This window comes from Leptospira perolatii (assembly GCF_002811875.1).
Lineage (GTDB): Bacteria > Spirochaetota > Leptospiria > Leptospirales > Leptospiraceae > Leptospira_B > Leptospira_B perolatii.
Window position 1 is genome coordinate 1 of record NZ_NPDZ01000009.1, and the last position, 57,671, is coordinate 57,671.

At 42.5% G+C, this 57,671-nt stretch carries 43 protein-coding genes; 23 read left to right on the forward strand and 20 right to left on the reverse strand.

The genetic code is table 11. From position 1 onward, the window contains the following. Positions 1-623 precede the first annotated feature (623 nt). Together CH373_RS13560 and CH373_RS13565 are read left to right on the forward strand one after the other, a co-directional pair. The gene (locus tag CH373_RS13560) at positions 624-3,032 is read left to right on the forward strand and encodes a TonB-dependent receptor (RefSeq protein ID WP_100714126.1); all 2,409 of its coding nucleotides are present in this window, start codon (positions 624-626) and stop codon (positions 3,030-3,032) included. 38 nt (positions 3,033-3,070) lie between these two features. Continuing rightward, positions 3,071-3,439, forward strand: a complete 369-nt coding sequence (locus CH373_RS13565) for a hypothetical protein (protein WP_207761477.1) — start codon at positions 3,071-3,073, stop codon at positions 3,437-3,439. A 4-nt stretch (positions 3,440-3,443) separates the two neighbouring features. On the opposite strand, the gene CH373_RS13570 is transcribed toward CH373_RS13565, so the two are convergent. The 3 genes from CH373_RS13570 to CH373_RS13580 all read right to left on the reverse strand — a co-directional run bounded on the left by CH373_RS13570 (position 3,444) and on the right by CH373_RS13580 (position 7,984). Continuing rightward, positions 3,444-5,465 carry a tetratricopeptide repeat protein gene (locus CH373_RS13570; RefSeq protein WP_100714128.1) on the reverse strand — a complete coding sequence of 674 codons (2,022 nt, stop codon included), beginning with the start codon at positions 5,463-5,465 and terminating at the stop codon, positions 3,444-3,446. Beyond that, positions 5,462-7,501, reverse strand: coding sequence for a 6-bladed beta-propeller (locus CH373_RS13575; RefSeq protein WP_100714129.1), 2,040 nt, complete (start codon positions 7,499-7,501; stop codon positions 5,462-5,464). Before CH373_RS13575 ends, CH373_RS13570 begins: the two co-directional genes overlap by 4 nt. Positions 7,502-7,747: 246 nt before the next feature. Continuing rightward, on the reverse strand, positions 7,748-7,984 hold the full coding sequence (locus CH373_RS13580) for a hypothetical protein (RefSeq protein WP_100714130.1): 237 nt from the start codon (positions 7,982-7,984) through the stop codon (positions 7,748-7,750). A gap of 159 nt (positions 7,985-8,143) precedes the next feature. Between CH373_RS13580 and CH373_RS13585 the strand changes: the two genes are divergently transcribed. From CH373_RS13585 to CH373_RS13600, 4 genes are all read left to right on the forward strand, one after another. Beyond that, the gene (locus tag CH373_RS13585; protein WP_100714131.1) at positions 8,144-8,725 is read left to right on the forward strand and encodes a hypothetical protein; all 582 of its coding nucleotides are present in this window, start codon (positions 8,144-8,146) and stop codon (positions 8,723-8,725) included. A 31-nt stretch (positions 8,726-8,756) separates the two neighbouring features. Further along, positions 8,757-8,945, forward strand: coding sequence for a hypothetical protein (locus tag CH373_RS18840; RefSeq protein ID WP_100714132.1), 189 nt, complete (start codon positions 8,757-8,759; stop codon positions 8,943-8,945). A 57-nt stretch (positions 8,946-9,002) separates the two neighbouring features. Then, complete coding sequence (locus tag CH373_RS13595) at positions 9,003-9,404, forward strand: phage holin family protein (RefSeq protein WP_100714133.1); 402 nt, start codon at positions 9,003-9,005, stop codon at positions 9,402-9,404. A gap of 104 nt (positions 9,405-9,508) precedes the next feature. Continuing rightward, positions 9,509-9,919, forward strand: a complete 411-nt coding sequence (locus CH373_RS13600) for a GFA family protein (protein WP_207761475.1) — start codon at positions 9,509-9,511, stop codon at positions 9,917-9,919. A 124-nt stretch (positions 9,920-10,043) separates the two neighbouring features. Here CH373_RS13600 and CH373_RS13605 read toward each other — a convergent pair whose 3' ends face one another. Continuing rightward, entirely contained in the window at positions 10,044-10,643 is a 600-nt protein-coding gene (locus tag CH373_RS13605) for a TetR/AcrR family transcriptional regulator (RefSeq protein WP_243393396.1), read from the reverse strand. A 90-nt stretch (positions 10,644-10,733) separates the two neighbouring features. Between CH373_RS13605 and CH373_RS13610 the strand changes: the two genes are divergently transcribed. Beyond that, entirely contained in the window at positions 10,734-11,756 is a 1,023-nt protein-coding gene (locus tag CH373_RS13610) for a zinc-dependent alcohol dehydrogenase (RefSeq protein WP_100714134.1), read from the forward strand. 84 nt (positions 11,757-11,840) lie between these two features. Here the strand turns inward: CH373_RS13610 and CH373_RS13615 are convergent, their stop codons facing one another. Continuing rightward, complete coding sequence (locus CH373_RS13615) at positions 11,841-12,497, reverse strand: DsbA family protein (RefSeq protein WP_125169998.1); 657 nt, start codon at positions 12,495-12,497, stop codon at positions 11,841-11,843. 119 nt (positions 12,498-12,616) lie between these two features. Then, the gene (locus CH373_RS13620) at positions 12,617-12,901 is read right to left on the reverse strand and encodes an LIC10816 family protein (RefSeq protein WP_100714135.1); all 285 of its coding nucleotides are present in this window, start codon (positions 12,899-12,901) and stop codon (positions 12,617-12,619) included. 310 nt (positions 12,902-13,211) lie between these two features. Between CH373_RS13620 and CH373_RS13625 the strand changes: the two genes are divergently transcribed. Further along, positions 13,212-14,399: a M14 family metallopeptidase gene (locus CH373_RS13625; protein ID WP_243393397.1), complete on the forward strand. Its 1,188-nt coding sequence runs from the start codon at positions 13,212-13,214 to the stop codon at positions 14,397-14,399. 16 nt (positions 14,400-14,415) lie between these two features. Here CH373_RS13625 and CH373_RS13630 read toward each other — a convergent pair whose 3' ends face one another. Next, positions 14,416-16,179, reverse strand: a complete 1,764-nt coding sequence (locus tag CH373_RS13630; protein ID WP_100714136.1) for a GAF domain-containing SpoIIE family protein phosphatase — start codon at positions 16,177-16,179, stop codon at positions 14,416-14,418. A gap of 154 nt (positions 16,180-16,333) precedes the next feature. Between CH373_RS13630 and CH373_RS13635 the strand changes: the two genes are divergently transcribed. The 3 genes from CH373_RS13635 (at position 16,334) to CH373_RS13645 (ending at position 18,762) form a co-directional block, all read left to right on the forward strand. Continuing rightward, positions 16,334-17,602: a metallophosphoesterase gene (locus CH373_RS13635; protein WP_100714137.1), complete on the forward strand. Its 1,269-nt coding sequence runs from the start codon at positions 16,334-16,336 to the stop codon at positions 17,600-17,602. An 84-nt stretch (positions 17,603-17,686) separates the two neighbouring features. Beyond that, positions 17,687-18,253: an MORN repeat-containing protein gene (locus tag CH373_RS13640; protein ID WP_100714138.1), complete on the forward strand. Its 567-nt coding sequence runs from the start codon at positions 17,687-17,689 to the stop codon at positions 18,251-18,253. An 80-nt stretch (positions 18,254-18,333) separates the two neighbouring features. After that, complete coding sequence (locus tag CH373_RS13645; RefSeq protein ID WP_100714139.1) at positions 18,334-18,762, forward strand: DoxX family protein; 429 nt, start codon at positions 18,334-18,336, stop codon at positions 18,760-18,762. Positions 18,763-18,769: 7 nt separating this feature from the next. Here the strand turns inward: CH373_RS13645 and CH373_RS13650 are convergent, their stop codons facing one another. The 7 genes from CH373_RS13650 to CH373_RS13680 form a co-directional block, all read right to left on the reverse strand. Further along, a complete protein-coding gene (locus tag CH373_RS13650; protein ID WP_100714140.1) occupies positions 18,770-19,828 on the reverse strand; it encodes a hemin-degrading factor in 1,059 nt (352 codons plus the stop codon). Next, on the reverse strand, positions 19,825-20,670 hold the full coding sequence (locus CH373_RS13655) for an ATP-binding cassette domain-containing protein (protein WP_100714141.1): 846 nt from the start codon (positions 20,668-20,670) through the stop codon (positions 19,825-19,827). The genes CH373_RS13650 and CH373_RS13655 overlap by 4 nt, the downstream gene beginning before the upstream one ends. Further along, the gene (locus tag CH373_RS13660; RefSeq protein WP_100714142.1) at positions 20,670-21,791 is read right to left on the reverse strand and encodes a FecCD family ABC transporter permease; all 1,122 of its coding nucleotides are present in this window, start codon (positions 21,789-21,791) and stop codon (positions 20,670-20,672) included. The genes CH373_RS13655 and CH373_RS13660 overlap by 1 nt, the downstream gene beginning before the upstream one ends. After that, a complete protein-coding gene (locus CH373_RS13665; protein ID WP_100714143.1) occupies positions 21,788-22,645 on the reverse strand; it encodes a heme/hemin ABC transporter substrate-binding protein in 858 nt (285 codons plus the stop codon). The genes CH373_RS13660 and CH373_RS13665 overlap by 4 nt, the downstream gene beginning before the upstream one ends. Then, positions 22,642-25,113 (reverse strand): TonB-dependent receptor plug domain-containing protein, encoded by a 2,472-nt coding sequence (locus CH373_RS13670; protein ID WP_100714144.1) that lies wholly within the window; start codon positions 25,111-25,113, stop codon positions 22,642-22,644. Before CH373_RS13670 ends, CH373_RS13665 begins: the two co-directional genes overlap by 4 nt. Further along, positions 25,098-25,718, reverse strand: a complete 621-nt coding sequence (locus CH373_RS13675; RefSeq protein ID WP_125169988.1) for an HmuY family protein — start codon at positions 25,716-25,718, stop codon at positions 25,098-25,100. The genes CH373_RS13670 and CH373_RS13675 overlap by 16 nt, the downstream gene beginning before the upstream one ends. A gap of 101 nt (positions 25,719-25,819) precedes the next feature. Next, positions 25,820-26,518: a hypothetical protein gene (locus tag CH373_RS13680; protein WP_100714146.1), complete on the reverse strand. Its 699-nt coding sequence runs from the start codon at positions 26,516-26,518 to the stop codon at positions 25,820-25,822. Positions 26,519-27,125: 607 nt separating this feature from the next. Between CH373_RS13680 and CH373_RS13685 the strand changes: the two genes are divergently transcribed. The 3 genes from CH373_RS13685 to CH373_RS13695 all read left to right on the forward strand — a co-directional run bounded on the left by CH373_RS13685 (position 27,126) and on the right by CH373_RS13695 (position 29,697). Further along, complete coding sequence (locus tag CH373_RS13685; RefSeq protein WP_100714233.1) at positions 27,126-27,551, forward strand: host attachment protein; 426 nt, start codon at positions 27,126-27,128, stop codon at positions 27,549-27,551. A gap of 172 nt (positions 27,552-27,723) precedes the next feature. Beyond that, positions 27,724-29,274 carry a glycerol kinase 5 gene (locus CH373_RS13690; RefSeq protein ID WP_100714147.1) on the forward strand — a complete coding sequence of 517 codons (1,551 nt, stop codon included), beginning with the start codon at positions 27,724-27,726 and terminating at the stop codon, positions 29,272-29,274. Positions 29,275-29,292: 18 nt separating this feature from the next. Further along, positions 29,293-29,697, forward strand: a complete 405-nt coding sequence (locus tag CH373_RS13695) for a hypothetical protein (RefSeq protein ID WP_100714148.1) — start codon at positions 29,293-29,295, stop codon at positions 29,695-29,697. Here the strand turns inward: CH373_RS13695 and CH373_RS13700 are convergent. Next, positions 29,686-30,933, reverse strand: a complete 1,248-nt coding sequence (locus tag CH373_RS13700; RefSeq protein WP_165778841.1) for an adenylate/guanylate cyclase domain-containing protein — start codon at positions 30,931-30,933, stop codon at positions 29,686-29,688. The genes CH373_RS13695 and CH373_RS13700 overlap by 12 nt on opposite strands. A 113-nt stretch (positions 30,934-31,046) precedes the next feature. Further along, entirely contained in the window at positions 31,047-31,481 is a 435-nt protein-coding gene (locus CH373_RS13705; RefSeq protein ID WP_100714150.1) for a hypothetical protein, read from the reverse strand. 123 nt (positions 31,482-31,604) lie between these two features. Here CH373_RS13705 and CH373_RS13710 point away from each other — a divergent pair, with 123 nt between their 5' ends. From CH373_RS13710 to CH373_RS13725, 4 genes are all read left to right on the forward strand, one after another. Further along, positions 31,605-32,840, forward strand: a complete 1,236-nt coding sequence (locus tag CH373_RS13710) for an alpha/beta fold hydrolase (protein WP_100714234.1) — start codon at positions 31,605-31,607, stop codon at positions 32,838-32,840. Positions 32,841-33,055: 215 nt separating this feature from the next. Then, positions 33,056-34,918 carry a SpoIIE family protein phosphatase gene (locus CH373_RS13715; protein WP_100714151.1) on the forward strand — a complete coding sequence of 621 codons (1,863 nt, stop codon included), beginning with the start codon at positions 33,056-33,058 and terminating at the stop codon, positions 34,916-34,918. A gap of 48 nt (positions 34,919-34,966) precedes the next feature. Beyond that, a complete protein-coding gene (locus CH373_RS13720) occupies positions 34,967-36,310 on the forward strand; it encodes an ammonium transporter (protein WP_100714152.1) in 1,344 nt (447 codons plus the stop codon). A gap of 96 nt (positions 36,311-36,406) precedes the next feature. Continuing rightward, positions 36,407-37,075, forward strand: coding sequence for an LIC11874 family lipoprotein (locus tag CH373_RS13725; RefSeq protein WP_100714153.1), 669 nt, complete (start codon positions 36,407-36,409; stop codon positions 37,073-37,075). A gap of 201 nt (positions 37,076-37,276) precedes the next feature. Here the strand turns inward: CH373_RS13725 and CH373_RS13730 are convergent, their stop codons facing one another. Further along, positions 37,277-38,026, reverse strand: a complete 750-nt coding sequence (locus CH373_RS13730; protein WP_100714154.1) for a menaquinone biosynthetic enzyme MqnA/MqnD family protein — start codon at positions 38,024-38,026, stop codon at positions 37,277-37,279. 162 nt (positions 38,027-38,188) lie between these two features. On the opposite strand from CH373_RS13730, the gene CH373_RS13735 reads away from it, so the two are divergent. The 5 genes from CH373_RS13735 (at position 38,189) to CH373_RS13755 (ending at position 54,087) form a co-directional block, all read left to right on the forward strand. Further along, the gene (locus tag CH373_RS13735) at positions 38,189-38,476 is read left to right on the forward strand and encodes an STAS domain-containing protein (protein WP_100714155.1); all 288 of its coding nucleotides are present in this window, start codon (positions 38,189-38,191) and stop codon (positions 38,474-38,476) included. A gap of 3 nt (positions 38,477-38,479) precedes the next feature. After that, positions 38,480-39,355: a CheR family methyltransferase gene (locus tag CH373_RS13740; protein ID WP_100714156.1), complete on the forward strand. Its 876-nt coding sequence runs from the start codon at positions 38,480-38,482 to the stop codon at positions 39,353-39,355. Positions 39,356-39,769: 414 nt separating this feature from the next. Continuing rightward, entirely contained in the window at positions 39,770-40,381 is a 612-nt protein-coding gene (locus tag CH373_RS13745; protein WP_125169989.1) for a hypothetical protein, read from the forward strand. Between the two features lie 294 nt (positions 40,382-40,675). Then, positions 40,676-53,392 carry a Hint domain-containing protein gene (locus CH373_RS13750; protein WP_125169991.1) on the forward strand — a complete coding sequence of 4,239 codons (12,717 nt, stop codon included), beginning with the start codon at positions 40,676-40,678 and terminating at the stop codon, positions 53,390-53,392. Further along, positions 53,386-54,087: a hypothetical protein gene (locus CH373_RS13755; protein WP_100714159.1), complete on the forward strand. Its 702-nt coding sequence runs from the start codon at positions 53,386-53,388 to the stop codon at positions 54,085-54,087. The genes CH373_RS13750 and CH373_RS13755 overlap by 7 nt, the downstream gene beginning before the upstream one ends. A 152-nt stretch (positions 54,088-54,239) precedes the next feature. Here the strand turns inward: CH373_RS13755 and lvrB are convergent, their stop codons facing one another. From lvrB to CH373_RS13770, 3 genes are read right to left on the reverse strand one after another with little or no spacing between them, the layout of a single operon-like run. Beyond that, positions 54,240-55,406, reverse strand: coding sequence for a hybrid histidine kinase/response regulator LvrB (gene lvrB / locus CH373_RS13760; protein WP_100714160.1), 1,167 nt, complete (start codon positions 55,404-55,406; stop codon positions 54,240-54,242). Between the two features lies 1 nt (position 55,407). Beyond that, the gene (locus CH373_RS13765) at positions 55,408-55,857 is read right to left on the reverse strand and encodes a response regulator (protein ID WP_100714161.1); all 450 of its coding nucleotides are present in this window, start codon (positions 55,855-55,857) and stop codon (positions 55,408-55,410) included. Further along, positions 55,854-57,662 carry an ATP-binding protein gene (locus CH373_RS13770; RefSeq protein WP_100714162.1) on the reverse strand — a complete coding sequence of 603 codons (1,809 nt, stop codon included), beginning with the start codon at positions 57,660-57,662 and terminating at the stop codon, positions 55,854-55,856. Before CH373_RS13770 ends, CH373_RS13765 begins: the two co-directional genes overlap by 4 nt. Positions 57,663-57,671 lie beyond the last annotated feature (9 nt).

A 57,671-nucleotide genomic window follows, 5' to 3' on the forward strand; every position in this document is an offset into this window, starting at 1 on the left:
CTCCTTTGCGTTTGTTTAGTGTTACCTATGTTCCCGGTCTATTCTGTTACCCATGTCTCCGGTTCATACCAAGGGCGGGGCCCTTTCCGAATCGTTTTTCCGGGAATAAAAGATTCCCTATTAGGAAGATTATCGAAACTTTTGGCTCTAATTTTGGTTGTAAATTGATAACGATATATCATTACTGGCAGATATGAACTCTGCCCTAAAAGGTAGCCCGGGATTCTTGCGTACGGATCGAAGCCTTCCGGCTATTTGTTTAGGTATCATTCTGTTTGCGGTAATTCTCTCCACTTTCCATAGTCATAACCGGAATTCGCCTAATTCAAATGATGTGAATCGAATTGAAAAGCAGGCAAGCGTTATATCGGAAACAGCCGCAGGGTGCTTTCTTTGTCGATGGAAAAATTCCGAGACCAAGGGGCCGGGTCATACCTCCGAAGTAGAAATTCTTTGTTACCTCAAAACAGATCGTATTCTCGCGATCAATCAGAAGATTCGTACTAGCGGAATTCTTGATAGTATCAGAGATCGGGGACCTCCCTCGATAGTAATTTCTTTTTCACATATCATCGCTTAACCATTCATTAGCTTGTAGCTATTTCTTTTCGGGAAGGAAAAGAATGAGAAAATTGGTAAATTATTTATATTTAATATTCTTTTTATTTTTGCTAATTCCGGCGACCGGTTCCCTTTGGGCGTTGGATGTTAATTTGCGTGGGATTGTAAATGATCCAGTCGGAAAACCGATAGGAGGAGCCAAGGTATTTCTGGTTGAAAACAAGGCATCTTTTCGGACACTAAAAGACGGTCGGTTTGAATTTGAACATCTTTCTCCCGGGCTTTATACATTTACAGTAACAGCACCGAACTATGAACCAAGATCGCTCCAAGTGGAGTTGAAAGGAGAAGATAAAGTAGTAGAAGTCGTTTTGCAGCCGAGTTTTATCGAAGGGCAAGCGATCAATGTTACTGCTAAGTCTAATGCTTCTGATTTCTTATCTACTCCTCAACCGACGACTGTCTTAGAAGGAAGGCAACTAGATCGCGTGAGAGGTCAAAATATAATTTCCTCTTTGGAAAACACACCAGGAGTTGCGACCATGTCTACCGGAGCCGGAACTGCAAAACCGGTAATTCGCGGACTAACTGGTCAAAGAGTTTTGGTAATGACCGATGGAGTCCGCCAAGAAGAGCAGCAATTCGGAGACGATCATACTGTTGATTTGGACGCATTCAATGTGGATCGCATAGAGGTTGTTAGAGGACCTAGCTCTGTCTTGTATGGCTCCGATGCTTTAGGTGGAGTAGTAAATGTGATTCGGTCCAAAACTCCTACAGCAAAGGATAGTGCCCCACTTCTTGCGGGAACTTATTCTACTAACAGTTTTTCGAATAATAAACAAGATGCGCAGTCGATTTCTTTATTCGGATACCAAAAGGAAACCAATTTCGGTTATCGAATTCAAACTGATACTAGAAAGGCCGGACGAATCACCACTCCAAGGGGCACATTGCCAAATACCGGATTTAAAGAGCGAAATTTGAATGCATCAGTCGGAACCGACGGATCTTGGGGAGATTTTTACGTAGATTCATTTGCGAGATTTCAAGAGCAGGATCTTTATAATAACCCGAATGAATTACCGGGAGCAAAGTCTTTTCAGACGGTTTATCATCAGAAAAACCACATTCATGCATTCTTAATATTACCTTATGTTAATGTAGAAATAGATGGCGGTTATCAGAGAAATAACAGGAGGGAGATTGAGGACAAAAACCGCTATGTTCCTATCAAAGATATACTCTTAGATCCCGCAGAATCTGCATTTAACAAGGGAGTCGCAATTTATCAAGTAAACAGGTACGATTATAAGCAAGGACTGAACGTTCAACTTGATACAACCACTCTGGATACTAAAATTCACCACAAGGAATGGAAGGGCCTAAAAGGAACACTTGGATTATCCGGGATGCAGCAAAGAAATAGCACTATAGGAACGGAAGCATTGATTCCAGGTAGTTCTCTTAGCAATATAGGATTTTTTCTGTTTGAAGAATGGAAAGTAGGACAACTCACTCTTTCTGCCGGTGCAAGGACGGATAAGAGAAGCATCGATGTGCGCGCTAATTCTTCTCTGGGCAATTCGGAGCAAACTCGCAATTTTGAAGCAAGCACTGGAACAGCAGGAATAGTATGGAGATTTGCAAAAAGTTTTGCTTGGTCGTTTAACAGCGGAAAAGGCTTTAGGGCTCCGACTGCATTTGAATTGTTTGCGAACGGAGTTCATGAAGGAACAGGAAGATTTGAAATTGGAAATTCTAATTTGAATCCTGAAACTTCTTTCAATCTAGATTCTTCCGTCCGATTCGCCACAGAAAAAGTACAAGCTGAGCTTAGTTTGTTCGAAAACCGCATTCAGAATTACATATATTCCGTAAGCGCCGGTGCATTCGATCCGGATTCCCGGCTACCAATCTACAGATATCGACAGGATGCGGCTTTATTAAAAGGTGGAGAGTTTAGTTTGCAAGCTCAAGTCGCCAATTGGTTAGTGATCAATGCCGGAGTAGATATTTTGCGGGCTACAATACGGAAGAATGTACCGAAAGAAATATTTGCAGATCCAAGTTCAATCGATGTCGATTCAGTATATTCTGATATCAGAAATAAGTACCTTCCTAGAATGACACCAAACAGAGGAAGATTAGGTTTCAGATTCGTTTCTAAAAGTGCGTTCGGTTTAAAAAATCCATATTTTCTAATCAATGCTACTTTTGTGCAAGCCCAGTATAAAGTGGATAAATTAGAAACTCCTACAGCCGGCTATAATCTGTATGATATCGGCTTCGGTGCGGAAATACCCGGCATGACAAATGGAATCGATTCTGCTACGTTCGATGTTTCCATATTAAATATATTCGATAAAGAATACGTCAGCAATTTAAGTAGATATAAGGACTATGCGTTAAATCCGGGGATGAATGTGACTTTCAAAACCACGATCCCCTTTACGTTGATTTCAAATTGAGGTATCGTATGAAATTCAGGATTGTTTACTTCAGCATGATGGTCCTTTTGGCAAAGGTCGCAACTGTTGGTTGCCTTTCTAACGAGTCCCTTAATAAGGATAAAGAGGAAAACCAGAAAGAGCAACTGCTATCTATATTAACAAACTCTAATAATAGGGCAGATTGCGTTTATTGTTCTGATACTCAGGCCTTTGGGGGAAATTGCTCTTGTTATTCGAATATTCCGGTTCTTTCCTGCATGGGAATGCCGTCGGGGGCCGCAAAGTCCAATTCATACAAGGTTTCTTGTGCAAATCTTGTAACATTAGGGACTTGGTTTCGGATTAACTCGAACACATATTCTTGCAACTACCAGACTTGTCCGCCGGAAGCTTATCGAGCTGCATTTACACAGGAAGGCAGATAAAAGATTAAAAAGATGGTCCTTCAGATTTATGCCAATACGCCCTGTCGCCCACAGCCACTGTTCTAAGAACAGAATCTAAAGGGGTAGGGATCGCTTTGGAAGTATAAAGATCTACGTCCTGAACGGTTGCTTCTCCGACTTTGGTGGATGTATTATATAAATATAAAATACTTCCCTTGGAAACCCCGTCAATCGAGCCTGCATTGATTATGATTGAATCCGCCTTGACTCGATGCACTCTACCCATGGCCGGAAGCATTGCGAGCAATTTGTCTCTAGATCTGGTGGTAACCTCGGCAAGCGCATCCCTTCCTTTTGCAAAGACCTGAAAAGAGCCGAGAGTTTTTTCTTCTTTATGATCCCGCAAACTCCACTCAAGTCTTAAGCCATCCTTTGAAAGGGAAATCTTTCCTTGCGCTACGAATCGAATCTGTTCCCCTCGGATTTGCTTCATCAAAGAAAAATTCTTTTCCGATTTTGGAATTGCTCCTGAATACGGTTCAATATCGAAATCCTTGATTTTGCTGGACTTGCGGTATGAATCTAAATCTATCGCTTTGACTCTAGGATCCTTTAGAAATAGATTTCTAAGAGCAGTGCCAGCGATTACGGGAGCATCCGGATGCTTTCCGAAAAAATCAGTATTTTCAGGATCAAATATCAGCAATTCTGGGGGAGTTCTGCCATAATCCTCTTCGATTCCGAAATCTCCGATTTTGACCAGACCTTCCCGATAGCTTAACGTTTTTTTAAAGTTGTCCAGATTGTTCTCAATTGCGTATCCATATTTTTGGTTATCAGGAAATTTGGAACGCAGCCTGAGTAATAAGTTGAAGTAATTCGGAAACAAACCTCTTCTCTTATATTCATCGAGAGTGAGTACTAAAATTTCCGGACGATTTGGTAAAAGATCATTTGCCCTCTGCAAATGATACCAGGCTAGGTCATATAAAAAACTGTTTTTGTTTGCGCGATATCTTTGGAGCCTATATTCCCCCAAGGTCCTTCTTAATCCGTTTCCTTCAGGCAAGACGTCCAGGGAGTAGGTTTCGGAGTGAGTTCTGACGATCGGATCTAAATCGTCGAGTTTTGCTAGTTTCTCCAGATCCGATTTAATCTCTGGCGAACTAGGGCTCAAGTTCATTTGGCAATATGATCTTAAATACAAATATTCGGTCGAGTTCGGAAACATTTGCAAAAGATGATTTAATAAATCTTTTGCCTCGGCATACCTACCAGAGTATATTCTGGTTTTTGAAAGTAGTCTAAGGGATTCCTCCTCATCAGGAAACAAGGCTATAGATCTCTCTAACTTCTCCGCAGCTTCAGCAATCTTAGAATCTCTCTTTTGGCCCGATAGGTTTTCTGCCCAATGTAGTAAAAAGATTCCTGATTCAAGAAATACATTGGGATCGTCGGATGATTCCGATTCTAATTGAGTCCGAATCGACTGCGCTCTGCTATAACTACCGGAAAGTGCGGCCACTTTTGCTTCGAGCCTTCGCATCTCCTTGCTTCTGGGCAATCTTGCGATTGCTGCATTAAGTTCGTAATTCGCTTTTTCGGTATTACCTTTTGCTAGATGGACTTCCAAAAATACTGGAAATAAATCCGGATCGTATCTGTCCTCTTCCAAGAAAGGTTGCAATATTTGTAATGCACCGTTAAGATCGCCGAGGTAAATCAAAGTAGTCGCTTTTGCTTTGACAGCCGCTCTGTTTTTTGGCTCCAACTCTAATACTTTATCCAGAGAACGAATTGCTTCGACCTCCTTATGGAGTCGGAGAGCTGCTTCAGAAAGTCCCATGTGGGAACGGACGGACTGCGGATTTTTTTGAACCGCTTCACGAAAGGCGTCGTAAGCTGAAGAATAATTTCTCGATTTGAGAGCAGATTCACCTTCCTTAATCCATTCTATGGTCTCCTTTGCCTTCGCTTCGGAAAGGAAGGAAAGGATGATGAAGGCGAATAGACCAAGGAAAATTTTTGAAGTGGGTAATTTTGGATAAGAAATAGCATGGATCATGGTGTAAAAAATCCGGTTTCCGCTTTTCCGGCAGTGTTTCTAAATGTCGCTTCCACCACTACCGGGACATATAGTTCCTTCATTGAGGACTTTAGTCTACTTTTGAAGGAGAGAATATATCTCTTATCTTTTTTGAATTCGATCCACTTCCTTAAGTTCTTTTCCATGCCTGCCCCAGGCATCAAAATAAATTTGCCTCCGGTTTTTTCGGCGATTTCTTTATATATCGTTGCTGATTCGCCCTCTTCGCTTAACGATAGAAAGTAAATCGGAATATCGTGTGAAACTGCAAATCGAATGATTTTTGTCGGCGAAAACTGTGTAAATGCCGCCTTGGAATCTTTTCCCGAAACGATCGCTATGACGGCTCTGGGTCCCAAACTATCGAGCAAGTCTGTTATAGATCTTTGCAGGGATTTGCCGATTTGTGATTCGTTTTCTGGCGAAGTTGTCCTTAGCATTTTCAGAATATCGAACATACTCTTTCCAAAAGGATAAACTAGCTCGGTATCCCTTCCAGATCGTAAAAGCTGAATTTTATCTTCGGTTCTAATCTCGGAAAGAAAAGGTTTGATTGCCTTTTCTACGAGAGGATAGGAATCCACTATTTCTTTGGAATTTTCCACTACGATCGAAGCACTGACTCGGTTGTTAAATTTCTTCATATCCGCCAAACCGATCAAAGGCGAAAGATTATCCATTTCGTAAACTCGGAATGAATTTCGAGGGATTGCTTTCATGGAGGTTCCGTGTCTATCTTTGGCCTGCACAACTAAGGAGATATCCGGAAAATCCGAATTAATAACTCTTTCTACGATCAAATCTAGATTGGAGGATAACTGACCTTTCGGAGAAAATTCCTCTACTCTGTGTCGGTTAAAATCTGGCACGAACATGGATCCGGTGTAATCAAAGCCCACAGAAAAACTCTGATCGAAATTTCTCGTCGTTCCTTTTAGGTCCATCCAGTTCCCAAACTTGGACCAATTTTTAGAAATGGAATCGTATACAAATAATCCCGCGGCTTCGTCTGCTAAGTAAATCTTATCATTCCGAATCGAGAGGTTCCGGGGCTTTTTGATAGAAGGATGAGTAATTTCTCTAATAAAGTTTCCTTCTTTATCGAAGACAACGATTCTCTTGTTCCCTTTGTCAGCGACGTAAATTTCGCCCTTTGCATTTAGCTTTAGTCCAGCAGGTTGCCTTAATGTTCCTTTGCCAATTTCTTGTAGGAATTCCCCATTTTGAGAAAACTTCTGAATTCTGTTGTTTCCCATATCGGAAACAAAAAGAGGACCATCCCTTGAAATGAAGATCCCAGAAGGTCCATTCAACTGACCTGGCCCTTTCCCGCTTTTTCCAAAACGTTTTACAAAATTTCCACGCGTATCAAATTCATAAATCATGTCCGAAGCATAGTCGGCCACAAAGATTGATTTTCCGCGAACCGAAATCGCAACTGGACCATCCATTGTCCTTCCGAATCCGCCTTTAATATTTTCTTTGGGGTTTCCATTTGCGTCGAATTTGACAACATTCGCAGTATCAAAGCTTGCGACGTATAGATATCCTTCTTCGTCGAAGGCTACGTCGGTAGGATTACGAAATCTGAATCTTCTAAGATCATCACCAAGGAGTGATTTATAATATTCTAATGTTTCATTTCTCGGGCCGCCGCCGAGTCTGAAGCGAAGAGCATCGAGTCGGTTTTTTTGAACTAGATTAAGTTTTCCTGATGATTCTAAAAGTTCTAATTCTGAGAGACTTTCCTGCCAATCTCCGTTTAAATAATAAGTCTCGGATAAAAAATATTTGGCCTGAGGAAAGTCGGCTTTTATTGAGAGTGCTTTAAGGAAACTTTCTCTCGCAGCAGAAAATTCTCCTTTGTTATAGTAGGCTAAACCCCTTTTGAAAAAGGTTTTTGCTTCCTTTTCTTTCAAAGAAAAGAAAGGCAGGGGACTAGAGGCTACAGAGCTTCCGAGAAGTATGCTGAGGCTAAGAAAGAAGGTGAGTTTGGTAAGCGTGCTTCTCCCCATCTTATATCTCTATAATAGTACCTAAAGCCAAAAGAGACATAATTTCAACCTTTTTTTACCGAGCGAGAAGGGATCTAGAACAGTTACTTTGATGGGGCAGCCTTAGTTTGGAGGTTTTTTGTAGGAGTTCCTACGAAATCCATAGAAGGAATAATTGCTTGAATCAACTGACTTTTTATGAAAATGGCTTTTTCAGGCCGCTTGGGGTACCCGCCACCAGCCCCCCACCCTAAGAAGGGTGGGGCCCTACAAAATCCGCCGCTTCACCGACAATCTCTCGCGAACGGATTCCAAATCTCCGTCTATTTTTGGAGTCGGATACAACCAGACTTTCTTCCAATTGTGGTGCCATTCGGACCATTCGTTTCGAATAGACCTTCTTTCCCTCAATTCTTCTTCCACATCTCTCAGGATACGATCCAGGAGAACGACATAGTTTCTGAATCGTAGCGCAAGGTCAGACTTTGGGGAAAATTCCTGCATAACTAACTTACCTATCGGAATATAGCCGAAAAAAAAAGAAAACTTTGAATTCTACGCTTCCCATTTTTTCTTTCCAACCTCCTCGGGCAAAGCGGCCGTTTTGCACTCGACAAGGGATAGAATTTGCAGTCCATAGATATCGACAAATAGGATAAGACGATGCACAAAGCCGCACTTTTACTTTTTGGAATCTTCTTTTTCTTTCAATGCTCCAGTTGGGAAAAAAAGACCGAATCCTCGATTCCGACTGTGCCAGCGCCCAACCGGGATCAGCTGCCGATCCTGGTCCAGCTGCAAGATTTGAACGACCAATATATTGGAAATTTCACCTCTACATTTTATTCGGGGGAAGAGGGAAAGGACCGCAAAGTGGAAAAGGAATACGCGAAATTTCCAATCTTGGTAGGTCCTGGCGGAAAGGGCACTGAGTTGGAGTTAGAAGGTCGATTCCAACAAAGAGTAAGTTTACTTACTAGTTATACAAAGAACCTATATTTGAAGGTCGAAGGAAACAAGGTAACCCACAATTGCACTCTCGGGGTAGAGGCCGCAAAAGAAGACCGAAGTCTGCGCAAGCCGTTCCGCTCCGTAATGGTGTATTTTAAAGAAACAGAAAATTTTGATGCAACCGGTATGACCTTAACCTATACAGTTGGAGTGGCCACCCGATTGTTTTATCCAATTTTTGTCACAGGATTTCTATTTCGGAAATATGATTGCGGATTGATTTTGGAAGGGTAGTCGAGTAAGCTAAAGGGAAGGGTGAGAGAAAATGCCTTACATGGCAGTGGGTTCCCGGCAAATACTCTATTCTGATTCCGCTGCGCCCGCCAGAGCTGGAGACCAAGTCAGGGAAGTAGCCAGCGTCCAAGACAACGAAATTTCACAACCTCTAACAGTTATAGTCCCGCCCGGAGGTTTACCCCCGCACCTGGGTCAATTCTTGGACGAAACAGCATAGCACAAAAAGTGATAGTGTGATTTCCTACCGATTCGATCCTTTGACTTGGAACTCTTTATGCCCAGGTTACTTCTTTCTATCGCATTACAATCGTTAGTGGTCCTTTACGTATTTCCCCTAATCAATCCGCTCTTTCGAGTTACCGGTCCTTGGTGGGATGCTATGGTAGTCGTCCTTTTCTTCGGATTCGTAAACTTTGTATTGAGATGGTTCTTGGTAATCGTTACTCTCGGAGTAGGATTGATCGTATATATACTGACCTTAGGATTGGCAGGATTGTTTGTAAACGCTGTCGTTCTTTTGTTAATCGGAAATTTTCTGCCTGATCACTTATTTGTACCTGGATTCGGGTCTGCGTTTATGGGTGGGATCGTGCTTACCTTAGCCAACTATGTGGCGAAAAGACAAACCGAAGAAGAAGAGGATTTTCCATTAAAGAAATCTAGAAAAGAAGATTAGAAGATTGCAATATTGTAAGATTACAAAATTCGGATGCTCCACCGGATTTAAATTCCAGAGGGAAAATTCATCTGGCTAGAGATGTTCAGAAGGAGGTTGCTACTTTGTCTCTATTGAAAGTAACAGGCCAGTGTCATTGCGGTAAGATAAGTTATGAAGCGGTTTTAGATACCGAGAAAGTATCTATTTGCCACTGTACAGATTGCCAGATGCTGACCGGAAGCGCCTACAGAGTAAGTGTTCCGGTCCCGAAGGAAGACTTTCGACTGTTTCGTGGCGAGCCTAAGGTTTATATAAAGACTGCAGACAGTGGAAACAAAAGGGCTCATACTTTTTGTCCGGATTGCGGCACTCCAATCCATTCTTCTTCTGTGCTAAATCCGACTGCATATTCTTTGCGCGTAGGTTGTCTTGATGAACGGGAACAACTTCCACCGAAAAGACAGAACTGGTGTAAATCTGCCGTGTCGTGGTCTATGAATCTGGAGCAAATTCCGCAAAATCAGGGACAATAGATTCTTAACTCTAAGTTTGTTACTATTAGAAACAAATCTTTCTAAGTACTTATTTTTCTAAGTAAGTAATTTATGAATTTATTACTCTCTGGACAGTATTCGGAGCATTGCGGGGTCACTGATTTTACCTTTCGAGCTCTCCAAGCATTTCTGTTTCCATCTCTTCGAAGTATTTTCGGTTATGTGTTATCATATACAACTGAGAATTCCCCTGAAAAAGTTTCATAAATAGTTCTGCTTTCTTTCTGGGATTAAAGTAATCCGGAACTAATCCCTTTTGTTTGCACGATGCAAAGTAATCGCTAAGACATTCGAGCCATGATTCTAAAACAGAAGCGGATCGATTCGCAAGTTCCACATCCGGTTGGTCTAGACTACTCATAAACCGCGCGAGAGGGCATCCAAAAAATTTGCCAGACTTGGTCTGTTTTCTTAAAAGAGCCATCCACCTTCGCACGAATTCTTGGGGAGTTTCGGAAGAATTCATTAATCGAATCCAGCTGTTCCGGAAATCGTCTCCCTGTTGCTTTAGGTATTCAAAACCTAATTCTTCCTTTGTTTGAAAATACCTGTAAAAGCTGGCTTTATGCGAAGAGGATTCGTCGATTACCTGATTGATGCTGGTTCCGGCATAGCCCTGAGAATACATCAGTCGAACCGCAGTATCTACGATCCGTTCATAAGGCCCGTTAGGACTCGATTCTTGTTTTCCTGCAGAACTCACTTTCCCAAAAATAAATGAGTAGACTAACTGGTCTACTCATTTATTTAATGGTAACAATGGGATAGACTAGTCGGTCTACTTGGAGGAATTATGCAACAGTTGAGATTTGTGAAGAGAAATAAATTAGAATGGGCCGAAGTTCCGGATCCAAAAATTACGGATCTCAATCAGGCCCTGGTAAAACCGATCGCAGTCTCAAGGTGCGACTTGGATATTCCGATTTTGAGAGGATTTACGATGTTCCGACCACCTTTTCCGGTGGGTCATGAGTTTGTAGGTGAAATAGTCTCAACCAGTGAGGAATTGGCTGCCGAGTTTCCAAAAGGAACCAGGGTGATTATTCCGTTTCAAATATCCTGCGGTCATTGTCACTCTTGCGAATCCGGACAATCCAAGAGTTGCAGTACTGTTTCGCCTTTAAGCGCTTACGGTATGGGAAAGGGAGCAAAGGAATTTGGAGGAGCACTTTCGGATCTAGTTTTGGTTCCTTATGCAAAGCAGATGTTAGTGCCTTTTTCGAATAAAACCGATCCAGTTGCAATCGCTAGTATTAACGATAACTTGGTGGAATCTTGGAAATTAGCCGGAGTTCACCTGAAGCAAAACAAAAATCAAAGAATCTTAATATTAGGTGGCTATGCATACAGTATAGGTCTTTACACCGCAGCACTAGCAGTGCATATGGGAGCTTCTGAAGTGGTTTATGCCGATAATAATTCCAAGAGACTAGAGCTTGCAGCCTCTTACGGTGCTAAGGTGCAGGAGATTTCGGAATTTCCAAAAAGCCTGGGAAAATTCGATATCGTTGCAGACGCGAGCGGCACTTTGGAAGGCTGGAATTGCGGGCTGAAATCCTTGGAGATCGATGGTAATTTTGGATGCGCTTCAATCTTTTGGACGAACTCGGTTCCGATTCCTTATTTAGATTTATATAATAATGGTGCAAATATCAAATTAGGAAGAGTTCGGTCTAGAGAATGGATTCCGGAGATTCTAAGGGAAGTGGAACAGAACGGATTCGATCCTTCCAAGGTAGTGACCAAAAAGGCCAGTTGGTCCGATGCTGCGGAAGCATTTATCGAAGAAGAAACAAAACTCGTAATTACACGTTGATTTGATTCTCTAAGAGTTCCGGCTAGGAAAGCTTGTTTTAAAAGAAATGAGGCTGGTGAGAACCAAGAAACAGTTTAGGAAAACTTAAAACTTTCCTATCGATCGAAAATAATCTCCGAGCATGGAATCAACTTCCGAAAAGGGCAGATATCCCCTGGATAGGATTCCTCTCTCAAAACCGTCCGAAAATACTAGGGCAGGGAAACTTGTGACCCCTAAGGAAAAACCGTACTGAAAATCGTTCAAAGTTTCTAAAGAAGTCTCCGGACGCGCATACATTTCTTGGAATTCATCTGTAGGAACTCCAAAAGATTCCGAAAGAGTCGCAAAGGTTTTCTGCTCGCTTGGATCTGCTCCTTTTGCATGAAATTCAAGAGAGATAGCATCTAAAAAATCGAAGGTTACTTCAGGGCGTAGTCTCTGGATAGAAATGATCGCCTTGCACGCCGGCTCCGAGTCGTATCTTAAATCCCGTCGTTTTAATGTTTCGTAATTAAAACTTCTACCGGTGATTCGCTCGACTTCCTTCCAGGAATACCTGAGTTTTTCGACGAGTTCGTCAGAGAATGTTTCTGCGTCCGCTCCGAACTGAGTTCCTCCCAGAACGAGAGAGAACTCGATTGAATTTGAATACTTTTCTCGAATCCTTTGGAATACAGGTGCAAAGCCGTAGCTCCAAGGGCAAAGCGGATCCGCTACATACAATAAGGAATGCTTTCGATTTGCTTCTACGATTTCCAAGTCGGCCACACTTAATTACGGACATTAAACGACGAATAGAAAAAGGGCCACTCTCTTTTTGCATAAAAAAAGGCGGGAAAAAATCCCGCCTTTCCTCTGACTTTTCGTTTTGGAGGATTTTAGATTTCGTTCGGGTGTTTGACGTAGTATAGTGATAGCCATACTACCCCGAATAGGACCCCCGCGTACGCTAGGATCGCGGTCGCAATGTCTATCATCGGAAGAACCGTGCCAATAGGTGTAACTTTTGTAGCGGTTATTCTCGTTGCTTCACCTAAGATTAGGAATAGACCTCCTAATCCGATCAAGTGATAGCGTGCCATTGCGTCCTTGGATACTCGGGCGAACCGGGCAAACACAGGAACAGCCAAAAGCGCTAATGCGAAGATGGTGACTGTATCCATGGTTCATACCTCCTTAAGCTCCTAGTTTAGACTCCGCCTGTTTCTATGTTCCCCTTTCTTTTTTTCCGAAGATATTCTACATAAAACATTTGTTATATAACAAAGCATTAGTTGTGAATCTTTCACCCTAATCTGTTAGATGTAAATTTATTTCCAATTGTTCCTTAAGTGATTTGATAAGTATTCGTAAATTTCTTAATATTGAAAAAGGACATTTATAAAACGTATGAATTTTTTATAAAGAATTCACTGCAAAGACTCGATTCATCTCTTTGTTATTCACAGAATCGTAATCATTCTGGAATAAAATTTGTTTTGGCGTTCAGGGAAGTTTAAAAAACTATTCAATAACGTGGATGTACTTTCATATTACTTGGAAAGCTATGAGGCTTGCAGGAAAGCTTTTTCTTCTTATAGCGACTCTCTCAAAGAAACTTTCAAAAGATTCAAGCACGAGATTTTAGAAATCCCAAAAGAAGGTGGTCAGATCGATATCTTTCTTTTGGGTTCTAAGAAAAAGGCCCCGAAGAAAGCAGTCATTATAACTTCTGGGATTCACGGTGTAGAAGGTTATGCCGGTTCCGCCTTTCAAAGGCGCTGGATCGAAGAATATTTGTTAAACGAAGATTCTACTTTTCAGCTTCCGAACAATGTCGATTTTGTAATTTTGCACGGTATCAATTCTAGTGGATTTAGAAGTTTCAGAAGGGTGAATGAGAGAAACGTAGATCTAAATAGAAATTTTGCGCTAAAAAGAGATAAGCTTCATAAGAAGGTAAAGAATCGAGGTTACCGCAAGCTCCAATCTTTTTTGAATCCGCCCAAGCCGTTTTCGTTCTATAGTTTCGAATACATTCTTTTCGTACTTCGATTTCTTGGAATCGTCATTAGATTCGGAGCCAAGTATGTTCTGGACGCTGCGGTAAATGGACAATACGAATTCCCCTTAGGAATATACTTTGGAGGAAGGAAGCCAGAACCAGTCGTCCGAAAACTCAGAAAATATTTTCGAAAAAACCTAAAGGATTATAAAGAACTTTTGGTCTTGGATTTTCATACCGGCTACGGAGCTAAGAACTCGCTTAGTTTGATGCAAAATTCCCCGCCTGGCAGCCCCGAGGACAAGAATCTCAGAAAGGTCTTCGGAGATTTCGGGCTTCTGTTAAACGAAGGGGAAGAGGATTTTTATAGAACTACCGGAGACTTTACCGACTTTTTCGGTAAGCTGTTTGGGGATAAGAAGAAGCTTTATCCGATTACTGTAGAAATGGGAACCTTTGGAAATCTCAAATTCTGGGGGGCTGTCAAAGGTAGTTTTTTGATGATCAGCGAAAACAGAATCAGAAATTTCGGTTCGAAGTCCAAGTCATCCGCGAAGAGAATCGAAACAGAATTTCGAGAGATGTTCTATCCTCAGCGAGAAGAATGGAGGCTTGCGGCGATGGATCAAGTGTTCTCAATTTTGCCTCACGCGATCGTGAGATTCGCGAAAGTCTGAAGCTGGTCCAAAGATATTACTGTCTATCAACGATCAGAACTGTGACATCGTCTTCGAAGTCTGAGCGCATGCAGTAGCTGCGAGAATCCTTAATTATGTTTTCTGCGATCTCTTTTGCGTCGTACTGATGGCCGGATCGAATCGCTAAAGTCAAAAGATCCTCGCTGTACTTTCTGGATCGATCTTCGTTGGTGTGTTCGATTAATCCGTCGGTATAAAGGACAAGTCGATCGGAGGAATTAAAAGAGGTAACTAATTCTTCGAAGAATAAATCCGGTATAACTCCTACAAGCTTGCCCTTTGTTTCTAAATACGAAAGTGTGCCTTCTGCTTTTCTATGCAGAATCGGAGGATTGTGACCGGCGTTCGCATATACCAAAGTATTCGAACCGGTATGCAATACTCCGTAAAAAGCAGTCAGAAAGTTTCCCGCTAACTTATTATACAAAGCGTAATTGAGAGCGGTAAAATACTTGGAAGGGCTCGATAGAATTTCTCCATCGAATGTTTCCATAATCGTATGAATGACTGCCGCGACTACCGATGCTGATAATCCGTGGCCGGAGACGTCGGCAATTAGAACCGCAGTCCTTTGATCGTCTAGTTTTATAATATTATAAAAATCTCCACCTACGCTATCGAAAGGAAGGTGTTGCAATCCGATATCCATTCCCTTGACATAGGGAATGGAAGAAGGAAGTATCCGAGTCATTACTTCTCTGGCTCGTCTGAGTTCTCTTTCGTTGTCCATTACTTTATGGAACAGATTCGCGTTCTTAATTGTAACGCTGAGCCGATTTGCAATTGCTCCTAACATTTCCAAATCAGCGTGCGTAAACGCAAAACCTGAATATTTGTTGTTTACGCTAATCACTCCTAGGAGCTCACCCCTATAAAGTAAGGGCGCAGAGATTAACGAATTTGCTTCGAACTTGTATTTCGCGTTTTTGTCATACCTTGGATCTTCGTCCAAGTTTTGAATGAGTAGGCTTTGCTTTTCCTTGGCGACCCAGCCTGAGATGCCTTCTCCGTAGGGAACTTGAATCAGATGAATCGCTTCTTCCGGAATTCCCCTTGCGGCAAGAATTCGGAGAGATTCCAGAGCCGGATCCGCGAGGTAGATTGTTCCGGCCTTTGCTTCTAGAAACTGCAATACCTTGTCTAAAAGCCAGTTGCCTAGTTCCTGAATGCTCTTTTCGGCAACCGTCAGTTTTTCGAATTCGTATAATAATGATAGTTCTAGGATTCTCTTTTTTAGAGACTCGTGAGTCTTCGCGTTTTTGATTGCGATCGCCGCGATTTCGGATAACGAAGTGAGAACTTCAATATCTAAATGATCGAATTTTCTCCCTCCGGTCTTATTCAAGATTTCCAGTGTTCCGATCACCTCATCTTGGATAAATAACGGGACGCAAGCCAAGGATTTTGTACGAAATCCCGTTTTTTGGTCTAAGGCTGGATTGAATCTCGGGTCAGTATAAGCATCTTCTAAAAGGATAGGTTTTTTTTCTTTTGCAACAGCTCCTGCAATTCCTTGGCCGATTTCCAATCTGGCGTATTTTTGTATGATTTCTCCCTTTTCTCCTAAGGCTACTTCGCAGTATAAGAACCCATCTTTCTCGTCCAAAAGAAACAAGGAGCTAGCTTCCGCTTCCAACAGATCTTTTGAATAGAGCATGATCAAAGGAAGCAACTGGTAAAGATCCAAGTTTGCATTCAGTATCGTGCTAGTATTTAGCAAGCTTCGGTATTTGCTCGCTTCTGAATCAACCTTAACCATAGTTCAAGCAAGCCTTACATGGTACGCGATCGAAGTCAACGGATTGTCGTATTCTAACAGCCAAATTCGCAGGAAAGAAGCAAAACATTTTAGTAAACGCTACTTTTCAAAGGATTTTTAGGAACGCAGAAAGCTAAAAACGGTCGGATGATTAATGGAGTTCGAATTGCAAAGATTTTATATATTTCTCAGTATATTCACCGTTATCCTATCGATTGCTTATTATTATGCGACATACAGGCTTACTTCGCCTTTTGCTCTGGATTCGACACATAAGATAATCCTCTGGTCAGTCGTGGGAATTCTGGTGTTACTCACACCCGGGGCTTATTTGCTCAGCTTGTTTTATCGTGAGACTGCCTGGCAAAAGGTTTGGTCCTACACTGCGTTTACTAGCTTGGGATTCTTTACTTTACTTCTTTCTTTTGTAGTATTTCAAGATTTAGGGCGTCTAGCTTGGAAAGGTTGGGTGCATCTCGCGGATATTTTGCAATTGAATGCGCGGACCCAAGAGCAATCGATTCCGAATCCATCGATTGGTTTTTCCTTTTTTGCTTCGGAGGCAAATCCCTCTTTTTCGATGAGTCGCAAGGATTTGTTAGAGAAGATCGGCTCTGTCCTAGTTCTCGCATTAACAGGCGGCTTGACTGCATATGGATTTTACCAAGCGCATAGAGGTCCAAAGATAAAAGAAGTGAGACTTCGTTTTCCTAATTTACCCGAAGGTCTTCACGGGTTTAAGATTGCGCAACTGTCTGATATTCATATCGGACCGACCATCAAGAAAGGTTTTTTGGAAGATGTGGTCCAGAGAACTAACACGTTAGAGGCGGACCTAGTAGCGGTAACAGGAGATTTGGTAGACGGTACTGTGAACTTATTGAGAGAGCACGTGGAGCCTCTTTCTTCTTTGAACTCGAAGTACGGTACTTACTTTGTCACCGGAAATCATGAATACTATTCCGGCGCGATTTCTTGGGTTAGAGAATTGGAGAATCTCGGACTAAATGTTCTCTTAAATCAAAATCGAATCATAGAGCATAACGGTGCGAGGTTGGCGGTCGCAGGAGTCACTGATTATAAAGCTCATACGATTATTCCAGCTCATAGATCGGATCCGTTCCAGGCTGCTACCGGAACACACAATGCAGATTTCAAAATGCTGCTGGCCCACCAACCGAATTCAGTGTTTGAAGCGGCAAAAGCCGGTTTCCATTTGCAATTGTCAGGGCATACCCACGGAGGTCAGTACTTTCCCGGAAACCTGCTCGTATACTTGGCGCAAAAATTTGTAGCAGGTCTGCATTATTGGGAAGGTACTTCCTTGTACGTTAGTAGAGGAACCGGTTACTGGGGACCTCCCTTAAGAATAGGAGCTCCTTCAGAAATCACTTTGTTGGTTTTAGAGAAATCTGAATCCTAATCAATATAGAGTATTGTCGCTAAGAGATGTGTAGCTCGGAAAGGAATTTGACATTCTAAAAGGATAGCTTACAACTTGCAATGCATGTCGTGGACTGCATCTATTGTTATATTATGTTTTTCGATTCCGATCTTTTGGAATTGTTCCAAGCCAAAGGCTAAGACAAATTCGGAGATTGAAAGGCTAAGACCCAAGAAGAAGGTAGATGATCGAGACAAGGATCCCGATCTCTCCAATCGAGAGTTCTTTGACGAGGACGCGGAAGGTAATGTTCTCAAGAAAAAAGAAGAACCTGTTTCGAGTCCAATTCCCAGTCTCAGAACTTTTGCCCAGAAAGGTGCAGGCTGCAAAAAGGGAAACTGCAGGAATGGAGAAGGAATCTACGTGTACGACTCCGGGGATGTATATTCCGGTAGATTCTCCGCCGAACAAAGAGAAGGCTGGGGAAGAATCGCATATTCGGACGGAGATTCCTTTGAAGGAAACTGGTCTGATGATTTAAAATCTGGTCAGGGTAAATATGTATTCAGAGATGGGACGATCTTTTCGGGAATTTTTACAGGGGACGGAAATGGAAAAGGCAGCTACCGTAAAGGTGGACGCACCTTTTCGTGTAGATTGGAAAATCGTAAATTATTCTGTAAGCGTTGATTTAATAATCTTTTTTCGGTTCTGATGTCTTGCTTTTCTAAAGAATAGGAGTAGAATACGGAACCGAACGGAGGTGGCCTATGGACAAATGGAACCACTGGCTAACGAACCACAAAGATTGGTGGATCGACCTGATCCGGATGTATCTAGGAGGAGTGCTCTTATACAAAGGGCTGGACTTCCTGGCCGACACGGATGCACTAATTCGTTTAATGGAATTGAATAATGCACCTATGGCTTCTACGCTTTTGGCGCATTATATTGTAATCGCACATATCTGCGGAGGTTTCCTGCTCTTTGCGGGTTTGCTCACGCGTTTTGCTGCGCTATTGCAAGTGCCTGTGTTAATCGGCGCCGTGCTGTTTATCCATTCCAAAGAAGGATTCCTTGCCCCTGGCTCTAATCTTGCCTACGCATCAATGATATTGTTACTGCTCGTACATTTTTCATTGTATGGATCCGGAAGGATTTCAGCAGATTTCTACATAGAAACCCATCGAAGCGTTTAATCGCCGATTATTCTCCCGAAAGGAGTTCTTTCCAGTCCATCCTTTCGGGGACCCCGGGTTTCCTTTTCCCAAAAAATTGAACAATCATTTCACCCGTTGAATCGTACACTTCTACGGAATGAATCGGTCCGTCTTTGGATGGTTTGATCACTTTCCAAACCTCGGAGATCTTATCCGATCTTAAATGCAAATTAAAGTCCGGATCCATCACGTTCCACCAAGATCCTATTACTTTGATGTTTTGAACTGTGCCTGTATGAATCTGAATACATCCTGGATTGCCTACGAACGCCATAATCGGAACTTGCCTTTCCGCAGCCTTCTTTAGAATTCCCAGAACAGACTCAGGAGCCGAGGGCACAGTGAACCTTCCTTCACCGATTTTCATAGACTGAATTCTTGATATGTTAAATTTTCTTAATAAAGGAAAAAATTCATGTGAATCTTCCAGTTTGGACCAGGCTTCTAAAAAATCATTTCGATCCGAAGGATTGATCGGAGCTTCTTTTTTTGTTTCGCTTATCTGTTTCGAAATTTCGAAAGGAATTTTTTCGGAAGGGAGAAGGTGATCTCTCAGTCGTTTCCAATCGTCCAATTTGGATTCATCCTTCAAATATACTTTTTGGATCGCTGTTCCGAACTCGTCGAATATTTGGAAAGAATACAGTGTGGATCCGTTTTTTTCTTCCTCAACTGCAAATAAATACTTCCAAGACCTCAGAAAGATTCTTAGATCTATATCCGGTCCAATGACAAGTGCAGTAGGTCCATCGATTTTCACATTCTCGAAATATCCCTGTCTTTCATGAACGCAAGAATCGTTTCGAGTCAGAGACATGATCTTTCCCAAATGCTGAAACCCTTTTAGTAAATCTGTCCAGTTCGGAATTAGCCTAACCGAAAATGGAAAGCCTGGAATCCGATCGTGGCTACAAGAGTATAAAAGCTCCGCCTCACTGACATTCAATCTTTCAGCGCAATCCCTGATTCTAAGACTCGGATCTAGTTCCCGCAATTTTTTCCACTCATCTATTAACAAATCTTTATCCTTTGTGTTCGCTATCATCTTAACTTACCTTGGTTTAAAAATATACTCTCTTCACGATTCAAATTTTTCTTATATGTGCCTAATTGGATTAGATAACTGCCGATCCCGCCTGGAAAAGGGACCTTGAGAGTTTCTAGTTCGAAGTGACTCCGGATAAATTCTTCGTCCAGGACTTGCTCCGGAATACCGTCCGCACTTAGGTTACCGGATTTTAAAACTATAACACGGTTCGCGTAGCGGAGAGCCAGATTCAGATCGTGCAGAACGATCAAGACTCCTCTACCTCTTCTGGACAAGTCTACCGCCAATTCTAAAACGGAATGCTGTCGATTCGGATCTAGGTTTGCCCCCGGTTCGTCCAGAAAAACGTATTTTTCTACAAAAGGGAAATCCGCGTCCTGAACCAAAATCCTCGCAAAATGAGATCGCTGTTTTTCTCCGCCCGAAATACTCGGAAAGGGAAGATGCCTCAGTTTGGAATCGATTTCAGTTTGATCGAGGGCCCATTCTACGACCGCGTCTTCTCTGGCCTTGGGTAAAAGCAGAGACGGCGAGGATCTTCCTAGTCTCACGACTTCTTCTACCAAATAAGGAAAGCCTAATGTACTTTCTTGAGAAAATACGGATCTTCTGGAGCTAAGTTCTTCCGGTTGGATTTTGTGGATCGAAGTTCCATCTAAAATGACAGAACCTTTCGTGGGTTTTAAGCCGCCGCAAAGTATTTTCAGTAAAGTCGATTTTCCGGAGCCGTTTGGACCTAACAGAGCCAAGAGCTCTCCGGGAATAAGACTCAGGCTGATATTATCCAGAATTTTTCGACCGTTTGATTCGTACGTAATATTCGAGGCGACTAATGCCATCACCACCGTCCTTTTTCTTTTCTTAATAAATACAGGAAGTAAGGTCCTCCGATTGCACTTGTAATGATTCCGATTGGAATTTCTGCGGGAAAGATCAGGGTTCGGCTCAAAAGATCGGAAAGAGAAACCAGCACAGCACCGCCTAACAGGGAAAGTGGGAGCAATAATTTATGATCCGGGCCGCAAAATAGGCGAATGATATGAGGTACGACTAAGCCCACGAATCCGATGTTTCCGCAAATGGAAACCGACACACCGACCAATAAGCTAATCGAGAATAAAGATATATTACGAATAAATGATGTTCTGAATCCTAAGTAAAATGAATCTTGCTCGCCTAAAGCCATCGCATTCAACCCTCTGCTAAGATAGGGCACAAAAAATGTGGTAGAAAGCAGGGAGGCAAAGAGCACAGATATGGAAAACGGATTGGCGCCGGCCAAACTTCCCATTCTCCAAAATACAATCGCCCTAAGTTGGGAATCATCAGCGAGGTAGGATAGTAAACCGTTTGTCGCTTCGGCGGTCGCAGTGATCGCGACTCCTGTAAGGAGTACGAGTGCGGAGAATCGGTGTACGTCCTTTTTGGAAAGTGAATGTAGTAAGAATGTAGCTAAGAGAGCTCCGAGAAAAGCTGTAACTTGAAGTAGAAGGCTAGATTTTCCTTTCAGGTAATCCGGTAGAAAACTGAAAAAATGTTCTGAACCAAGGATCCAGATCGAAGCGGCTAGGGCGGCACCTGACCCGACTCCTAAAAAACCGGGATCCACTAGAGGATTCCGAAATACTCCTTGGGAGATTGCTCCTGCAAAGGCTAGGCTCGCGCCGACCATCACTGAGAGCAAAAAGCGGGGGATTCTTAGATTCCAAAGGATGAAATTGATTCCTTCGTCCGAACTTTCCCATAAATTTCTCCAGAGTTCGATCGGGCTCAAATGAACCGATCCCAAACTGAAGGACGCGATTGATAAAAGAATTAGAAAAATAGAAAGTACTAATGCGATCGTTTTCCAATAACGCTTGCTTTTGGGCTCCGGATTTACCGATTTTGGCGGAGCCACTTTTGCAAGAAAGGAGATCAATTCGCCTTTAAGATTTGGGTTTGAAGGAGGTGCAATCATTGTCGCCTTCCTTGAGAATCGAATTCCTTTCGCATCTCTTCCAAACCGTCTACGAATCTAGGTCCAAAACCTAATAAGACCAAATCATCTATTGAAAGAATTCTTCGGCTTTTTCCGGCTGGAGTCTGCAAAATCCCCGGAAGTTTCAAGAGGCCTTCTGCCCCTCCTAGACTTTCCAAGCCTCTTGTCGGAATGAGTAGAATATCTGGCTTTGCTTGGATCACTGCTTCCGGAGAAAGAGGTCTGAATCCTTTAAATTCAGTGATTGCATTCTTGCCGCCTGCGAGACGGATCATTTCATCAGCTGGAGTGTCATAGCCCGATACCTGGGCCAGATGCTGCCCTCTCGAATAAATGAAAATGACTCTCGGCTTTTCTTTGACTTTGCTTACTCGATCCGCAATTGATTTCGCTTTTAGTCTCAGTCGCTGAACCAATGCTTCGGCTTCTTTTTTTCTTTCGATCAAATCTCCGACTTTTAGAATCCTATCCAGCGCTGTAGGAATTCCTGGATCGGAAGGCAGGATTACGACTTTCAAACCAGCGGCCTTGATCTGTTCGATCGTTTCCGGAGGACCGGCTTCTTGACTTCCTAAAACTAAATCAGGTTTCAGCGAGAGTATTCCTTCGGCGGAGAGGGTTCTTTGGTAACCAATTTTAGGCAAAGATAAAGTGCTCTCAGGATAAACCGAGGAGCTATCGCATCCAATTACAGATTCTCCAAGAGCAAAAACGATTTCTGTTAATGGTCCGTTTAAAGTGACAATACGGAGTTTGCTTTCTTTTGCCGACAAGGAAGAAGTGACTATCAAAATTCCTAATATAGAAATCGAATTTACGAATCGTTTTTTCATGTTTGTTGTCCCTTTATGAATTGATTTTCTTTAGAAGAATGCGCTGTAGGTGAGGAGACCTCATCCTGGAGAGAAAATTGGCCATCGATTCCGAAGTAATAAAACCTAGGTCTTTGTGGATTGTATCGTAAATCAAAAGTATCTAGGACGTTATCTACTCCGGCAAATAACTGAAAGTGGCCCAAGATTCTTTTGTAGATTCGAATGTTCAAGTTCGTGTGCGGATTCACCATCCTGAATCCGTAAGTGGGTTGTGTAGTACAAAAATATAAATTACGTTCTGCGCATGCGTTTTCTATAGAATCCGGAATCGATCCGAATAAGGATTGAATCGTTTTCTGTGCGTTTGCGGCAAACACGGATTGCAAAATGGCAAGGTCGCCCGAAAATTCCGGGTCACACCAAAGTGGATTCTTGGTACAATAGAAAGGTTGCTTGCCGAAAATGATCGCAAAGAGAGACAAACCAGCTCCGCTTTTTTTGTGGTCTATCCTCAGATTCAAATTCCACCGATGGAAACCTCTTCCTTCCAGTGGCAACTTTGTGAGTAGGTCCTTGCTATCGGTAAACGTGTATCCGAAACCGGCGGAAACTATTTCCGACAAACGCATGTTTATCGAAGTTTCGATTCCTTGCGTAATCGCTCTTTGAAAATTAGAAGATTTGTAAACTAGCAACCCTGAAGGATCTCGATTGGTGCTTGTCCTAAAACCGATTAGATTATCTACGTTGTTATGAAAGAGGTTTAGGCTAAACCAAGCGTGTTTTCCGGCTTCGTATTCCAAACCTAGATTATAACTGCGCGATAGTTCTGGTTTTAGATCTGGATTTCCTGCGACCCTATATCCTACTCCAGGATTCAGAAAATTGAAATATAGGTCTTGAAAACTCGGAGCGCGATAACCTAAACCGGCCGCCGTCCGAATTTTGATACGATCCGTCAGATCATAACGAACGGCCATCTTGGGAAGTAGTTCTCCTCCATAAATAGAATCGTGATCGTATCTTATTCCGGGAATGATTTGAACTCTAGGAGCGTTCGAAATTCTCCATTCATCCTGTACGTAAAAGGCGTTTCTTTCTCGAAAAGCGTTTCCGTTCTTTGTGTCCGGCTTTCCTGAAGAAGGGCGAATATCTTCGGGGCAAATGTTCGGAAAATTCCTTTTGCAATCAGGTGCAATCCTTGCGGATGATAATTGATCTATTAAAGTCTCGGCTCCAATGGAAAGAACATGATTTTCTGAAATTTTTCGATCAATTCTGGATCTGAATTCCGTAACTGCATTGTCAGTCCTTTCCTTCTTGTCCAGGTCGTCCGATTTGCGCTGATCGTAAGTGAACAGATCCTGAAACCTGGAATAGTTCAGATTTAAATTCAGGTTCCAATTTTTTGCAAACTCCCAGTCCGAGTTTAAGGCTCCCATAAAGTCATGGGTTCTGTTTCTTCTATCGAAAACGGCTTTGGGCGGAGAGGCATCTACCGCTCCCTGGTCCAGATATCTGTAGTAAAATTGTCCGGTTAACGTTAGATTTTCGGAATATTTAAAAATTGTTTTATTAGAAACGTTTAAATCGTTAAATGCGCTTCCTGAAGTGGACTCTAACGGAGGAGAATACGGAATTTTTCTTGTCGCAATAAAATACTGCACCGATTTGGGCATATCCGTTGGGAAGGGGGAATAGGAAGAAGAGAGGCTTGCCTCCCTTCCGTTTCTGGGTCCTTGCGTGGCGTCGGGAGTTAGATCATAACCTTCGCCCCTGTGCCATCCAGATGTAAACTGAGTTGAGATTCTCTCTTTTCTAATGCCTACAGATCCGTAGTTTCTGTATTCCAAATACGGGCCGAAATAATTTTTTTCTCCACCACCTACTAACGAGCGGAATTCCGCCCGGAAGGGATCTTTCGCTTCTTTCGTAATTATATTAATGACACCGGCAATCGCATCCGAGCCGTATAACGCAGATGACGCGCCTTTTACGATTTCAATCCTTTCGATGTCTTCCGCTTTGAATCTGGTTAGATCGATGGCACCTCCGAATCTTCCCGTAGTCCTTTGTCCATCCACAAGAATCAGTACGCTCTGAGACCCGAGCCCCTGCAGACGTATCGTTTCTCCTCTTTCTCCGGCTTGCGCAGGACGAACTTCTAAACCCGGCACGTTTCCTAAAGTATCCGAAACATCTCTAGCTCCCATCGCATCTATGTCTTTTCTCGTAATCACCTCTGTGGCGATTGTTGAATCCTTAAGAAGTCCGCGCCTCCTGGTTCCGGTCACAGTGATTTCGTTTTTCCAACCGTTTTCATTTTTACCGTTTGGATTTCTTGGATCTGCACCGCTACTTCCGTGTTTAGGAGGAATCGTTTCATCTGCCGTCAGAAATGTATGAAAAGGAAAAGGCAAGAGCAGTGCAAAGAATACAGCGTGCTTGCGGAGTAAGAATCGATTGCAAATCACAATCTTCTCCATCTAAAAGTAGGGTAACCGCTAGTACCGGCTTCGCTGTAATAGTCCCTCATTTGCAGAGAAAATAAATCTGCCCCATCACTCGATCTGATGATATAAACATTTGATGTAGGAGTTAAGATATGAGTGCTTCCATTGTACGAGTACCAATCGGCCATGGAAGGACTTACATTTTCTGTGAGTGTTCCGGACTGTCCTTGTTGCGATTGAGAGGAGTCCACTTGCACTGTGCATTCTGAACCGCTGAAGGTTTGATTCCAGTTGGTAGAGCCAGAGTCACAAGATCCCCCGTTCTTGGGTCCGCCGGTTCCGCTATTTGTTCCAATCCAAAATCTTTTGAACCTTAGGTCCCAATCTCCTGAATTAGAGGTTTTCAGTCCGCCAGCGTCCAGGCTTACATAAACCCAATCGGATTGAGACGCCGCATTTACTCTGGTCAAAAAGTAATCGGATTCGGAAACTGTAATCACTTCGCCTTGGGCTGAACCACCGAATCCGTTGTCCATGAGCGCAATCATCAGAGAATCATCTCCGCTCGAAGCCGTGTCCAGGCCACAATTCAAAAAAGATAATATACAGAAAAAGAATATTAAAAAAAAGTGCTTCAATTTGTCTCACCTCGCTTCAAGGCAATGAGCTTAATTAGATGGTTTTTCGGCGAACTGATGGAGTTTCTTCCTTACTTCACTTCGTCGAAAGTACTGGAATATTATAAAACTGGAATGGATGAAACTACCGCTTTGACGAGGGTCCCGCCGGCGCTTCCCCGTTTTACGTACGCATTTCGCGTATTGAGCGGGTTTGCGTTGGGCCAATCGCTTTTATCCAAGATCGAGGTGGATGCCTTAAGTGTGCTCCTTTGCAAACAATCGGCTCCATTGATTCCTGTTGCCCAGATGGTAACTCTCGGAGGGGTGTTTTCGGAAACATCCACGCAAACTGTGGATGGTATGCTTGCAAAAGAATCAAAGGTAGTTGTCGTATTTACGTTGTTATTGTCCCCGTAATTGGCGTAAGACTGTGGTGGAATCGGACTCGGGCCACATCCTGAAGGGCAACCGTGGTAGAGCGTAAATCTAAATTCACCCTGAGTAGGAGTTGGAGCTGTGGTCCCAGTGAGTCCGCTGGCCAAACCTAGATAAAAATAAACCGTAAAGTGGCTCGCGGTTGTGCGAATTCCTTCCAAACGGTAGTGTTTCCCAGTGCCTGCTTGCGGTTGGCAAAGCGGCTGGATTTGGGCCGAGCTGTCGTCAAAAAGAGTTTCGCATTCTGTGGTGGGTGTTCCTTCCAAAAAGCTGGCTAGTGCTAATGTAGCGGAGTCTGGCTTATCCGGAGTTCCTGATTCGAAACAAGCTAAGCTCTGAAGTAAGAAAACTGCAGGAATAAGGAAAGAAACTGTTCTGGTCATTTTGGTATCCTAATGCAAATAAATTCTCAATATTTGGGTGATTGCCTTGGCAACTTCACCAAATGAGTCTGGATCTCACTTAGGATTTAATCTCATTTTTTGTCAATTGAAAATGAGACCTGGAATCAAAATCATGATAAAATGCGAACAATCCATCTCACGAGCCACCTAACGAGTGAAACGAAAGTGGCTTTCATCGTAGTACTTCCTGCAATCTAGGATCTATCTCAAGAAATCGTGAAGCTTACCTGCATTCCAAAAATTACCCTGATCATAAGAACCACAGCTTCTCTGAAACCGGCTTTCGTTTTGAATCTTTTCGGTGCTGGTCCTTTCGAAAACAAATTATAATTCTATGATGAAGTAACTTTGATTCATTCACGCATCTCGATAAAGATAGCTAATTCAATACAGGAACTTATGGCAGAATTTTAAATGATTCTAAGGTTACTTGAAGCACACAGTGGGCACTGATAATTATCTTGTGTTGAAAAACATAGATTTGCAGAAAAGGGTTGGACTGAGGTACTCGCCTAGGTTAAAACTATGGAGCCATTTGATTCCGAATCGGGATACGATGTCAGTTTTTTTAAAAGGGGGACAGCTTATGAAACGAAAGTGGGTGGTGGTAGCAAATAGAAGTGAAGCTAAGATTTTCGAATACCAAGGCCCTAGCCAAGGTTTGAAACTTCTCCAGTCTATGGAGAATCCGGATGGAAGGCTAAGCAATGCGGAACTGACTACCGAAAAAGGACAGTCGCCTCGTGCCGATTTTGATTTAACGTATGAACGAGAGCCGAAACGAAAAGTTGCGGAAGCATTTGCAGGCAAGCTATCGGATTTTGTAAACTTAGAAAGGAAGAAAGACTCCTTTTCCAATTTCATACTCATCTCTGAACCCGGATTTATGGGAATGGTATTAAGTAAACTTGATGATCATACCCGTGAAAAGATTTATCATAAAATGCCTAAGGACATTGTTCACGCAAATCCTGTTAGTTTAATGGGCCACCTAAAGAGTGTGCTTGCATAATGTATCCATGACAGTAAGTGAAGAGCTTCTTCGGAGTTCTCACTTGCTTGTCCATTCCTAAATAGCTTTCTAGTTTTCGCTAACTTTTTTCCATTTTTAGAACCTTTCTATAAACCTTCATTGACTCCGATTTCTTTTTCTTAAAATCTCTTCCGAAAGGAAAACGGACAAAATGGCCCAGTCAAAAGATAAATATGTTCTCTCCATCGATAGTGGTGGGAGCGGAATACGAGCAATTTTATTCGATAAGAAAGGAAGTATTGTAGAAAGGCAGTACGAAAAAACTCCTCCGATTACGAAAGAGCCTGGTTCTTTGGAACACGATCCAGAAGTGCTTTGGAAGGCACTGCTTTCTATTGTTAAGAAAATTATAAAGAAGAAACAATTTCATCCCTCTAATTTTGCCGGAATTGGAATTTGCAACCAAAGGGGATCTTTTTTGCTCTGGGAAAAGGAGACAGGCAAACCTTTAACCAAGCTAATCAGTTGGGCAGATGTTAGATCGGGGGATACGGCCGACCAGATGAACTCTCACAAACTTTGGAGATTCATCCAAATCATATCAGGTGCGATCGGAAAATTGACTGGGCACCCGATGATGATTGCAACATACATGCTAAGGTTCACGACCGATCACGCTTCGGTTCGTTTGAAGTGGGTTTTTGATAGAAATCCGGAACTAAGGAAGAGGGCGCAAAAAGGAGAAATTCTTTTCGGAACTCTCGACACTTGGTTTGTATATAAGCTCACCGGGGGAAAAGAACATCTGAGCGATCCTTCGAATGCTACCGTGACAGGAATGTTTAACCCTTTTCAATTACAGTGGAATGGCCCTTTATGCGGAATTTTTAAAATTCCAATGAAAATATTTCCAAAGGTAAGAGATACAGGCTCAGATTTTGGAGTCACTGATCCGAAGTTGTTTAACGGAATCTCAATTCCGATTCGCGCAGTGGTCGGAGATCAGATGGCTGCGTTATACGGTCATTGCTGTTTTGAAAGAGGAGGGGTAAAGATTTCCCAAGGCTCCGGTGCGTTCGTTGACATGAATATGGGAAACAAGCCGAAGCTTTCGAAAAAAGGATTATTCCCTCTGGTTGCTTGGCAGCTTGGAGGAGTTCCTACTTACATGCTGGAAGGCTATGTCGCCACCGCAGGAACATTGATTGATTGGCTCGGAAAAGGGATCGGATTATCCGACACTCCGAAAGTGTTAAACGAACTCGCCGCCCAGACTCAGGATACAGAGGGAGTTATATTTGTTCCAACCGCCTCTGGAATGAGATATCCTCATTTTAATCCTAGGGCAAAGGCTTCAATATTCGGTTTATCTCTCGCGACACACAGAAGGCACGTGGCCCGGGCAGTTCTTGAGGGAATCGCATTAAGCTTATATGAAATACTCGAAGGAATTAAACAAGACACCAAGGTTCCGGTCACGGAGATCATGGTAGATGGTGGGGTGTCCCAATCCGACATTTTGCTGCAATGTCTATCTGACTTTTGTAATGTAGAAGTGAAGCGCGCCCCAGAGCCTGATATGACCGCTACAGGCGCAGCCTACTTAGCGGGTTTGGCTTGCGGTTTTTGGAAAAATCAAGAAGAACTAAAATCGATCCAGAAGGGATACAAAGTTTTCCGTCCAAAAATGGATCCTAGGACTCGGGACTCTAAGCTTTCTCGTTGGAAAAAAGCGGTGAAAGGCACTCTGGAGATGGATTGATCCGATGGAATTACAGGAATGATTCTACTGAAATATTTTTTTCTCTGGTTTGTTCTTTTGTTTTTTGCATTCGTAAATGCATTTTTACGGGAGCTTACATACAAAGAAACTTTCGGAGAAATGGTCTCACACCAGATTTCTGTATTTACTGGAATCGCAATCATCGGAATTCCGATTTGGTTTATTAGCAAAACTTGGCCTTATAAGAATTCTTCTCAGGCGATTCAGGTTGGAGTTCTTTGGGCAATCATGACCGAAATGTTTGAAGTTTCGATGATGGTTTTCTCCCAGGGAAAATCTGTGATGGATTTTTTATATGTTCATAACATTTTTGCGGGTCAGTTTTGGGGGTTGATCATACTTTGGGTGGCAATTGCGCCTTATCTATTTTATAAAAAAATGAAATCTAAATCAGGTGCCTAGGCGGACCGATTGACTCGAAGAATCTTTTCGTTGGAATCTATCTTGATAAAGTTTCCAAAATAGTGAATTCGGCCTTTCTTGTTCGTCGCAGTATTGAGGAAGGATTCCGAGCACGGAGTACATGTGAAGCGGGCCTTTCCCCTTCACTCTGATTTCTCCTCGGGAAATGCATTTGAAAAAGGAGGAAGCAGTAAAATAAACGGCCTCGGAAATATTGATCGTGCCGGGCTCGGCTCCTGACTCCAATCTACTCGCGGTATTGACTGTGTCACCCCATACGTCGTATGCGAACTTTCTTTCTCCGATGACTCCTGCCACCACAGGTCCGCTGTGGAGTCCGATTCTCATGTTCCAGTATTCGGAGTTCTGGTGTTCGAATTCTAATTTTCTGAGTTGCATCCATCGATTCATTGCGAGTGCGGCGAGAATCGCATCGATCGCATGAGAGTGATTTGGTTCAGGGAGTCCGGCGACCGCCATGTAAGCATCTCCGATCGTTTTAATTTTTTCTAATCCAAAAGATTCGGAGATTCTATCGAATTGTCTAAAACAGAAATCAAGCTCCGCAACAAGCTGGTCCGGCTTCATTTGTTCTGAGATTCTCGTAAACCCAACGAAGTCCGTAAAAAGTACGGTTACATTGTCATAATGAGTCGGTCTGACCTTGTCGTTGCTTTTAAGTTCCTCTGCGATTGATTCAGGCAAAATGCTTAACAGCAAACGCTTTGATTTTTCTCTTTCGTTTTCCAGTGATTTCGAAAATATCAAAGAAGTAATTCCGATTAGGATCATAATGCCTACGTAATTTAAGGAAACGTCTAGGAATTTTTCCTCTAAGCTTGCATGCTTTACGATCCATTCCGGGTGAAAGTATTCTATTAAAATAATCGAAAGCCCAAAGGATACAGCTAATAGAATGGCTAGAATTTTTTCGAATACTTCAGCCAACAAATAGCCGGCTAGGCCGGAAGTCATAATTAAATAGTAATGTGCCCCTCCATTCGTACCGGCATTTCCCAACACATTAACAAACAATACAAATTGTCCGAGAGTCATGATCAGCCATACGATCAGTCTTTTTTTGTGCCAGTATCTAGAAGCCAAATAGCAGCCGAAATAGAAAAGTCCCGCACCACCGTTCAGTAGGATAAGGAACTGAGCATTCTCATAAAGCACCAAAATTGGCAGACCGCCAAGATTCAAAATCGCATTTAGAATACACAGAAAATTTATCATCCTGTGCTCAACTGTAAAAGAGCGCTTATCTCCGAAGATCGCGTCAATGAATTCGGAATGCTGGAACATGGTAGAAGAGTATAAAAGAAAGATTGGATTCGAGCAAGCGATGTTTAGGATTCGATAATGCGAATGGAGCTTACGACCGTTGTCAATTGCTCTGCGAGTTCTTCGCTCGGCTCTTCGTCTCCGTTATAAGTGATTAGCACCATTCTCTTTTTTGTGGCAACCAGATAGACCATCCAGTGCCGATCTTCTTTTAGAAATTCGCAGGCAATGATTTGTCCACCTTCGTTGTTATCGAAAAAAGCCGCTTTGTCTGCTTCGTACACAATTCCGTGCGTGGACAAGTAACGTTCCAGCTCTTGTTCTGGATGAAAGGTGCCTTCCTTATTTTCGAAAGCGTAGACCTGCATCGCGCCGGCCCCGTTTTCCTCAAAAAAAGCAGGAATTCCTTCGATTACAATGGTTTGCCAATGGCCCGGCACCACCATCGTGTACCATCCCGAAGGAGAACGGTAGAATTTGTAATCTATCTTTCGTTCCATGATCGACTATTCACTGTGAAGCGGTTTGGATGTCTCATTTGTCATACTGACCATTTGAAATTTCTAGGCAAGCATGTTCGGGAATACTTGACATCCATATTTTCAGAAAGCATTCTCGAAGTAGTGATTGCAATTCTTAAGAATCGTAGAGGCCCATTTTATTTTATTACCACTTTCTTAGCAATTCTCGCCTTTGCTGTATTCGCCTCCTCCTTTGCGATTCTGTTATCTATTTTATTGATCCTTTTACTTTTATCTTATCCGATTTTATTAGACTGGATCTCCAGATTCTACGGACAGGTAGATATAGCGGATGAAGTGCACTTTGCGAGAACGAAAGACGGATGGAACATTGCGCTTCATCGTCACATTCCGCAGCAACCGATACAGGAGCTTGCACCGGTAATCGTAGTACACGGGATTGCCACAAACAAGTTCGTCGCTGACTTGGATAAACGGCATTCTCTTCCTTATTTTCTAAAACTAAGAGGGTTCGAAGTATTTGCGGTTTCTCTACGCGGAGCAGGTAGTTCGTATCACGAAAGTAATAGCGGTTACGAAGATTTTACATTTGATGATTTAGCGAAATATGATGTGCCCGCGATCATCGAAAAAGTAATGGCGATCACCGGAAAACCAAGGATCAATTGGGTCGGACATTCGATGGGTGCAATGATCATGTATGCCTACATGGGAATTTGCAAAAAGGAAGATAAGCAAAAGATCGCTTGTTTTGTAGCTATGGGTGGACCTGGGAACTTAAACCATCTTGGTTTGAGTTTGATTGGACTGCTGTCTAGATTTCCTAGAGCGAGAAAAGTTTTGGATCTAAAATTCGGAGCATCGATGCTCGCTCCGGTAGCAGGTGAGATATTTACCCCCGTTGATGAAATGCTCTATAATCCGAAGGCTACTTCCGGAAAAACTGTGAAGAAAGTCATGAAGAACGCGATCGAAAATATCAGCGAAGGAGTCATCGAGCAGTTCATGAGTTGGATTGAAACCAAGCGAATGACTTCCCTGAACGGATTTTATGATTATATCGAAAACCAAAAAGAGATAACTGTTCCGAGTTTTTTCATCGCCGGTGCAAAGGATGCAATTGGTACTCCTGAGACAGTCCGATTCGTTTACGAGAGAGCTAAGGCGAAAGTGAAAAAATTCTACGTGGTTTCGAAAGAAAACGGAAGCTCCGAAGACTATGGCCACGGTTGTCTACTTTTGGCGGAAAAGGCGGAGGACGACCTATTTCCCAAAATCGAGGAATTTTTGAGAAACTACGGAACTCAAAAAAAAGTGAGTTGGATGGGAAAAATCCGAAAAGGATTCGGTTCCGCCTGGAAAAAGCTCAGGTTATAATTAGGAATTCTTCCTTAAAAATCAACATCCTATCTTTTTATTCATCAATCGGATCCGATTCGTCTCACCATCATGCTTATAAGTTGAGCACTCTGTTAATTTAATTCTACAAATTAGGCACATTGTTCCCGTTAGCTGGTATGGTACGCTATTTGCATATAGATTGGGAAAGTGCCATGCGGATCCCAAAACATCGGAATCGTTGAGGTTCAACTATGATAGAGCTCAAATTCGGACAGAGAAAGGTAGTCAACTTTCGCGGCGCGAGAAAGGTCGTCGGAGGTTTAACGGAAAAAAACAAAATCGATATCCTTCTTTATATCAGTAAGGAATTTGCGAACGCTGATAAAGAAGAAGAGCTGTACGATATCGTCCTCAGTTTATGTAAGGATATCTTTGAATGTGATAATACTACAGTTCGCATGTGGGGAAAGGATAAGTTCCTACATCCGGTTCGCTTTTCTGTCGAGACTTCTCCTCCTCGTAGAAAGCTTTCCGCAGACGAAGGATATTCCGGTTTTACATATAAGACCAAGTCATCACTAATCATTCAAGACCTGACTCATCATCCGGAATACATGGATGAAGGAGAAACCACCAAGTCGGTGATGTGTGTTCCGATCAATTATAAGGAAGATTGCTTAGGAACTATATCTGTCGAATCTGAAACGGAGTTTTTCTATCGGGAAGACGATCTTGAAATTTTGGAAGCACTTGCTTCGCAGCTAGCATTGGCGCTAACAGGCGTTAGGTTGATCATGGGCTTGGTTGCAGCAAACGAAAGAGAGGCGACCATTCTGAAGCAATTAGAATGGGATATGAAGATGGGGCGAAATGTACAAAGCCAAATCGTCAATACTCAAATCCCTCCTTGGAACGGTTTGCATTTTGGGACTCACTATGAACCGATGACCGAAGTATCGGGAGATTACTTCGATGTAGTTCGTCAAGGGAATTCGATCACAGTGATTATCGCCGACGTTTCTGGACATGGAATTCCTGCGGCTTTGGTTACTATGTCGATTCACTATCAGTTCCGTCGTTGCTCTGCACTCGGAATGGGTTTGACCGAAATTCTTGCCGAATTAGGAGAATCGATTCGGCCTCAGCTTCCAGATGGAACTTACTTTACCGCTTTCATCCTGAAAGCTTACAGCGATTATACATATTCTTATGTGAACGCTGCACACCAAAAAATGTTGCATTATCACAATGCTGCCGGTCGCATCGAGGAACTTGATACCGACGGAGTTCCATTAGGAATTTTTGAAGTAGAAAGAAGTAACTTTCAGGAAAAGCAAGGTAAAATATTACCCGGAGACATTCTTTTCCTTTCGACAGATGGAATCGTAGAACAAAAGAACGAGCAAAGACAGGAATTAGGCAACCAGAGATTCATAGAATGGATTCGTCAGGAAAAATCCACGATAGAAGAGCAGAGAGACAAGATCTATGCTTCCGACCTCATCGGTTCTTTGATCGGTAGATTTAAGAAATTTAAAGGAGACACTAGGACAGGCGATGACCTCTCCTTACTTGCCATCCAGTGCAATCCGGAACTGGGAAAAGCAAGATCCTTGTTGGCAATGGCGAAAACCGCAGCCAAAGAAAAAAGAGATCAGTTAGCTTACGAAAAGGCTTTGGAAGTTTTTTCGATGGATGAGTCTTTAAAAGACACTCTGGTTCTGCTTGGTAAAATGTACTACCGAGATAGAAACTTCGAAAAGAGCGTTCAGTTCCTGGAAAAATACATCCGAACCAGTGGAGAAGAATCCGCGCATATCCATTACATTCTAGGTAGAGCTTATTACGAATTAGCAAATATCCAGGATGCGAAGAAATCCCTGAAAAGATCCTTAGCAATGGATCATACCTACGCAAAGTCCAGCCTAAGGCTGGCAAGATGCTACTTGAAGGAAAATGAAACCGCAAAGGCAGTCAAGGTCCTACAGCAAGGAATCAAAAGTGCTCCCACTAATGAATACTTAAAAATTTCCTTAAAGAAGTTGGAGGAAGTAGTTCGGAAAAAATTAGAAGAAGAAGCACTAGGAACCGAAATGCGGCAGGCCGCCGTTTGAACTTTATAAAAAGATACTATTTACAGAGAAAGGAGACTAAGAATATCTATGCGTAGTTTAGCAGTACTTATGCTCGCTCTTGCTGGGAGCGGATTGTTTGCACAAGGCGGGACGGCTGAACCTCCGCCAATGTCGGATGCCGTTTTACGATCCGAGGTCAATTGGCTTTGGACGTGCATCGCTGCATTTCTAGTTTTCTTTATGCAAGCCGGTTTCTCTCTCGTAGAAGCTGGTTTTACAAGAGCAAAAAATACGGTGAACATTTTAATGAAGAACTTCATGGACTTTGCGTTAGGTTCTTTATTTTTTTGGCTGATCGGCTTTTCCATTATGTTTGGACCTCAATTGCTTACAGGATTCGGATTTGGTAGTCCTGGATTTGCCGAGAGCCTTATCGTAAAAGACGGTGTGCCTGACAAATGGGGCTTCGCATTTTTGATCTTCCAAATGGTGTTTGCGGGAACTGCTGCGACGATCGTATCCGGAGCGATGGCTGAGAGGACCAAGTTTATTTCCTATGTAATTTTCTCGATTGTGATTACCGGATTGATTTATCCAGTTTTCGGATCCATGGCTTGGGCGGGTCTCTGGGGTTTGAACAAAGGATTTTTGGAGTTAAAAGGATTCATCGATTTTGCAGGATCTACTGTAGTGCATTCTGTCGGCGGTTGGGCAGGCTTGGCAGGAGCTCTGATTCTTGGGCCTCGTTTGGGCAAATACCAGGACGGAAAGGTAGTCCCGATTCTCGGACACAACATGACCATTGCCGCACTTGGAGTATTTATTCTTTGGTTTGGGTGGTTCGGATTTAACCCGGGCTCCACAACATCCGTAGGTGGTGGAAACTTTGCCATCATCGCAGTTACGACGAATATGGCTGCAGCGGCAGGTGCTACTGCTGCAATGATTGTAACCTGGATTCTATTCAAAAAACCAGATATAGGTCTTACATTGAATGGTGCACTCGCCGGTCTAGTAGCGATTACGGCTCCCTGTGCGAATGTGAGTATCAGTTCTGCAGTTTTGATAGGGCTGGTAGCAGGAGTTCTCGTAGTATTTAGCGTCATCTTTTTCGACAAAATCAAGATCGATGACCCTGTAGGAGCCGTTTCGGTGCACGGAGTTTGTGGAGCCTGGGGAACTCTCGCCGCAGGTCTATTTGCGGAAGAAGCTTATGGTGGGATCAAAGGGCTATTCTTTGGCGGCGGATTTGATCCGGTAATCACTCAATTGACCGGGATCTTGATCGCTTTTGTCTGGTCCTTTGGCGCATCCTCCGTTTTGTTCCTGACTTTAAAGTACACAATCGGACTTAGAGTGTCAGAAGACGAGGAAATCCAGGGCCTAGATATTCTGGAACACGGAAACGAAGCGTATCCGGTATCCAAATAAACCGAATATAATTCGTAGGAGATCCCCATTTTTGACTTATGTGGGATCTCCTTTTCACGTTGACGGAATCCGCAGGACCGGCGCGAATGAGAGGGTATGGCCCCCGGTTTCTTGCGCTTTCTCAAATTTTGCCTTCCGATTCTTGCAATTTTTCTAACCGGTTGTTTTGACTACGAAGAAACTTTGACGATCAATCCGGACTTTTCCGGAACCCTAGAAGTAAGCTACGTTGTTCCTACCAAAAAAAAATCCGACGAATCTCTGATCAAATTTTTACCCACTAGAAAAGAAGAGATTATCAATCGCTTAAACAAAGAATTTTTTGCAAAGAGTGTGACTCTAAAGGATTATAGCATGCAAAAAATTGAATCTTCTGATGCGGAGCCTGGAGCGTTTAAGGAAAAAGCAAAAGTGTCTTACAAGGTGGAGTTCTCGGACGTTACGCAATTAGAAGGAATCCTTCTGGGAAGCGTCCAGATCCGGAGAAAAGAAAGAACGGTCTACTTTAAACGAGAATTTCCGTCCGTTTCCAAATCGAATGAATCTAGCAAAATGGAAGGAGAGAAAAAAGTATTCTCCGAAACTCTTCGTCTGCTCCGAAATAATTCTATGGCGTTTAGAGTCGCGTTTCCGATCGCATCTATCTGTACCTCGAACCGGGGAGAAGTGAATCTAGGAAGACTGAGTTATCGTTTGCCTCTTACTGATACCGTAGAAAGAGCAGGGAATAAATCCTGGGATTTCAGAATCACGATCGTTTATTGATTGTGAATTGTTATTAACAATTATCGCTTATCAACTTTCACTTACTGAATGCGGGAACTGAGAACTATTTTTTCCTACACAAAGAAAGAAGCGATAACTATCGCAAGTAGTTCCTCCTGGAACCGAAATAGCTTGGCTATCTATACAGGCAATCTAGTCTTAATTTGCACTCTTTTTCCTTTTTTCATTTCTAAGGATGGATTAAAGAATCCCTAAGTCATTACAGTAGTTTCCGAATGTTTCTAGTCCCTTTAAATCGGATTCCGTAATCTTGTAATGCAGCTCCTCAGATAAGTATTTTCGAACTAAATCTTTGGGAAGGCGGGACTCGTTCTCAATAATGCTATCTAGATTTTTGAGTCCATATTCTAGGGATTCTTCAAAAAAGGAATCGGACAATTCTAACGGTTTTTTGGTGGCCCAAAGAGCGAAAATAAAAGAAGTCCCGGTTACTTTGTACCACCATTCAGCCAGATCGATCGCCTCATAAACTTCCGGATCCCATTCCGCAAATAAGGCGTTATCCCCAAATAGCATGTGCGACCCTCTTCCCAGTTGGATTTCCTGCTTGATGATCCTTGGATCTGTAGGAGCTACTTCCGGTAAGATTCCAGAGTCCATATGAAGCAGGACTCGCACTAATGCCATGCTCGTGCGAGAACCGTTATCGGTTAACACGCGAAAGGGGGGATAGGGTTCCTTTTTGTTTCTGAAGAATTTTATGGATCGTACTTTTTGGGAGGCACATACTCCGACTTTTTTGGAAACGTGCAGTACCTCTGAATTTCTTAGGCACTCAATGGAAGAAATTAGCCCCACATCCACTAGGCCCCTGAGCAGGTAGTCCCGTAGAATGGAAGGATTTTCGGGGACAATTTTGTGCTCCGGATTATGTTCGAAACCCCAAGTCAACGGCCTAGCATTTAGATGTTTTACGATTCCTATTTTCACTCAATCCAACCCGGATGTATCCCGGGGCCTGTTTTTTAACACTTCTAATTGCCAAAAACCTGCTATTCTTTATCCAATCCAGAAAAAATAGCTTTTTCCTTTCCTTTTCCCGGGAATTCAGGAATGTATTTTCGAGAGGAACCCTAACGTCGGATAAATTTCATGGATAAGCCAAGTACAGTAGTAATTAAGTTAAATTACGAGATCTTAAACGAGGATCACGAATCTTTAAGAAATTATCTGAATTCTTATATTTTGGAAAATCCAAAATCTGTAACTTTAGATCTGAAAGAAGTTCAAATATTGACTTCGATCGCTTTAGGCGCGTTAGTGGCTTTTGCGAATCGCTTAAAGGGGCAGGGAATCCCGTTAGAAACAATCAATGTTTCTTCTAAATTGCAGGAAATTATCAAGCTGGTTTCGCTAGATCAAATTCTCGGAATTCACTAAAGAATGGATGATGCCTTTTCTCACTTAGTTCAAATTAGTGATGAGGAATTTCAATTTATAAAAGACCTAATGTACCGGGAGACCGGAATCTTTCTCGCAGATCATAAAAAAATAATGGTTCAATCGAGATTAAATTCTCGCGCGAGATATCATAAGATGGCAAACGTTTCGGAATATATTCGAAAGTTGCAAAAAGAGCCGAGTTACTTTCAAAGCGAACTTACAGAACTGATCAATCGAATCACAACGAACAAAACCGATTTTTTTCGCGAAATCCACCATTTTGAATATTTAAAGAATACCTTTTTTCCTTCTTTAGAAGAGAGGGCAAAAGCCGGAGGGAAGAAAACCGTCCGAATTTGGTCTAGCGCGTGTTCAACCGGAGAGGAGTCCTATTCGATAGCAATCGCATGCAGTTCTTATTTCAGCATTAAACCAGGCTGGGATATCAAGATCTATGCATCCGATATTGACACGAACGTGATCAATACTGCAAAGGAAGGAATTTACAAAGTGGATCGATTGGAACCAGTCGATGTTGCACTTAGAAAAAAATACTTCGTGCAAGTGGAAAATCCTTCTGACCCCAAGACTGAGTATTTTCAAGTCAAACCGGAGATGCGTTCCATGATTGAATTCAAAAAAATTAATCTTTTGGAAGCTCCCTATCCGCTCCCTGAAAAGATGGACTGCATATTTTGTAGAAACGTGATCATCTATTTCGATAAAGCTACACAAAAGAAAATCTTCGAAAACTTTGAATCCGTCCTGAAAGATAGAGGACTCCTGGTCATCGGGCACTCCGAGACTCTGTTTGGAATCTCGGATGCGTACAAATTCTTAGGGCATACAATTTATCAGAAGAAGCCTGTGATTTAGGGCTCGCTGAGTATCAGAAAAATCTAGCACCTTTTGCCGAGGTATAGGACTGGAATCCTCAGGGACTTTCTAGCGGCGACATCGACCGCGACCGAAAACTAGCTTGGTTCTTGTTACCGACTGAACTCAGTAAATATCCGTTCGTCCCTAATGTGTCTTCGAAGTGCGTACAATTTCATCAACTAACAAGCAAAGTCTTCAAACAAAAGAAAAGATTGTTAGGCGACTTCTAAAATAGAGCGAAAAGCAAAAAAATACTTGGCAAGATGAAAATATTGTCTGTCCTTACCGCGACAAAGACTTTCATCGAAGAAAGTGTTTGAATCGAAAAAATTTTAAAGCGTCATGCAATTGTTAAGCGAATTGAGAAATAATAGAGCAGTGCATCGTTTTTTTTCTAGGAAAGGCATTTGCTTGTTCTTTCTTAGTGGTTCTCTGCTCGCGCACTCAATTTCAAGTTTCGTCCAGTGGAATGGTAACAGGGTTACCAATTCCAGTTATTTTGGTGGAGTTGTCCTGGCCAACTGGGAGCATAAGGACGACGCTTTTCTATCCAAAATTCTCTTTGATTCACTATTGCCTGAAAACTCTCAGGGTCTTCCGAGTAAATCTGATTTGCAGGTCGTAGAATCTCATTCGATTTCAAGTTACGATTCCCAGCTTCATCACAATCTTTGGGAGTTAGAGTGGGAGGATTCTGTAGTCAAGTCGATTCGATTCGGAATTATAGAATCAAATATCCGATTTTATCATGGATTTGATGTGAACTTGATGAGCTTAAGCGTCCGAGACCTTTCACATCCGTTTTCTTTTTCGCTAATATTGCTCCCTGGCTTTGCCTTAACTCAGAGAGAAATTACCATTAAAGGCAAAGCTGTCTCATTCCGTAAGGCAATCCAATTTGAATGGGTTAGTAAGTATCAAGCTGTGTCCATTGCACCTCACCGAGCAGAACTCATACCTAATCGAAAACTAACTCGTTATTATTCCCGCTTAACTCACAGCGACCCAGAAGGGAGAGGTTAATTCAAGATGAAACTACGTTTAGCGAAAATTCAAAGCTTCTTTAACTATCTTTTCCAAAAAATATTCCACATCTCTCTATCCCAAAGTAAATGGGAACCTAAAAATAAATACTCCACTTTTATGTCATGGAGCGATCTCCAATTTCGGAGCCTTCTTACTCCTACAAGTGTTAAACGAAGTAAGCGGAAACTCGGGAAGTATCTCCGACTTCTTTTCTTAAGTCTCGTAAAATATGCGTTAACCTCCATCGTGATATTGGATATCGCCCTTTCTCCTTTAGCGGCGGATCCGAGTATGTTTCGGGATTTATGGAGAAACGGTTCCGATGGAAAATTAGAAAGGCAGTATCGAAAAGCAGACGGTGCTAGTAACGAGTCAGACTGGGATCAGACCCTCCTGCAAGGAACGCGACTCTTAAGGGCTGATTGGGAAGCAGGCGCTGAGCGCGAAATAGAGAAGGAGCTCCTAAAAAACTCACAGGCAGATAGAGACCAGCTAAGAATTGAATTAGAAAAAGATAAATTAGTAGTTCTAGCCGAATGGGAATCGGACGTTCAAAGAGAAATCGATACTAGGAAGGGCGACTGGAAAGCTCGGGTTACTGGTAGCAGTCTGGAAAGCACCATTAGTAATATTGATAAGGATATAATTTTTCAGGCGATTGCACAAGCCGAGCAGTTGTCAAGAAGCGGAGAGAATGCTAGTGAAAAAGTGAATCTCTTCGACGGCTCAATGACAAGTATTCTGAGCGCTATTCGTTCTGATTGGGAAGGGGAGCTAGATCAAAAGCTTGTAGGATTGAGTCAAGGTGTTAGTTTTTCGAGCCAAGATGAGAGAGATTCATTCTTAGTTTCGCTATTTCAGATTAAGAAACATTTTTTGGCCGAGTATTCGTATGAAGAGTCAGCACTCGTCAGTTCTTATAGGGCCCAATTTGTTGCTAAGGAAAACGAAAACGATGATTTGGAAAACCGAATCGCGCAAGAAACGAATCCATCTGAACTTGCAATTTTATTAATAAACCGCGCAAAGAGAAAAATCCAAGATAACTATGGCGGAATTCTTCCACCGGATGGATCCTTTATCGCTCCGCCGATTTCGGCCATAGAGGGAGAGGATTATCAATCTAAGTTCCTAAAAGCTTTGCAAGACGGACAAAGTCAATGGCAGGGCGCCATCGATGATTTGGTTCTTGGTAAATTAAGATTTGATGATGCGACTGGTCAGCAATGGAAAAGCGGAGAAGGCGATTGGACCGAAGCTTACAATCAAGTCATAACTGCAAAGGAAAATTGGACAAAAACCGTCCAAGCACAAATTCAAAAGGGACTGGAGGCTTGGGATAAATCCGCCTCCGATTTACAAAAAAATAAACAAAAAGCGATCACTGAGCTGGATCGTACTATAGCCACAAATAATGAACAGTGGCAGGCTCACGTTCGCGGGATTGAAAACGTAGTCAGCGGAGGAGCCGATACTTTAGCGACTATAACTTCAAACAAGCAATTCTTCCGGGAGGCGCTGGATCGTGCCAACGCCGCAGGTAGCGGCTACGGACCGGGAATTATTACTGAATATCAGAATCAGCTCAACTATTGGACCGGCCTAGAAACAAGAATTCGTAATATAGTCAGTGCTTCTCAGAATCAGATCCATGACCAAGACATGAGAGGAACCGAGGTTGGCCAGGGCCTACTCGTAAATGCAGGGGGCTCGGATTCGTTCATTTATACAAGCGCGGAGTTGGAGCTGAAAATTGCCAAAGAAGAGTTAAATCTACTTCAGCAAAAGAAAGACAGGGCTCAAAAAGTTTACGACTACGCGGTCCAAAATGTAGGAAATCGTACTGCTGAGCAGATTGCCACAGAATTGGAGACTGCTAGGAGCGCTTTTAAAACTCAGGAGACGGCTTACTTAAGTTTACTCGCAGAACTGAATGGAGGAGGAGACATTAGCTCTTCTTCCACGGGTTTGAACCCTAATACTACTAACACAGGCGGAACTGCAACTACCAGCGGAGGAAGTATTTTATCTCAATTAGAGGAAGCAAATAAAGTTTTAGAAACGAAGCGTAAGAAGTTAGAGGAAACGAGAGCCCTCATGGAGGAAAGGCGAGCCGCTTACGAATCTGTTACGAAAATGCAAGTTTTAGTAAACAATCCTCAATTACTTGGCAAGATAGGTGAGTTGAAGACGGATCCGGGGGACAACAAAACGGATTCTGGGCTCAGATATGAAATTTTCCAGGCGAGCAAAGAAATTGAAAGGCAAAGAGAAGTTCTCAGGCAACAGGAAGCAGAAATGTATAAGCTTTCCTATGAGCGGGAGAATGCACTTCGAACGGAATCATTCTATAATGAAACTCTAAAAAAGATTCTGGAATTTGAAAAATTAAAAGAGAACAAGTCACTCTTGGAAACTCTTTTGAATAAAAGCGGGAGTTTATCTGAGAAAATAGATTCGATGTTATCGGGGAACAATTTGGTGACGCTCTACGGAAATGAACTGTCCGTCCAGATGAGATCAAATCTTGTGAATTTGCAAACAGGGCTAACCGATTTGGATCAACCAGTGTTGGCTAGCGCAGACAATTTCTCCTCTCAAGTGAACGCTGTCAAAGGTGTCTCTTCATCCTTTCCTATCGCTCAGCTCAATTCTAAAAAAGAGGACCTGGAGCGCTATCTTGATAAAATGATTCTGCTCAGAAATTCTATTTCGGAAACCAATTCATTCGATATTTCTTATATAGATATCAATAAATTGGATCAGGGAATCCTCTACTTGAATCAGCTAGTCAGTGATTGGAATGACCGCGCGGATTCCATGAGAGATGGTTTCGAAAGTATAGAAGAAAGTGCTCAAGATTATTTGGATTTTGCCACCGCGAACAATGCAAAAAAGGGGAGCATTGAATTCTCTAACGAGATTCTCTCTGCTACCGGGAATATGCAAGAAAGCGCTCTAAAGGTAGGTGCATTTCAGACATACTTGGGTGAGATCCAGAAGACAACCGGATATTTAAATACTGTCTTCTTGGATAGCTTTCAAATAGGCAGTGCGACTATCGATTCCACCTTAACAGGAATGGAGAGAACAGCGGCTAAAAAAACTTTAAGCGAAATCTCCACAATGTACGACTCCGGGTTCAAAGAATGGAGTTCTGTCTTAGGAAACGCCGCTGAACCATTCGGAAATCTTAATACTGTTTTCGCGGGATTTGGCCAATCGGTCCAGGCGTTTAGGGCCAGCTTAGAAAACCGAAGTGCAATCGGAAAGAAAGCCTCCGCGGAGCTGCTTTCGATGTATGATGGATTTCAAATTGAATACGAGGGTAGGAAGACAGAATTACAGTTCCTTTTGAATCCGGATGGAAATTCCGAAACTTTAGCAGCCCTTCAAAAAAGCACAGAGCTTCACAAAAACCTGGAAGGTGCGCGGCTGAATGAAAAAGCTCTCGAAATCTTAACTGATTATCTCAAAGACCTTTCAGGAGAAGAAAAGAATATCGATTCGGTATATCTGAAAATCTTAAAGGATGCGGATGACCGATTTACGAATCTTGATGTGGGAACCGATGCGCTTCAGGAAAGAAAAGCCATGGAACTGGTGCTCGATTATGTGAGGGCTAACCGGAATTCGTTGGGTAGATCTCTGGCTTCTGCGGATTACGATGAATTTATCGAAGCTTTACAACTACAGACTTCAAGCGCGGCAAAAGTTCGTTCCTTTTATGAAAGTGGTGGAGCACTTAGCGAATCGGAGAGAAATTCGATTCGAGAAGGAGATAACAACGACGACAAACGCGAGTTAAGTGAATATTATTCGTTTGGAAGCACCTTCTTCTTTAAGCAAGCAATCCAGAAAGTAGAGGCTTTAGACGCGGTTGTCCAAAGGTTTGATGCATTTGCGGATCAAGTTCGATCCGGAGGTGTATTGAGTGCATTAAGGGACGATTACTTTAAGCTCCAAGAAAACAAAACAAATGGATTGCTGAAAGAGATACATGAGTATGTAGGAAGCTTGTCCAACCTAAATGCTACCGACTTTTTGCAAGATTCCTTCCAGTTGGGTGATAATACAGATCACGATTGGGGAGCAGAGGCATTGCGGAAAAATCTTCTACAGGATTGGCTTAGTGGAAAGACGGGCGAGCAGGAGTTCTTATCCACTTTGCAGGACTTTGATAAACTCGGAACCATTTTTGACGCAAAGCAAGCGGTTCAAGTATATTCGGAAACTTTAAACTATTCGGAAGATTTGAAGGAAAAGAATGACACCTTACAGAGCTCATTAGAGAACATAAATCTTTTCCTAGGATCCTCCTCCGAGGCTCCAGAGGCAGTGCTCGGGTTGATGGTTGATGATCTCCGCGACTACTACTCAGATCGATTTGGAGAAGTTCAGAACCTATATAATCTCAAAGATGCAAAAGATTCGAGTACTCCTCCTGAATTGATCTTCAAAGACGTAGATTTTTCGCCTCTGGAGCAGTATGTTTCAGAGTTTGAAACTACATTAGAGGAATGGAGTGCAACAAAAGATTCTCTAAAAGATGCAAATGATAGCTTTCTTGCCGAACGCTCAGCGTTATCGAGCTTGGTACCGGGAAGTCCTGAGTTTGTCGCACAAGTTACAGTAGTTAAAGATAAATTTAACGCGCTTAAGCAAATCTTTACCGAAACCAATTACTATTTGCAGAAATTGTCTTCAGATACTGTGAAGGTGAACGAGGACGCGAGGACATTACTTTCGGGTATGAAGGAAGTGATGGGTCTGCCGGATAAGTTTCTTGTGAATAACAACTCGTTACCACTACTCCCGGCTGGTATCCGAGCCGACTATGAAAACAACGGCGGAGTTTATGACTTCCAATATTATGCGACTTCGCAAGGGCAGACAGTCGATGGACTGATATTGTTGGATGCATTGTTTGCGCGCAACAGTGTATCCGCATTTGAACGCCAAAATGATTACTCGAAAGCTGCAAGTAAGGTAAGCACGATAGAATCAACAGAGTTAGGATTTGCTCAGCTTGCTAATGCAGAGCAATCCAAACAAGTAGTCTCTGTGAAGATCGAGGAATTTCGCAATGGCTTGAAGGACAGGATACAAGTGTTCTTAGGCGACGGGCAGAAAAATCAAGTTACCCAAGAACAACTAGTCGGCTACGTGAATCAACTTCGGACCTTCTTTTTAGAAAAGCAAGCCAAAGGGGAACAAGTAAATTCATCAGTCCTTGAGGCTTTGGAAAATGCGGGTACATTTACTGACGAAATCGAGAAGTTAAGATTTTTCCAAGGCATTCCAAATTCTGACCGGACTATTGCTTCCACACAAAGTAATTGGGAATCTGCGAAGCAGCACACTACGGCAATAAAAGAGTCACAGACTCTTTTTAGAGACCTTCAAGATACATTAAGGAATCTTGAAAAGTCCGGGCAACCGCTTTATACCTCCATGGACAAGATAGAGGAAACATTAAAGAAATTTGATGATCTCCAGGGAAAGCTTTCAAACAAAAATTTCACCCTGGATGGCGAGATCCTTACAGGAATGGGTTCGTTAAGGCAATATGCTTGGGAAGCGCATAAATCGAACCTGGCTCAGGCATTCTTAATTCGAACCAATGAAAATACTACCGTAGATCAATTTATCACCGAAGTCAAAGCTGGAAAGTATATACTTCCGGGACAAAATGGTGCGAGAATTGAAAAGAGTGCTAAATTTATAGGAAATGACCTTACTGCGCTCCAAATTGAAGAACTCACTTCTTACCTTCAAGTATATTCCGACGAAGTCAAAATATACAGTGCGGAAATAAACACAGGAATCGATGCAATTTTAACCGTCACGGATCCAGAGATTCGCGAGGAATTAAAGACGCAATCCCTTGCTAGCAACTATGATAAGATCCAGGCTTCTATTTCTCAGGGACAGTTGTTATCTGTCGGAGCACTTCCTCCGGAGCTAAAAGATTATGCGATCGTAACAAATTATCTTGCCTTTCTTTCCTCTAATCCGAGCTGGAAAACTTCTGATTCTGCAGATAGAGCGGCCGCTCTCAATGAATATCTGCTTAGAATGGGAACAGATAACGGTGAAGGAACAATACTTTCAGATTTTCTAAGTCATTACTTAGAGCGAAATTCCTCCTATTATTTGAAAACCGAAAAACTCAAAGAGCGTGATTTACTCGCCAATTATTACAATGGTACGGACTCGCAAAATTTGAAACCAGATGATCTCGTCGGACTTTCCAATTGGCTAAAGGAAAAAAAATACGAGGATAGTTTAGTATCATCTTTGAATCAAGCCGTCAGGATGAACACGATTCTTTCCGGTTACGTGGGAGATTCAGAGTCGGAATATTTCTCTTACTTGGGTGGAAAATTAGCAGGTGGCATTAGTGATTCCGAAAAACAAGGTTTAGTCCTTTCGCAAGCCGGATTGTACAATCCGTTTGGATTTGAAAATCCGATTCAGGGACTAAAAACAGAACAGTTTTTGAAAAACTTTCAACATAAGACTGGGTTTGACTACTTTTTATCAAAGCTCGATGGTCAGGATTTGAAATTTACAAAGGAAATCGTTGAGGCCGACAGAATTGAGAAGAATATGAAATTCTCCTACGATATCCTTAAGAAGAACGTATTAGTAGAATCTTATTTAAGCTACTTGAATATAACTCCATTTGGGCAATTGGAACCCTCTGATCAGAAGAAAATTCAGGATAGACTCCGCGAATTGGAGATGCAGGCAGAGCAGAGACTCGGCAACTTTTTAGGTATAGTAGAGAGTTACAGTAGCGCTACTTTTGATCCTTTAAAAGCGGATGCGAATCCATCGATCAGAAGGGCACTCGAGGATTTTAGGGCTTCAGGATACGAAATCCGAGATGCTGTATATGAGAAGGACTCCGAGGGAGAATACGTATTTAAAGGTGGCCTCGATAATCTGTACGGAATCATAGAAAACTATGTAGATAATAATTTACCCGGTCGCTTTGCGGTGAGTGATCCTTATGCCGAAACAGCATCTGCAAAAGGCAGCATGAGCTCTTCAGCGGATAGCATTATAACCGCAGGAAAAAGTATCGGTATCCTTACGCAAATTGCGCAGAAATACCGAGGCAAAGTAGGCGTTGCCTTGGAGAACGCACTTGTAAGCGACCTTCAGGTGTATAAGGATAATTTCAACTCGGCTCTCACCGACTTTCAATCATCTGAAGCAGAATTCAATACTCAAAAGACTGCTGTAGAGACAATACAGAGTAATTACTCCGCAAAACGACAAGAGATTACAGTTTCTTACGATCAGTTGGAAAATTCGTCCAAGGCTCTTTCGGAATTAAGTTCTGTGTATGATTTTGCTACTTTATTGAATTACTCTCAGCATCAAAGCGAAGAAAATGCCCCGGTCACAGAGCTGAAAAAGCCTAAGGACCTAGCCAAGGAAAGATTGGACTCCGCGACTACCGAAGTAACCGCGAAATTAAAGGAAATCGAGGAAATACAGAAACGAGTAGATAAGAAAACTACAATAGCGGCATTAAATGCTGATTCCCAAGTTTCCCTGAATAAGCAGCAAACTGAAGATTGGGCTGAGAGAGCATTACGTTTTAGTAAAGCGGAAACTGTAATTAAAGATAGAATAACAACCCTGAAAAGGGAAATTGCAACGCAACGTTCTAATTTGCAGGGACAGCTAGATCTGATCCTGGTTCCGCCGGCGTATGAAATCAATGCAAATTCTCTTAACGGCCTGCTCGACGTAACTAAATCCAATTATAAAAAGAATGAGAAGGACCTCAGAGATGAATACTCCATTGTTGAGGGCATCTTGAACGGTAAAATCGGGGCTTGGGATTTTATTAGTGGATCCCGCGGTTCAACTTCTCCTCTCAGCTACGGCGGTGGCCTTGCGTTAAAATATCCGGAACATAACATATTAGGATTTGTGAATGCTAGAAGAGGGCCTGGTGGTGCAGCCTCCTATATGAAAAACGTTACGGAGGCATTAGACGGGGTATGGATCTGGCAGGATGATAATAGATCCTACCAAGCTGCTGCGCAAAGATTGGGCTCAAATACTTATTCAGAATATTTTAACAATATGCAAGCAAAGCTTTGGGAGGCGATCGGTGCTACTTCCCTAGTTATCATGATCATGTCTTGGGGAGATCCCACGATCGCAATAGAGGCGATCAATCGCCGGGAAAGACTTGGCGAGACTGCGCGTACCTTGATGGGGGGGATTGACGATGCCGCAAAATATGCAGGAAATCTGAAGGATCTTCAGGCTGAGCTGAATTATTATACGGATATTTCAACTGCCGAGCAGCTAAGAACTGTAATGTTAGGTTCCGGAGATACACAGGGACGGTTTAAAATCAACACAGGATTGGTCGCAGGTGATTTGGACTATCTGTCAGGTTCCGGAAAGTTGGCACCAAGTAGCTTACGCTGGGAGGGAGGAAAAGAACCGCTCAATTTAGATCGAATTGCAGGAAAGAACGGAGATCCGGTTACTCAAAATAGATACATTCACGACGCATATGGATTACTAATTCGTAATGATACCAGCTATGTTCCTGGAGGCGCTTCCGCTACAGCCACTGATTCCACTACTAAGAATAGTGACGGAGTCAAAACTGCTTTTATGACTTCGGGAGATGAGTTTGTTTCTGCCTTAGCAGTTCTTGCGCGAGCACAGTACGATATTGAAAGAGACGAATATTATGCTGCTCAGGAAGCTTTTATCGGTCCAGGTGGCCAGAAAGTGGACAAAAGAGATATTTTGGATGATCGCGAACAATTTTATGCAAATCTAATGCAGAATTTAAGCAAGAATTCCGGACAAAATATAGAGTACGAAATGTATCGAACGGTCATTTCCGATTATATGGGCCAAGGAAAAATCGTAGATCAACTTTACGAACTCAATCAGTCTCAGCAAAGGGATGTCCAGGTTGCACTTTGGGATTCCAAGGAAGCAGACTTTTTCGCAAAAAAACAGGAATGGGTTCAGAACATACAGTTCCTCCAGGATACAGGCAATGCTCGCTTTAACGATATGGCTAGTGTTGTACTCAGGAACTGGGATGAATGGAGAACGGATTTCCGGAAGAAGGCAAAAGAAGGCGAAGATGCACATTTAAGAAAAATAGAAAAAGCGCTAAACGACAAAGCGAAATGGGAATCGGATTTTATTTCTATGATGAAAAAGTCGGACGATTCTACGCGAATTCGCGACGCTTATAACCAAATCCAGGAAACTATAGACAACTATTCGGAAACATTACCTGTAGGAGTCGCCGCGAACCTGAATACAAATGCGATCCTGAATTCTGTTTTAAAAGAGGCTCCAGCCAAATTGGATGAGAAACTTCTAAATCAGGGTGCATTTCAGGACATCCAGTTTTTCATAGATCATTTGCAATCTTCTAAATTAGATAGTTCTAATGTAAAAGCTTTTGATCAGATGCGGAAGGAAATGGATGATAGAACACAGAAGATGGTCGTTCTCCAGACATTGGATAGTCTTTATTCTATTCCGACTACCTATGCAGAAACCATCAATCAGGCAAATCAGGATCTTCGAAAACAGCTTGGTCAGCAATTGATGCAAGGTGGGTTCTTGCCTGTAGGTGACACTTTTATACGTCAAACGGTTGGTCCTACAGGAGAACCGCAGGCGCAAGTTTTACCAAATTATTCTTTCTTTATATACACTCCGCCTCGGTCCTTCCCAACAGTTAAGGACAGTGAAGGAAAGGAATGGGACCTCACGAACTACAATTCATTAGCTGCAAAAGGCGGCCCTGAATCCTTTGAACTGCAGCAGATGGTAAAGCTCGCTCAAAATGAGATGGAGATAGACTTCAAAAGAATTTACGACCCTGATAATCCTGCCAACCGAGAAATCGCACTCACGGTAATCGATCCTAAGGCAATGGCGAGGGTTCAAAGGGCTGCAACGGCTGGAATGCAGAGGCTATTTACAGACCCTGAGTCTGCGCTGAAATATAGTAAAGCTGATGAGCGCGGCAAAAAGGATATGGAAGAGGCCGCGATGAACTCTGGTTATTTAGTTGGGCCGACTGAGGGTGGAGCGTTTGGAGACCACCACTTTACACAGTTTTATACAATCCTAAAGCTCAAAGAAAAATACGATGAGATGAAACAGCAAGGCGAAGACCTGAAGGGCGACGGATTTTCAAATGCCGTCGGTGGCGTTATGGAAGTTGCCACCTTAGGCTTATTAGACGGAAAGCAAGTCGCCAAATTCATGCACGATAATAAGGACGTCGTGAGCACGATAGCTACAGTTGCTGCAGTGATTGCGGCTCCGTTTACCGGTGGAGCGTCCTTGCTTGCATTAGCAGCTTATAATGCAGTTCAAGGAGCCTATGAAGGAGGAGTATTAGGCGCAGCCGCAGGCGCAATTTCTGCTTATTCTACCTATACGGGAGTTGAAGTAAGTTACTCGTATGACGAAGGATTTAGTGGGAGCGTAGGTCTTCAGTTAGGTGAAGCCGTTAGTGTTGGAGCGAGTTATTCGGAGCAAGCAGGTTTTGGTGCAAGCGCTGGACTGAAATTAGGGAATTTTAGTGCTGGGGTCAGCTATACTCAGAGTGGTGGATTTGGAGTAGATCTAGGCCTGACGGTTGGCGGCAAGAACGCTCTAAGTGGGTTAGGTCTGAATGTCAGTTACAGTCAGTCCGCGGGTTTTGGCGCGGGTATAAGTTACTCTAAAGACATTAAGGGAAGCGGCGGTACTACGAAGGTGAGCGCCGGTTTGAGCTATAGCGATTCGGGCGGGCTCTCCGGAAATCTAAGTGCGACTCGAACGACCGAAACGAAGAATGGAGCTAATATTAGCAGAACCTCATTGACTGGAGGAATCAGTTACAATCGAACCAATGGATTTGGTGCGAATGTAAGCGCAACTTTGTCGGATTCTTACGAAACCAAAGATCAGGTAAATGGTCGGGATGGAATTCGTACAAAAACGACGAATGTAAACGCTGGCCTTTCCTACAGCGAGAAAGCAGGATTCGGGGCTAGCTTAAGTGCTTCGTATTCGGATACTTTCCAAGCAAATCGATACGATGTGACCGGTAGACCTCTTGCGCCACAAAGACCAACTATGCCGAGCCTACAATCTATTTCGGGTGGTTTATCTTGGAACGAGAGGGATGGGTTTTCGGGTAATTTAGATATTAATGATATTCGTGCGCTCAGCTATTCTAAGGAAGGCGGACTCAGAGGAAACGAGAACTTTGGGAAGGAACTTTGGAAGGCACAGGCTGATAAGTTCCAAAAAGAAGCTCAGGAATATACGAAAGCACTTGCAGATCTCGAGTTGCAGGGGAAAAAAGAAGAGTGGCTCGCGGGAAAACGTGCATTAGACAAATATAAAGGAATGAACGATGAAGAAATCTTGGCAGCATACAAAGCTGAGATGGAACAAACCGGTCCAAAAGATGGCTCGCGAGATACTTGGTATGAAAAAGTTGCGGGTGACGTTTACGACGATATTGCCAGATCCCTGGGTTTTGGAACGAGTACGCAAGGCTTCATTGATGAAAGAGGAAATTTTCATCCTAGAACATGCTTTGTAGCCGGGACGTTGGTTCATACAAAAGTCGGGCTAAAGCCGATTGAGCAAATTCAAGTTGGTGATGAGGTCCTTAGTTGGGATGAAGATACTCAACTTACTGAATTTAGGATCGTTACGGAGCTTTTTAGGAGGAACACAGATTTAATATATAAACTTTCCTTTAATGATGCAGAAATCATTGAAACTACTTGGAATCACCCTTTCTGGGTAGTTGGAGAAGGATGGGTGGAAGTCCGAAACTTAAAAGTGAATGATCTGGTCATTAGTCATGACGGCACTAAACTTCCGATAAAGGAGATAACTGTTAGTGAAAGAGTAGAAACTGTATACAACTTTGAGGTTAGTCAAACGCACACCTACTTTGTTGGCGAAAATTCTATTCTCGTGCACAATCAAAATGAATACGGCGGTTACAACAGTGCCACCAATACCGTTGAAGTAATTGGTCGGAGAACTGAATTTGAGAAAGCACGATTAAAATATGATGCAGAAGGAAGCTATAATTCAACAGGAAGCGTCGGTAGATTCTTTCAACGAATCGGCAACTTTGTTACGGGTGATGGATTTCATGATGATGCGACTTTGATTGCCCAGGCTGGAAATGGAATTGAAAACGAAATTGAAAAAGAACACGCCATTGCGCAAAAGAAATTAGATCTCGGTTATCAGTTGAGCAATCAAGAAGAGCAGGACTACCTCGCGTATGAATTTAAGAATAATGTTAAACCCATTCTAGCAAATAATCCGAATTCCGTCCAAAGGGTGACTAGTGCTAGCCTTTATGGGAAGACGATGAATATCATGCTTACTTCGGATTTCTGCACTACGTATTATCAATGTGCCAGTGATCCAACTCAAAGCCCACAGGGAATCACTCCAGAAGAGGTTGTCTATAGACATTCGAATACGGCGGTAGGCACGTTCCTTCAGACGGCTATGGAACAGGATATTTCCTATATGCAGGTAAATGGCTTAGGTCGGCCACTAGCATCTGGTGGACACCATGGAGTTCCAATGGGTAGTACTGCTTTTGATATTCAGAAAATTGTATACGCCGACGGTGATACAAAAAACTTTATGGAATTTCCAAGTGGCGCAAAAATGGCACCAGATGATGCTGCCGGGACAAGGATGAATTCAGATCCAAGGTTAAATAGGTTTCTAAATGCACTTGGTAGTAACGCGATGCATGATAATCGTTATACACAGGTGTTCTCACCATATGGCATGGACTACAATCTTGAAAAGGATGGATATGATCCAAAACCCAATGTAGGAGGACCTGGTAATAACGACCTACACTTGAATCATTTGCACTGGGGTATGTCCTTAACTCCTGCCGAGATGGCTAGGGATCGAAGGGCAAGGCCTGATTACGGAGGATGGTAAGAGTAATGATGAAATATGCATTAATTGTAATCCTTAGCAGCTACCTATTTACATGCAACCTTGGATCGAAAGAACAATGCACGAGTGAAACTAAAGGGCAGATTGTTACAACTAAGCCGAAACTTTACAAGTCGCGAGAGGATCAATCTCCAGTAGTGTTGGATTACTTGGCCGGCAAATATTTCTATGTTTGCTCAGGTGAGTATCTTGGAAAACGGCTGCAGCCCGAGGTGCTAATAAAAGGGTTTTATATTGTGGAAGGGACACAGCAACCGTCTGAAGAATTTTACTTTCCAACAGGAGATTTATATTTCTTTAATGTAAGGAAAGATGCAACTTTATCGGAGTTCGATGGCCTATGGACTAATCGTGAACTTTCGCTAGAGTATTATCTAACTTATATCGTAAACGTAAAGACGAAAACGATTTCATATACGATGAATGGTAATTGTCGCATCGACAATAGCGAAGTAATTTGTTTCGATGAATACTCGGGAAAAAAATCCACGATGCTCGCCAATTTCGTATTTGCTAATGGATCCCTAAAAGGAAGATTTAATAGATTAGTAAATCCAGAGAAAAGAGAAATTAATTTACCCGCTTCGGTAAAAAATTTGGATTTTGAGCTTTTTAAATGCAGCGATAGAGCAATATGCAATAATCACGGTTTGGCTTTAATCAAAGGATCAAAATGAAAGAGTATGGGATTTGGGTCCTCTTTTTTCTCAATATTTATCCCAGTAGTAATTCAGAAATTTGCAGCGGGCAAAGTTCTGAGAAGACGTTCGAGTTTCGGATTTGACTCAAGAAAACCAGATTGTTCGAGATTCCAAGTGAACTCAAGAAACTAAGCCGCACCAGCGTGATTCAGATGAATCTCTTTGGGATCTGTTGGTAGCGTAAGAGAGAACTTGGTAAACTCCATCGGAACGCTTTCGAATGTCAAATCGCCTCCGTTCTCTCTGGCGATTCCGAGGCTGACGGAAAGCCCGAGACCTGTTCCGGTTCCCACCCCCTTGGTGGTGAAAAAGTTCTTAAAGACTCGCTCTTGATTTTCTGGTCTGATGCCGGCTCCCCGATCCTCTACAACGAATTTCACGAAATTGGTTCCCTCTCTACTAATTACAGAGGCAGAAATAATGATCCTCTTGTTGTCATCATGCTCCGGATAACGCTCGTTCAGAGCATCAATCGAATTGTTCACTAAATTCAGCAGGATTTGTATAACCTGACCTTCCTTGCAAATGCAGTCAGGAAGATCATTAGAAATATCTAAATAAAGACTAATCGAATTCATTTTGATCCTTTGGCTTGCAATGGAAAAAAGCTTTTCGATGATAGTTCTTACTTCCGTTTTCCTCAATTCTCCTTTCTCATTTCTTGAAAATTTAAGTAAGTCCTTGACTGCAACGGAAATCCTTTCTCCTTCCTGGGAAATTCTGGTCGCTAGCTTATCAATCTTGTATTTTTCCTCGGAATTCTGTATTAGCTTTGCGTACTCTATAATTGCCATTAATGGATTATTGATTTCGTGCGCCATCGCGCCAGCTAACAGTCCCATTGCCTCGAGCTTTTGGCTTTGTCGCAGTTGCTCTTCTAATTCAAACTTTTCTTTTTCTGCCTTTCTTCTCGCCTCGTGCTCTTCCATCTCCCGGATTGCTCTTTGCAAAGCTGGAGCCAACTTGACCAATCTGTCCTTCAGAACGTAATCTGTTGCTCCTCTTTTCAAGGTTTGAATTGCAGCGTCTTCACCATAAGTTCCCGAAACGAATATAAACGGAGTGCCGGGACAATTTTCCCGAGCTAAAGATAGCGCCGATAGTCCGTCAAAATTAGGAAGTGAAAAATCGGACAGGATCAGGTCGGGCTTGTCTTCCCTTAGTGCTCTGACATAGCTTTCCCTGTCTTGCACGTGTATGGAAGAGTAATGAAAGTTTTCCTTATGGAGAGCCCTTTGGATCAACTCCAAGTCGGTTAATGAATCTTCTAAAAATAGAAACTTTAGCTCTTTCATACTAGTTCGCCGGTCGATTTAGTATGCACCAGTACTTTCCTATTTCTGAAACAGTAAGGATTAGTTTCTCAAACTCTACTGGTTTGATTATGTAACTGTTTGCTCCGTATCTGTAGCTATCTGCGATGTCTCTTTCTTCCGCAGAAGAAGTTAGCATTATGACCGGAATCGATTTAAGACTTTCATCTGATTTCATTCTTTTTAACACCTCTAACCCGTCCACCTTTGGCATTTTTAAATCCAAAAGAACAAAAATCGGTCTTTCATTAGGATTGCGACTTAGGAACTTTCCCTGGCAAAAAAGAAACTCTAGCGCTTCTTCTCCGTCCTGAACATGAAAGACTCTATGCGTTATATTATTTTTTTTGAATCCTCTTAATGTCAGCTCCGCATCGTTTAGATTATCTTCCGCATAAAGAATATCGCAGGCTTCGAATCCAGTGGTGTTCATTTGGATTCCCCTGATGGTAGCGTGAAATAGAAGTCAGCTCCCTGTTGTAACTTTCCTTCGGCCCATACTCTTCCATTATGCTTTCTTACAATTCTTTCCACGATTGCAAGGCCCACTCCTGTACCCTCGAATTCTTCCGGTGAATGCAACCTCTGGAAAATTTTATAAAGTTTATGGGCGTATTGGTTGTTGAATCCTACTCCGTTATCTTTTACGAAATAAGTATTTTCGGATTCACCAGTAATGTATCCTATCGTGATCTCTGGATTGCTCTTTTTGGAAGAATATTTAAATGCGTTCGATATCAAATTGATCCACACTTGCTTAATTGTCGCGTGATCACCTCGAGCGAAAGGTAAATTTGCGATGATCGTTTTTGCTTTCGAATTGGGGTAGTCGTTATTGATCAGCTCGACGGAATCCCTGGCGAGCTTTTCCATATCAATGACTTCGTTCTTGACTTCATATTTCGCGACTCTGTAGAAATGAAGCAGGTCATCTATTAGGTGGCCCATCATTTTGGAATTGCTTGCAATCACGCTTAGTAGCCGATTTGCTTCGGAATCCAATTTATCTCCGTAGTCTTCTATGAGTATCTTCGTAAAGCCGTCGATTCCTCGGATGGGAGCTCTTAGGTCGTGTGACACCGAGTAACTGAATGCCTCTAATTCTTTGTTGGAATTTTCCAATTTCTTGATGCTCTCGTGCAGCTCTTGATTCAGTTTTTCGATTTCCTTTTCCTTTAATTTTTTTTCCGTAATATCTGAAACCAGGAGCACTCTTCCTATCGTAGAATTATCGAGATCCTTCATGGCGCGAATATTGAATTCCAAAACTTTGACCTCATTGTCGTCTTTGTCCAACATGACACATACGATCTCATTATTTGAGGCTTCTTGTAGCGATTCTATAGAGAGGAATTCCTTGTTGTTCGGGTATAAATTGTCGTTAGAAATGTAGCTTCCCTTTGGAAAGCACCTTAGATTGATCTCCTTGGACCATTTGCTCCAGCTTCCGTTAAGAATTGGCTCCTTTCCGACAATCTCCAGTAACCTCGCATTATATAATAAAAATCGATTTGAGTTATCTAGTACGATTACTCCGTCCGGCATGCTGTTTAGAATTAGCTCCAGTAGAGTATTCTTTTTATGTAAAATAGTTTCGCTCTTTTTTCTTCGAGAGGCTTCTTTTGTCAGCATGTTGAACAGGATCGCGAGTAAGACTAGGTTGATTATGTTGGATCCATATACGATTAGTACGCTTGTCTTGAATTGAGAGTCTGCGGTGTTTCTACTCGAATAGAAAAGTTGTAACTCCGAGTCTTTAATCTGTTGAATCTTTTGATTGATTGTAAAAATCAAATCCAGGTCTGGGTTTTCCAAGCTTCGTAGTCCGGTCTTGGGTTTTGGAGAAACAGAAGATCGTGCATTTCTGCGAATTCCTGTGTCCCAATCGAAAATCAAATCGCTCAGATCCCGAAGCTTCTGATTTTGGTTCGGGTTGGCGTCTGTCCATTTGAGAAGCTGCTTGATTTTGCTATAGAGTATTTCGATTGAGAGCTCGTATCTTGCAACGTATCTGTTTTCTCTACTTTGTTTATATTTTAGGATCGATAGTTCGGCTTCTTTCAGGCTGGATTCTAGGACGGCTAACGCTAACATTACATCCTGAGTATGGTTTTCGAACTTTTTAGCATCTGCAAAGGCGCTGTTCCCGATGATCGATGCAATACCTATGGTAAGAATTAGTAAGGCTACTAGAAAAAATTCTAGATTTAGTTTCTCGGAATAGGTAAAAATCGCCATAAGAGCAAG

Excerpts from the sequence above, each read along its gene's own strand:
- CH373_RS13560 (WP_100714126.1), top strand. The coding sequence starts at position 624 with ATGAGAAAATTGGTAAATTATTTATATTTAATATTCTTTTTATTTTTG.
- CH373_RS13565 (WP_207761477.1), top strand. The coding sequence starts at position 3,071 with ATGGTCCTTTTGGCAAAGGTCGCAACTGTTGGTTGCCTTTCTAACGAG.
- CH373_RS13570 (WP_100714128.1), bottom strand. The coding sequence starts at position 5,465 with ATGATCCATGCTATTTCTTATCCAAAATTACCCACTTCAAAAATTTTC.
- CH373_RS13575 (WP_100714129.1), bottom strand. The coding sequence starts at position 7,501 with ATGGGGAGAAGCACGCTTACCAAACTCACCTTCTTTCTTAGCCTCAGC.
- CH373_RS13580 (WP_100714130.1), bottom strand. The coding sequence starts at position 7,984 with ATGCAGGAATTTTCCCCAAAGTCTGACCTTGCGCTACGATTCAGAAAC.
- CH373_RS13585 (WP_100714131.1), top strand. The coding sequence starts at position 8,144 with ATGCACAAAGCCGCACTTTTACTTTTTGGAATCTTCTTTTTCTTTCAA.
- CH373_RS18840 (WP_100714132.1), top strand. The coding sequence starts at position 8,757 with ATGCCTTACATGGCAGTGGGTTCCCGGCAAATACTCTATTCTGATTCC.
- CH373_RS13595 (WP_100714133.1), top strand. The coding sequence starts at position 9,003 with ATGCCCAGGTTACTTCTTTCTATCGCATTACAATCGTTAGTGGTCCTT.
- CH373_RS13610 (WP_100714134.1), top strand. The coding sequence starts at position 10,734 with ATGCAACAGTTGAGATTTGTGAAGAGAAATAAATTAGAATGGGCCGAA.
- CH373_RS13620 (WP_100714135.1), bottom strand. The coding sequence starts at position 12,901 with ATGGATACAGTCACCATCTTCGCATTAGCGCTTTTGGCTGTTCCTGTG.
- CH373_RS13630 (WP_100714136.1), bottom strand. The coding sequence starts at position 16,179 with ATGGTTAAGGTTGATTCAGAAGCGAGCAAATACCGAAGCTTGCTAAAT.
- CH373_RS13635 (WP_100714137.1), top strand. The coding sequence starts at position 16,334 with ATGGAGTTCGAATTGCAAAGATTTTATATATTTCTCAGTATATTCACC.
- CH373_RS13640 (WP_100714138.1), top strand. The coding sequence starts at position 17,687 with ATGTCGTGGACTGCATCTATTGTTATATTATGTTTTTCGATTCCGATC.
- CH373_RS13645 (WP_100714139.1), top strand. The coding sequence starts at position 18,334 with ATGGACAAATGGAACCACTGGCTAACGAACCACAAAGATTGGTGGATC.
- CH373_RS13650 (WP_100714140.1), bottom strand. The coding sequence starts at position 19,828 with ATGATAGCGAACACAAAGGATAAAGATTTGTTAATAGATGAGTGGAAA.
- CH373_RS13655 (WP_100714141.1), bottom strand. The coding sequence starts at position 20,670 with ATGGCATTAGTCGCCTCGAATATTACGTACGAATCAAACGGTCGAAAA.
- CH373_RS13660 (WP_100714142.1), bottom strand. The coding sequence starts at position 21,791 with ATGATTGCACCTCCTTCAAACCCAAATCTTAAAGGCGAATTGATCTCC.
- CH373_RS13665 (WP_100714143.1), bottom strand. The coding sequence starts at position 22,645 with ATGAAAAAACGATTCGTAAATTCGATTTCTATATTAGGAATTTTGATA.
- CH373_RS13670 (WP_100714144.1), bottom strand. The coding sequence starts at position 25,113 with ATGGAGAAGATTGTGATTTGCAATCGATTCTTACTCCGCAAGCACGCT.
- CH373_RS13680 (WP_100714146.1), bottom strand. The coding sequence starts at position 26,518 with ATGACCAGAACAGTTTCTTTCCTTATTCCTGCAGTTTTCTTACTTCAG.
- CH373_RS13685 (WP_100714233.1), top strand. The coding sequence starts at position 27,126 with ATGAAACGAAAGTGGGTGGTGGTAGCAAATAGAAGTGAAGCTAAGATT.
- CH373_RS13690 (WP_100714147.1), top strand. The coding sequence starts at position 27,724 with ATGGCCCAGTCAAAAGATAAATATGTTCTCTCCATCGATAGTGGTGGG.
- CH373_RS13695 (WP_100714148.1), top strand. The coding sequence starts at position 29,293 with ATGATTCTACTGAAATATTTTTTTCTCTGGTTTGTTCTTTTGTTTTTT.
- CH373_RS13700 (WP_165778841.1), bottom strand. The coding sequence starts at position 30,933 with ATGATAAATTTTCTGTGTATTCTAAATGCGATTTTGAATCTTGGCGGT.
- CH373_RS13705 (WP_100714150.1), bottom strand. The coding sequence starts at position 31,481 with ATGGAACGAAAGATAGATTACAAATTCTACCGTTCTCCTTCGGGATGG.
- CH373_RS13715 (WP_100714151.1), top strand. The coding sequence starts at position 33,056 with ATGATAGAGCTCAAATTCGGACAGAGAAAGGTAGTCAACTTTCGCGGC.
- CH373_RS13720 (WP_100714152.1), top strand. The coding sequence starts at position 34,967 with ATGCGTAGTTTAGCAGTACTTATGCTCGCTCTTGCTGGGAGCGGATTG.
- CH373_RS13725 (WP_100714153.1), top strand. The coding sequence starts at position 36,407 with ATGGCCCCCGGTTTCTTGCGCTTTCTCAAATTTTGCCTTCCGATTCTT.
- CH373_RS13735 (WP_100714155.1), top strand. The coding sequence starts at position 38,189 with ATGGATAAGCCAAGTACAGTAGTAATTAAGTTAAATTACGAGATCTTA.
- CH373_RS13740 (WP_100714156.1), top strand. The coding sequence starts at position 38,480 with ATGGATGATGCCTTTTCTCACTTAGTTCAAATTAGTGATGAGGAATTT.
- CH373_RS13750 (WP_125169991.1), top strand. The coding sequence starts at position 40,676 with ATGTTTCGGGATTTATGGAGAAACGGTTCCGATGGAAAATTAGAAAGG.
- CH373_RS13755 (WP_100714159.1), top strand. The coding sequence starts at position 53,386 with ATGGTAAGAGTAATGATGAAATATGCATTAATTGTAATCCTTAGCAGC.
- lvrB (WP_100714160.1), bottom strand. The coding sequence starts at position 55,406 with ATGAAAGAGCTAAAGTTTCTATTTTTAGAAGATTCATTAACCGACTTG.
- CH373_RS13765 (WP_100714161.1), bottom strand. The coding sequence starts at position 55,857 with ATGAACACCACTGGATTCGAAGCCTGCGATATTCTTTATGCGGAAGAT.
- CH373_RS13770 (WP_100714162.1), bottom strand. The coding sequence starts at position 57,662 with ATGGCGATTTTTACCTATTCCGAGAAACTAAATCTAGAATTTTTTCTA.